This is a genomic window from Listeria aquatica FSL S10-1188 (assembly GCF_000525795.1).
In the GTDB taxonomy this organism is placed as follows: domain Bacteria; phylum Bacillota; class Bacilli; order Lactobacillales; family Listeriaceae; genus Listeria; species Listeria aquatica.
Genome location: NZ_AOCG01000009.1, coordinates 1 through 57,671, shown reverse-complemented (window position 1 = coordinate 57,671; position 57,671 = coordinate 1). Strand labels below are relative to the sequence as shown.

The window sequence follows — 57,671 nt, the reverse complement described above, 5'->3', positions numbered from 1 at the left end:
TTTTGTCATTTTTGTAACCTAAAAGAAATATATATTACATAAAAGTTTTGTTAGAATGAAATGGTTGCTAAGAAAGAACACATGTTTTTATATCTTTGAGGTATAAAAATTTATTCAAAAAAGGATGTGCAAACTCATTATGTTTTCAATTGCTAAGAAGCACTTGCTTAGAATAGGGCTCGTCAGCCTATCGTTTTCGATGATCGCTCTTCCTATGCAAGCAAAGGCGGATGACTCATCTGCTCGGATAACTTCCGCGCAACAAGCTTTCATTAATGAAATTGCGCCACATGCAAAAAGAGTTCAAAAAGAACATGGAATTTTAGCCAGCATTACAATTTCTCAAGCGATTTTAGAATCGAATTGGGGGAAAAGTCAGCTTGCCCAAAAAGGAAAAAACCTATTTGGCATTAAAGGAACCTTCCGCGGGAGATCCATTTATTTGCCAACTAAAGAGCATAATGGCGTGGTCTATGTTGGAACAAAAGCTGCTTTTAAATCGTATCCGTCTTGGTACGATTCACTGAATGATCATGCACTTTTATTTGCTGAGGGCCCAAGCTGGAATAAAAAATTATATGCGCGTTTGCTTGGGGAAACGAATTTCCGTTTAGCAGCGCAAGCTTTGGCTGAAACGGGTTATTCATCGGACCCAACATACGCAGCGAAGTTGATTGAAGTTATTGAAAAGTTTGGTTTAGCAACTTATGACCGTTCAGAACTGGCTCTCGATCAAATGTCTTCGGTTACTCAGACTTATGCAGTCGGTCAAATGAAAGAACACCGTGTATTAAATATTTGGAGTTCACCAAATATACGTGAAGCAAAACTTCTCGCTAGCTTCTCGAATGATTTCGATCCCAAAATTGAAATTTTACGTGAAGCCAAAATGGATAGTAATAAAATTTGGTACCAAATTGAACTTGGCTCTCAAGTGGGTTGGGTAAATAGTGATGTGGTTGAGTTGATTTATACGACATCAGGAAAAACGCCATTTAAAAATCAAAGCGTTGGACTCGCGGGTGCCGGAAGTACTTGGCATAAGCGATTAACGGGTCAAAATGGCTTTAATCAAGTTGCCTTAAATAGTGATGAATCAAGTGACAAACTTCCTTTTTTTAAGAAGTTTTCTGTAGTTAGTGCGGTCACTTTAATGACTAATACAAAATTGCATTTGAGTATGTAATTAATAATAAACCGAAAATTCTAGCGCTTATTTAAGCTTGAATTTTCGGTTTTAATGCGTCTAAGCAAGTTTTCTGTTTTTTTTCTGCTATAATAAGAAACATGAAGGAAAGGATGTGCTGAAATGGATCAGGAATTAGAAATGTTAAAAGCGTTGACGGATGCAAAAGGGATTGCTGGAAATGAACGTGAACCAAGACAAGTTTTTGAATCTTACATAAAAGACGCTGCCGATGAGCTTCACCATGATGGACTTGGGAGTAGCATTGCACTTAAAAAAGGTCAGGCAGATGGACCTAAAGTGATGATCGCAGGACACTTGGATGAAGTCGGTTTTATGGTTACACAAATTGACGCAGGCGGTTTTATTAAATTCCAAACGGTCGGTGGCTGGGTGCCTCATGTTATGTTGTCACAAAAAGTTACCGTTATTACTCGTGAAGGGGAAGAAATTCCTGGCTTGATTGGATCTAAACCCCCTCATCTAATGACGGCTGCTGAGCGGCAAAAATCTTTTGACATTAAATCGATGTTCATTGATGTGGGTTCGAATGACCGAGAAGAAACCGAAAGTTTTGGTATTCGGCCAGGAGACATGATTGTCCCTGCTTTTGAATTTACAACAATGAAAAACGAGAAGTTCTTACTTGCGAAAGCTTGGGATAATCGAATCGGTTTGGCTGTTGCTATTCAAGTGCTTAAAAATTTACAAAATGAAAAACATCCTAATAATGTTTACGGCGTTGGTGCTGTCCAAGAAGAAGTGGGATTACGTGGATCGAAAACGGCGACGCATTTTATTCAACCGGATATTGGTTTTGCAGTCGATGTCGGCATTGCTGGTGATACGCCGGGAATTAAACCAGAGGAAGCGCAAAGTAAAATGGGTAAAGGCCCGCAAATTATTTTATACGACGCTTCACTTGTCAGTCATCCTGGCTTGCGTAACTTTGTTACAGATGTAGCGGATGAACTCGGGATCCCGTATCAGTTTGATGCGATTCCTGGTGGTGGTACAGATGCTGGGTCGATTCACTTAACAGGTGACGGGGTTCCGTCACTGCCAGTTACGATTGCAGCACGTTATATCCATTCCAATGCATCAATCATCCATCGTGATGATTTTGAAGCAACGGTAAAACTTCTTACGGAAGTCATCAAACGTTTGGATGCTGAAACAGTCAAGAAAATTACATTTGGCTGAGGCTCAGAGAAAAGGCGCCCGATAAGTGGGCGCCTTTTTAGATTGCTTTTTTATGGATTCCTCTCTACAATAGAAACAGATTGCCGGATGAAGCTACTATGAAAATGTAATTAGGTCTTTATGACTATTTATGTAAAGAAGCAAAGCTGTTGTATAAAGGTAAAACTTCATTTTAGATTACAGAATTGTTACAAAGGAGAGGTTGGATGGAACTAATTCAGTCCACTAAAAATGAACGTGTCAAAAAATGGAAAAAATTGATGATGAAAAAAGGGCGAGCTGAACAAGGAACATACCTTGTTGAAGGCTTTCATTTAGTGGAAGAGGCGCTAAAGCAAGATGGACTTGTTGAAGAGCTGATCGTTGAAGAGGGTTTGTCATTTGACTTAGAGCGACCTAGTGAGATTCGAAAACACTTGGTGAGTCATGAGGTGAGCCACTATTTAAGTGAAACTAAAAGCGAGCAAGGGGTTTTTGCAGTCGTCAAAATGACGGAGCCAGAGCTTTTGTTTCTTGTTGATAAGAAGTTTTTACTTCTTGATGCGGTGCAGGATCCGGGGAATATGGGAACGCTGATTCGAACGGCAGACGCGGCTGGGTTTGATGCGGTCATTCTCGGTGCTGGGTCTGCGGATTTATATAATCCTAAGGTGATACGTAGTGCGCAGGGAAGTCACTTCCATATTCCTGTAATTAGTGGGAATCTTTTAGACTGGCTTTTTAGACTTGCAGATGAAGAAGTTCCAGTCTATGGCGCTTTCTTGGATGAAACGGCAATGCCTTACGATCAGGTTTCTAAAAAGGAATCGTTTGGGCTCGTTGTGGGGAATGAAGGAAATGGTATTTCGAAAACAATTGAAGAAAAAATCAGGCACAAAGTCTATATCCCTATTTATGGTGAAAGTGAATCCCTAAATGTTTCAGTCGCTGCGGGAATTTTGATGTATGCTTTGCGAAAATAAAAAACCTTGAAGGAGATTTGTCTCCTTCAAGGACTATTCCTTGGCGTTTTTTAATTTGATTTCGTGGATTAAAACAGGATGAAGCACTTTTTGAACGGAACGAATGTAGCTATTTGCGGCACCCCAATCAATATTGAAAATTAAATTATCGGAGCTTCCTGTTGAGATGGCTGTAACTTCTGATTCTCCGTGGAAGTTATTGATAGTAATGAAAAGAGCAGCTCGATTGGAAGCACGGAAGTAATATTTTTCGTAAGCGAGTGTTGCGAGTTTCCTTCCTTCGCCAAAGTCACGTATTTCTTCAAATACTGGTGTGCTGGTCGCTTGCGAAAGCTTAATCATATCCATCGTTTCTTCAACGGAACTTTTAACGATATAGCGACGACTCGGCATTTGTCTCACTCCTCTTCGTTTTCTTTCTTCTATTGTAAGCCCGTCTATTTAATTTCGCAATCCCACTTTTAAAAAATAAGCAACATGAATTTAATTAGTTACTTTCTGTTTGGTTTTGTGCTATAATACAAAAAGAGGTGAGAATTATGACGGAAGCACATAAAGTTTGTCCGAAGTTTGAATCCGCATTTCAGCTTCTTGGAAAACGTTGGACGGGTTTGATTATTAATGTTCTTCTCACAGGTCCAAAACGTTTTAAACAAGTGGCAGGAGAAATTCCGCAAATGAGTGATCGCGTATTAGCTGAACGTTTAAAAGAACTGGAAGAAATGGAAATTGTTGTAAGGCAAGTCTATCCAGAGACGCCTGTTCGCATTGAATATACATTAACGGAAAAAGGCAAAGATTTGAAAAAAGTCATGGAGCAGGTCCAGTGTTGGGCTGATAGGTGGATTCCACTTGAACAGACTGCAGAGTGATGAGATAATAAGAAACATGGCAATTATGGATATTGCTGTGTTTTTTTATTTTGGCTAAAAAGGGGAATGAACATGAAAAAGAAGGGGCTTTTTACGGCGCTCGTCATGATCGTTTTAATACTTTCAGCGTGTTCTTTTGCGGAGTCCACCAAGAAAACGCCGAGTATTGCGGTTACGATTCAAGTTACACAAAATGAAGGAAAAGAGAAACTGGAAACAAAAAAAAGTCCAAGCGAAAAAAGGAATGACGCTTTATCAAATGCTTCAAGACAACTTTAAAATTGCCGATGATAAAGGGATGATTACATCCATTAATGGCGTTTCTCAAGATGAAAAAGCTGGTCGTTACTGGTTTATTGAAATAAATGGTAAATTTGCAACAAAAGGCGCTAAAGAAACGAAGCCTAAAAATGGGGATAAAGTGAGTTTTGATCTTCATGAAGCCAACTAATGAAGTGATTCGATTTTCACTGAAAAATACTAAACTATTAGCGCTTTTGGCTGTACTTTCAGCGCTTGCGGCAGCGGGAAGAATTTTATTTGCTCCGCTGCCCAATATTCAACCGGTCACAGCCCTTGTTGTTATGTTGACGCTACTGTGCGGTGTTCGTTTTGGCGTTTTATTCGCGACACTTACGATGGTTGTTTCAAATATTGTGTTGGGGCTAGGGATTTGGACCTTTGGACAAGTTTTAGGATACGCATTTATTGCGCTTTTAACGGGCCTGTTCCTTCGACCTTACAGACAAAAAATACCGCTTTGGATGATGGCACTTTTTTGCGGACTGATGGGTTTTGTTTATGGGCTTATTCAAGCGCTTTTGATTGCTCCAATTTATGGGTTTGCTTATTTTTGGGTGTATTACCTAGCAGGGTTATCCTTTGATACGCTTCATGCTACCGGGAATATAGTCTTTTACTTCGTTTTGGCGCCGATTTTTTTACCTCTGTTAACGAGGCTTTTGCAGAAATATACTTGCTAATTTAAGTGAAACTGTTATAATGAGAAGTAATTAAATGATGCAAAAGACGATGACGGAGACAAGTAACAAAGAAATTCTTGTTTAGGGAGAAGCGGTCTATAGACTGGAAGCCGCTTTACTGGAAGCTTTGTGAAAATTTCAGCTCTAACAGTCGCTGCCGGGAACTAACTTATGGGGAAAGGCAGATCGGTGAAAAGCCGTTACCGGAATGAAGTGAAAGCAGTTTTTCTGTTTTTATTAGGGTGGTACCGCGAGCTAACCTCGTCCCTTTGTGGATGGAGGTTTTTTATTTTGTCTAAAAAAAGGAGTGTGGTTCTTTTGTTAAAGCAACTGGAAACGCTAGAAAAAGAAGCAATTCAGGAAATTGAACAGGCGGAAAGTTTAAAAGTGCTGAATGATTTACGTGTGAAATATCTCGGGAAAAAAGGCCCGATGACAGAAATCATGAAGCAGATGGGCAAACTTTCGAATGAAGAAAAACCACTTGTTGGAGCTAAAGCTAACGAAGTTCGAACGGAAATCAGTACAAAAATCAAATATAAGCAAGAAGGTCTGGAAGAGGCTGCGCTAATGAAACAGCTTGAAAGTGAATCAATTGATGTGACACTTCCGGGAACAAAAATTCCCACTGGAACGACTCACTTGCTTACACAAGTCATTGATGAGCTTACTGATATGTTTGTTGGAATGGGCTACCGAATTGCAGAAGGCCCAGAAGTTGAACTGGATTATTATAACTTCGAAGCATTAAATTTACCAAAAGGTCATCCAGCACGCGATATGCAAGATAGTTTCTACATTACAGAGAATACCTTGTTGCGCACGCAAACTTCACCGGTTCAAGCGCGGACAATGGAAAATCACGATTTTAAAAATGGCCCGATCAAGATTATTTGTCCAGGTAAGGTATACCGACGCGATAACGATGATGCGACACACTCTCATCAGTTCACGCAAATTGAGGGGCTAGTTGTTGGAGAGAATATCACATTTGCTGATTTGAAAGGAACGCTTACTGTTTTAGCGAAGCACATGTTTGGTGAAGATCGAGAAATTCGACTTCGTCCAAGTTTCTTCCCATTCACTGAGCCATCTGTTGAAATGGATATTTCTTGTTTTGCTTGTGGTGGTGAAGGCTGCCGAACTTGTAAAGGAACGGGATGGATCGAGATTCTTGGATCAGGACTTGTGCACCCTCGCGTGCTAGAGATGTCTGGCATTGATTCAAGTAAGTATAGTGGCTTTGCTTTTGGACTTGGCCCAGAACGCGTTGCCATGTTGAAGTATGGCGTGGATGATATTCGTCATCTTTATACGAATGATTTGCGCTTTTCGAAACAATTTATAGCAAAAGAAATGGGGGAGAGATAAATGTTAGTTTCTTATAATTGGGTCAAAAAATTCTTCCCGGATCTTAAATTGGGTGCAGATGAGCTTGCCGAAGCGATTACGCGTACGGGGATTGAAATTGAAGGCGTGGAGCGTTTAGATCAAGAATTAAAAAATTTAGTTGTCGGGGAAGTGTTGACTTGCGAACCCCATCCAAGTGCAGATAAATTGAAAAAAAACAACGGTTCGTGTAGATGAAGATGAAGTTGTACAAATCATCTGTGGTGCACCAAATGTAGATCAAGGTCAAAAAGTGATCGTCGCTCGTGTGGGGGCTCGTCTTCCAGGCGGAGTGAAAATCAAACGAGCAAAACTTCGCGGGGAAGTTTCTGAAGGGATGATTTGTTCGCTTCAAGAGCTTGGCTTTGATAGTAGCGTGGTTCCAAAAGCCTATCAAGAAGGAATTTATGTTCTACCGGATGATGTGACAGTCGGTGCAAGTGCAATCACACTTTTTGGCTTAGATGATTCCATACTCGATATGGCGATTACACCTAACCGAGCAGATGCACTTGGTATGACAGGTGTTGCACATGAAGTGGGGGCGATCGTTCACGAAAAACCGCTTTTACCTGAACAGCCAGATGTTTCGGAAGCTGGTTCCATTGAAGGAAAAGTGCAAGTTGCGATTAAAGATAAAGAAACGACTCCTTATTATGCGGTTCGTTTAGTTGAAGATGTGAAAGTGGCAGAATCGCCGCTTTGGTTGCAAACGACGCTGATGAAAGCGGGAATTAGACCACACAGTAATATCGTTGATGTAACAAACTATATCAATTTACTTTATGCCCAACCACTACATTCTTTTGATTACGAGAAGGTGGGAAGTAAAGAAATTGAGGTTCGTCTAGCACACGCAGGTGAGCAAATTGAGACACTTGACGGTAAAGAGCGTAATCTTTCAGAGAACCATATCGTCGTGACGAATGGAAAAGATCCGATTGCGATTGCTGGGATTATGGGCGGGGCAAGCTCGGAAGTTTCAGCGGATACGACACAAGTTTTGCTTGAAGGGGCTATTTTTGATAGTAAGTATATCGGAGAAGCGTCAAGAGAACTTGGGATTCGTACGGAAGCGAGCATTCGCTATGACAAAGGGAGCGATGCTTTTAAAGTAGAGCAAGCTCTAGCACATGGTGCGGCACTTATTGCTGAACTTGGTGGCGGACGTATGTTATCAGGTGTTTCTGAAGTGGATAACCGTGACGCGTATCAAAATGAAATTGTAACGAGTTTCTCGAGGGTGAATCGCTTACTTGGAACAGAGATTTCTAGTGAAGAAATGGCTGATGTGTTTGACCGTCTTCAATTCGAAGTACACTTTAACGGCGATGAGATTCGGATTGAGGTTCCTTCAAGACGCTGGGATATTTCCATTGAGGCTGATATTTTAGAAGAAGTGGCGCGGATTTACGGCTATGACCGAATTCCTGCAACGCTTCCAAAAGCGGAAACGGCTGGCGGGTTTACAACAGAACAATTACTTCGCAAAGAAACTCGGAATTACCTTGAAGCAACTGGTTTAAACCAAGCGCTTACGTACTCACTTGTTTCCGAAAAAGAAGCAGGACGATTGGCGCTTGCTGAAGAGAAGACAGTACGGCTCAAGATGCCGATGAGTGAAGAGCATAGCACGCTTCGCACGAGTCTCGTTCCGAGTTTGATTCAAGCGGCAAGTTATAATGTTGCACGAAAAAATACAGATGTCTTTTTCTTTGAACTTGGCAATGTTTATTATGGAACAGACGGAGATGCACTCCCTGTAGAAGAAGAGCATTTAGCCATTTTAATGACTGGAAATTATGCAGCGCCTAGTTGGAAAGATGAAGCACAATCGGTCGATTTCTTCTTGCTAAAAGGAATTTTAGAGGGCTTGGCTGAGCAGCTTGGACTTGTTTCCTCTTTCCAATTTGAAAAACGTGTGCTAAAAGAACGCCATCCAGGCCGGTCAGCAGCGATTCTTCTTGGAGAGGAAGAAGTGGGTTATCTTGCTGAGCTTCATCCACGGTTAGAAAAAGAATTTGATTTAGAAGCGACTTATGTTGCTGAATTAAATTTTGAAGCGCTTCTTAAAGCTCCGAAGAAACAAGTCGAATATGCTCCGATTGCACGCTTCCCGGAAATGACGCGTGATCTTGCTTTGCTTGTTGACCGCTCGGTGGAAAATGGAGTCATTGAAAGAGTGATTCATGAAAATGGAGGAACACTACTCTCAGATGTGAAATTGTTTGATATTTTTGAAGGAGAAAGTATCGGCGAAGATAAAAAATCTGTCGCTTACACGCTTACTTTCTTAGATCCAGAACGGACGCTCATCGAAGAAGAAGTGACGTCTGCGACTGAAAAAGTAATAAAGGCACTTGAAGCAAAACTCGGTGCTGTTATTCGTTAAAAGACCTAGAGGGAAATTGAGTTGTTTTGAAAAAATGACAGCTCAATTTCTTTTTAGTCTTTTTTTGTTCTTTTCTTCACAGATGAAGCGGGGTTCGATATAATAGAAGAAATAAATTTTATGAAAATGGGGCTTGAAAAATTGGCATATGTAGAGTTAAAAGATGTGTATAAACGCTATCAGATGGGCGAAAGTATTGTGACAGCAAACGATGGCATTGATTTTGAAATTAAGCAAGGTGAATTTGTGGTTATTGTCGGTCCTTCTGGCGCCGGTAAATCAACCGTTTTGAATATTTTGGGTGGGATGGATACGTGCGATGAAGGGCAAGTGCTTGTTGACGGAGTAGACATTGCGCAGATGAATGCCAAACAACTGACAAGCTATAGAAGGACTGATGTCGGCTTTGTGTTTCAGTTTTATAATCTCGTTCCAAACTTAACAGCGAAAGAAAATGTAGAGCTCGCAGCTCAAATTGTTCCAGAAGCGTTAGATGCAAAAGAAGTGCTTGAAAGAGTGGGATTATCGCATCGACTAGATAATTTTCCATCCCAGCTTTCAGGTGGAGAGCAACAGCGGGTTGCGATAGCTCGAGCTCTTGCTAAGGCGCCTAAATTGCTTCTTTGTGATGAGCCAACAGGCGCACTTGATTATGAGACTGGGAAATCCGTTTTGAAATTACTTCAAGAAACGTGTGAAAAAACAGGAACGACTGTGATTGTCATTACCCACAATACGGCGATTACACCCATTGCTGATCGGATCATTGAAATTAATGATGCTAAAGTTCGAGAAATTCGTCAAAATTCGCAACCTGTCTCGATTGACAGTATCGAGTGGTAGAAAGGAGGCAGAAGAATTTTGAAAAAACGAGCACTTTGGAAAGACATTTGGCGAGAAATTTGGCATTCGAAAAGTCGTTTCCTTTCGATTCTCGCTTTAATTATGCTTGGTGTTGCTTTTTTTGTAGGCATTAAAGCGACTGGTCCTGATATGATTGAAACAGCAGATCGTTATTATAAAGAGAATAAATTAGCCGATTTTTCGATTCAGTCTACATATGGTTTAGATGAATCAGATAAAGCATTACTTGAAAAAACAAGTGGTGTAAAACAAGTCGATATGGGTTATAGTGCTGATTTATTACTGAATCAAGATCGGCTTGCTATGCGTATTTATTCTTACGATGGTAAAAAAAGCTTAAATCAATATGAAGCACTTTCAGGTAGAGTGCCTAATAAATCGGGTGAAATTGCACTCGATGCAACTAAGAAAATGAATAAAAAATATCAAATTGGGGACACCGTTACTTTTGTTTCAGGTGACGGTAGTAAGCTCAAAGGCACGCTAAAAAAAGATAAATTTAAAGTGGTTGGTTTTGTAAGAAGTCCAATGTTTATCGAAAAGGATAGCCGAGGGACGAGCTCAGTTGGGAATGGTTCAACAGATGCTTTTGCGGTGATTCCAAAGCAAGACTTTGATAGCAACGTCTATACGGTAGCTAATTTGCAGTTTCGTGACATGGCGGATAAAAAAGCATTTTCAAATGGATATAAAGATGCAGAGGAGAGCAACAAAGCGAAGCTTGAGAAGCTTCTCAACAAACAAGCGGATAAGCGGCTTAGAAAAATGCAACAAGATGGTTATGCCAAGCTTGATCAAGCAGAAAAGAAACTAAAAGCACAAGAAGCAAAACTGGCGATGAGCGAAAGTACAGCAGCGCAAGCAGGAGTTGAAAAAAAGTCCAGAACTCACGGAGGCAAAGGCAAAACTAGAAATCAAGCAACAAAAGTTGCAACAAGAACGATCAAAAATAGAGGCGCTTGAAAAACCTGAGTATTTTGTGCTAGATCGTTCCAATAACCCGGGATATGCTGAATATAAGGAAAATGCGGATCGCTTAACTTCGTTATCTACCATTTTTCCAGTATTTTTCTTTTTAATTGCGGCACTTGTTTGTTTAACCACGATGACAAGGATGGTGGAAGAACAGCGAACTCAAATTGGGACATTTAAAGCACTGGGATATTCTAGTAGCGATATCATGAAGAAATTTCTTGTATATGGCTCGCTTGCGAGTTTGATCGGAACTGGTATCGGGCTTGTGGTTGGCTTTTTATTCTTCCCGACAATCATTTTCAATGCATATGGCATGATGTACGATATGCCGGCGGTGGCACTTATTTTTTATCCGAGCTATTCCGTCATGGCGCTTTTAGTAGCCTTACTTTGTACAACGGTGACGGCATTTGCGGCTTGTTTAGCGGAACTGCGCTCGAATGCAGCTACGTTAATGCGCCCAAAAGCTCCGAAACAAGGGAAACGCATTTTACTGGAACGTGTAGGCTTTATTTGGAAACACATGAATTTTTCAAGTAAAGTGACAGCGCGAAATATTTTTCGTTATAAACAGCGGATGTTGATGACTATTGTTGGAGTAGCAGGTTGTACGGCTCTTATTTTGACTGGCTTTGGCTTGCGCGATTCTATCAGTGATATTGCCACCTTGCAATATGGAAGTGTTTTAAAATATGATGCCATTGTTACTCGTGATAAAACAGCAACGGAAAAGAAGAAGGCGGCTTATAATCAGCTCCTTTCGGATGACGCTGTTACGGGTCGGATGCCAACTTCCATGAAAACGATGGATACAGTGAAGGCAGGAACGGGGAGTCAGGCTGTTCAACTCACGACGTTTGCGACAACAGAAAAATTGGATGACTTTATTCATTTAGAAAACCGTGAGTCGAAAGAAAACCTAAAACTGGATAATCGTGGTGCAGTTGTGACGGAAAAATTGGCGAAATTGCTCGATTTAAAGAAAGGGAGTACGCTTGTCTTAAAGGATACAGGTCATAAGGAATATCGCTTTAAGGTGACAGGGATTGCTGAAAATTATGCGGGGCATTATGTCTATTTGACAAAGAATAGCTATGAAAAAGCATTCCACGAGGCTCCAAGCTATGATACAGATCTCTTGAATTTGAAACACACTTCGAAGGCTTGGGAAAATCAATTTGCTGAAAAGTTGATGGATCAAGGTGGCGTTTTAGGAGTCACCTTCTCAAATACCATTAGCGATATGTTAACAGATATGCTTAAGAGCTTAAATATTGTGATGGTTGTCTTAATTGTTTCAGCGGCGATTCTTGCCTTCATCGTGTTGTATAATCTTACGAATATCAATGTTTCTGAACGGATTCGAGAACTTTCGACAATTAAAGTCCTCGGCTTTTATCCGAAAGAAGTGACGATGTATGTTTATCGGGAAAATATTATTTTAACGCTACTTGGAATTTTAGTCGGCTTTATCTTTGGATTCTTCTTGCACCGCTTTGTGATCCAAACGGCTGAGGTGGACAATATGATGTTTAGTCCAACGATCACATGGCCAAGTTATGTATATTCAGCAATTTTAACGCTACTATTTTCAACGATCGTGATGCTTGTTATGCACTATAAATTGAAAAAGATCGACATGATCGAAGCGCTCAAATCAGTTGAGTAACAAGGGACACTCCTCTTCTAGCCAAAGAGGGGTGTTTTTTGGTTTACTTTTTGTCTAAAAAGCGATAGAATGAAAAATAGTTCAGGGGGTGAATCAATATTGTGGAGCAAATGTTAGATCGCTTTATTGACGGTTATACACGGACGTATTTATTTGCATTAAAAGAAATTGATCAAGCGATTGAAGAAGTGGAGATTGACGGAAAGCGAATTTCAACGGAACAATTTTTTGTGTTACGAGAATTAAAGCGCGCCGGTGAGGGTGTGAGTGCAACGGAGCTTTCTAATCGGCTAAATGTGAATAAAAGTGCGATCACAGCGAAAATTAAAAATTTAACGGAGAAGGGCTTTTTACTTCGAACGCAGAATAAAGAAGATAAGCGCGCAGTTATTTTAAAGATGTCAGCGAGTGGGCTTGAAATCTTTCAGGAGTGCGAACAGCAAATGAAAAGGTTGATCAATCGGTGGCTTTCTTTATTTGGTAAGGAAAATAGTGAAAAATTGATGACACTTTATGATCAGCTCGTTGAAACAGTCATTGATGGAGAAATGCAAGGGGGACGTCACTGATGAAATGGGTATTAAAATTTCGCTGGCCGTTACTAGTGATTTGGCTAGTGCTACTTTTGGGGTTGATTTTTACAGCGCCAAGCATGAGTGACCTAGTCCGGGAAAAAGGCGAAATTAAATTGCCAGATGGGTATCCGTCGCAACTCGCAACAGAATTGCAGAAAAAGCATAATCCAGATAGCGATGGTGAAACATATCTTGCGGTTTATACATCGAAAGAAAAGCTTACAAAGACAGATAAAAAGAAAATCGAAAACTCACTGGATGCGATTAAAAAAGATCAAGAGGAGCTTCATGTAACAGATGTGCTTGATAGTTTTGATCAAAAAGAGTTAGCTGATAAATTTGTTTCTAAAGATGGAAAAACGATTGTTGCAAGCTTAACGGTAGATGCAAAAGAAACGCCTGTTAAAACGATTCGTGAAAAGCTCGACCAGAAAATGGAAATTCGTGGCCTCGACACTTATTTAACAGGAAATGCAGTTATTCAAGAAGACGTGGTACAAGGTTCACAAGATGGTTTACATAAAACAGAGGGGATCACGGTTGTTTTCATTCTTGTAGTGCTGCTACTTGTCTTCCGTTCGGCGGTGGCACCTTTTATTCCGCTTATCACGGTGGGGATTAGTTACCTGACAGCTCAAAGTGTTGTTTCTTTCCTCGTGAAGTATTTAGATTTTCCCGTTTCTACGTACACACAAATTTTCATGGTTTGTATTATGTTTGGGATCGGTACCGATTATTGTATTTTACTCCTTAGTCGGTTTAAAGAGGAACTTGGAGAGGGGCTCGCAAGTTGGGATGCTGCGATACAAACTTATAAAACGGCCGGTAAAACCGTGCTTTACAGCGCCATCGCCGTTTTAGTAGCTTTTATTTCCCTTTATTTCGTTCAATTTGATTTATATCGTTCTGCGGTAGCAGTTGGAGTCGGGATTGTTATATTGATGCTAGGCATCTACACGCTCGTCCCGTTTTTCATGGGGACGCTTGGGCGCGTGTTATTCTGGCCATTAAATAAAAATATTTCCCATAAAGAAAGTCGCTTTTGGGGAGCTGCCGGAAATCTTGCTTTCATGCGTCCGTTTATTGCCCTACTAATTGTTGCGATTATTGTAATTCCACCAATTGTCATGCATAAGGGGACGGAAAGTTTTGATTCTCTCGATGAAATTAGTAGTAGCTATCCATCTAAAAAAGGATTTGAAATTGTGTCGGATAGTTTCGGTGCAGGGCAAGTTTCGCCAACTCAGATTTATCTTGAAAATGATGACAACATGCGAACGGGTGAATATATTGCGTTACTTGAAAAAGTTTCCACTGATCTCGCTGATTTAAAAGACGTAGATATGGTGATGAGTGCTTCGCGACCTGCAGGAACGCGACTGGATGCGATCTATGTGAAAAATCAAGCTGGACAACTTGAAAATGGTCTTGGAGACGCGAAGGATGGCATTGGTGAAGTGAAGAAAGGCTTAAATGATGCAGGAAACGAACTCAATGCTTCCGCCCCTAGCATGAATCAAGCTATTTCTGGGATTGATTCGCTACAATCTGGCACGGCCGCAACGAAAGCAGGCATTACACAACTAGAAGCTGCACTTGTCCAAATTCGAGATGGAATCAAAAGTGGTCAAAGTGGGGCAGGCGAGTTAAAACGAGGTGTGCAAACAGCGCGTAGTGAATTAAAAAAACTCTCAGATGATGAGAGCAAGTTGCTTCAAGGTTATACGGAAGTTCAAGCGAATTTACAGAAACTAGCAGATTCGTTAGCTAGCCTTTCAAATAGCTCTGGAAGTAAACAGACAATTGATACGAGTGCGTTAACGAAGCAGATGCAGCAGGTAGGTGCTTCTTTAAAAGCTTTTGCAGCGGCTCACCCAGAAGCCACTCAAAACGCAGAGTTTCAAAAATTAATGAATGATGTAGCTGGGCTTGAAACGGCTGGTGAAGCTTTCAAAACACAATTACAATCAGAATTTGGCAAGCAAACAGCGGCACTTGAAACGAAGATTAAACAACTAAATGACGGACTAAAACAACTTTCCAGTGCAATGAAGACGTTAAATAGTCAGTCGAATCAAGTTTCAAGTGGTCTCATAGCATTCGATTCGGGTCTCGGTCAGCTTGAAAAGGGCTTGAGCGAACTCGAGACGGGTCTTGGCCAAGCAGCATCTGGACAAGATCAAGTCATTAGTCAGCTTCCACAAATCAAATCAGCCTTAACTCAACTTGAAAGCGGACAAGGGGAACTTAAAACTGGCTTTTCTAGTATGAGTGGTCAAATTGGTGATCTTTCAAACGGACTGTTGAGCGGGGCGTCGGGGTTATCCAAAATAGAAAGTGGGCTTGGAGAGGCGAGTGGCATGCTTGAAGGCTTGTCAGAAACGAGTTACGCGAATTCAGGGGTCTATGTTCCAGACGAACTCCTAGCTAATAAGGACTTCAAACAAGCGCTTGACCAGTACATTTCAAAAGACGGAAAACTGGCGACGATCAACGTTGTCCTCAAGAAAAATCCTTACTCAAATGAAGCGATGGACGCGATTGATGCGATTAATGATCAGTTAGATAGCAGCTTAAAGGGAACGAAACTTGAAAATGCTAAAATCGGGATTGGTGGCATGACGAGCATGAACTATGATACAAGAGATATGTCGCTTGCAGATTACCATCTTGTGATTATTCTTGTTCTCGTGAGTGTCTTTGTAACACTCGTCATTTTATTACGCTCTATGGTAATGCCACTTTATCTCGTGGGGTCGATTGTATTAACCTATTATGCTGCACTCGGGTTTACGGAGATCATTTTCACACGGATTATGGACTATGGTGGATTAACTTGGGCGACGCCGTTCTTTAGTTTTGTTGTTCTTGTAGCGCTTGGGATTGACTATTCCATCTTCCTTATGAGTCGATTTAATGAATATACTGGACTAGATGTTCGCGAACGAATGCTTTTAACCATGAAAAATATGGGAGGAGTCATATTCTCAGCTGTTATTATTCTTGGTGGAACATTCGCCGCGATGATGCCAGCAGGTGTTCTTTCATTGCTTGAAATTGCAACTGTGGTGTTGATTGGGTTAATCTTATACGCCGTTATCGTTTTACCACTTTTCATACCTGTCATGGTGAAACTATTTGGTCGTGGAAATTGGTGGCCATTTGTGTCGAACAAAGAAGAGCAAAACGACAAGAAATAATTGAACAAAGCACATTTCTTAAGGGAATGTGCTTTGTTTTTTACCACTAAACTTTCAAATAGTTTTTCTGGAGTGAAAAAGAAAGAAGTTGCGATGATTTTGGCAACCGCATGATAATTTAGTATAATAAACGAAAGACTAAAACTAGAGGTGGAGACAGACATGATTCAACTTGGTAACGATTGGGATGAACTTTTGAAAGAAGAATTTCAAAAATCTTATTATCTGGATTTACGTGAATTTTTTAAAAGTAGCTTATGGCTCCAAAACTGTTTTTCCCGATATGTACGACATTTTTTAATGCCTTAAAGTACACTTCCTATAAGAACACCAAAGTGGTGATTTTAGGACAAGATCCGTATCATGGCAGAGGCCAAGCACATGGCTTATCATTTTCCGTTCAAAAAGGTGTACGAACGCCACCATCACTTGAAAATATCTACCAAGAATTGCAAAATGACCTAGGCTGTTTTATTCCAAATAATGGCTATTTAAAACCTTGGACCGATCAGGGAGTCTTACTTTTAAACACAGTATTGACGGTTGAAGCTGGGAAAGCCAATTCGCACCAAAACAAGGGCTGGGAACACTTAACAGATGCCATTATCCGGCTGCTTAACCAAAAAGAAGGACCTGTTGTTTTTATTCTATGGGGGAAAAATGCTAAGCAAAAAATGGAACTGCTAAATAACCCTGATCACTTGATTTTAACTAGCTCCCATCCGAGCCCTTATTCGGCTAATTACGGTTTTTTTGGGTCTCGTCCATTTTCAAAAACGAATGATTATCTCGTGCAACAGGGTGAAAAGCCGATTGATTGGCAAATTCCGAATTTATAATGCGAGTAGGGAACTTTCAATGCTTGAATTAAGTTATGATTGCTTGAAGGATACTAAAAAAGATATTCATTGTACTAGTGGAGTTACAAAAAGAGTGGGATGTGATAAATAGTGAGTAAGTCTAAAAAAGAAGTGCTAAAACTTGCGGAAAAACACGGGCTTAGGCTCGATGAAAGCACTTTTGTATTTAATGAGTCAGGCGTTGACTTTCAGGTTGTGTTTGCGATGGATTATGAAAAAGAGGAGTGGGTGCTTCGTATTCCAAGACGAAAAGATGTATTTCCTAGAACAAAGATAGAAAAAATTGGGCTCGATCTTATAAATCGCTATGCGGATTTTGAAGCCCCTTACTGGGAAATTTATTCTGAAGAGTTGATCGCCTATAAGAAACTAATGGGATTCCCTGTAGGAACGATTGACCCAGAAGCCAAGAGATACATCTTTGAACTCGATGAAAACGATTTACCTGAGCAGTTTTATGAAACACTTGCAAAAACGCTAGTAACACTACATCATATACCAAAAAAGAGAGCTTTTGAAGCTGGAATTACTACTCAAACAGCGGTAGAAGTTAAGCAAGATATGAAAAAAAGGATGGATACAGTTAAGGAAAAATTTGGTGTTGGAGAAATGCTGTGGAACAGATGGCAAGCATGGTTAAATGATGAAGAAATGTGGCCGAAAGAAACAGGACTGATTCATGGTGATTTACATCCCGGTCATATCCTTATTGAGAAATCGGCCAATGTGACTGGCTTAATTGATTGGACGGAAATAAAAGTGGCAGATATTTCTAAAGATTTCATGGGTCATTACCGAGTTTTCGGAGAAGAAAGTCTTGATAAACTCATTAAAGCTTATGAAGAAGCAGGAGGGTACCACTGGCCTAAGATGAAAAAACATATTATTGAATTAACTGCTAGCTTTCCCATTGATTTAGCGGAATTTGCTTTACTATCTGGTCAAGATGAATACATCCAAATGACTAAAAAAGAATTAGGCTTAACCGAGTAGAGACTGATTCTATTTTTAAATAAAATGAAAATAGTCGAGGACAAAATGAACGTATAAGTTTATTAGTCCAAAATAAAAGAACAGGAACCGCCGAATGGAAGGGACCCCAAAAGTAGTTGTTTATCCAACTTTTGAGGTTCAGAGCATTCTTGACGATTCTGTTCTTTTTTCATTTTATGTGTTAACTATTTTTCTTATCTTTGAGCAATTCGAATAGCTTTATCTGTATTGGCGAAGTGTTCTTTTGTATATTGTTTTAACGTATCCAAGCCGTAAAGCTGAATAATTTGTGCCGCTTCCTGATCTACCTTTGCACCTGCACCTTTTGTTAAAGGCATTCCAAGTTCCTGCTCCATCTCCGCGAAAATTTGCACAAACTTATAGCGCGCGATGATTGAAGCAGCTGCAACGGCTAAATGAAGCCCTTCTGCTTTCGTTGCAAAATAAACATCCTGTTTCACAATCTCTCGTTCATTTGTTAAGTACCGGTAATAGGTGTTTTTTTTCGGCAAATTGGTCAATTAAAATCGCTTCTGGACGAGTAGGTGCAATTCGAGCTAGCACATTGGAGAGCGCGCGATTATGCAAGATGGCCTTCATTTTCCCTTGATTCATTCCAGCAGCAATAAGCTCGTTATACTTGGGGTTCGGACAAGCTAAAACACTGTGTGGCACAATAGGAATGATTTTTTCGGCGATTCGGCAGATTTCTGGATCTTTCATTGCTTTAGAGTCTCTCACACCAAGCGAAGCAAGAAGTGGCATGTGCTCACGATCCACATAGCACGCGCAAACCGTAATTGGCCCGAAAAAGTCTCCCGTTCCAACTTCATCAGAACCTAAAACATTTTTTGATGAAAACTGTGGGGGGAGTGGAGAAGCACTTGACTTTGGCTTTTCGCCTGCGGCAGATGCCACACCCCACTTGGCGGCTTCAATTGCCCCGGCTGCCCCTTGAAACATGACTTTTCCGGATTTATAAGCAGTTATCGTGAGCCCTTGCTTTTTAGCAGAAAAAACAGCTCCCGGTGGCGTTTTTCCCGTATCAAAGGGCTTATAGAAAGCCTTGATTTCTTCCATTTTACTTGTGGGCACTTGAATGACTGTATTTGCGATAAGTCTTCATCCTTTCTGACTAATTCCGTATCCGTATTGTATCATAAAAGCAATAAAAAATTTGAAGCTCCCTTCCGCCTTGAGGCTGATTATGTAGCTATCCGCTTTTCATCTCGCTTTTTTCGTGATAAGATGACCTTAGAGAGTTACCTGAAGATTTGAAGGAGGAGCTAGCGTGGCTAATAATGAAAAGAATCGAATCATCACAACAATATATGGACAAGAATATACGATCGTTGGCTCTGAACCGACGGATCATCTAAAAAAAAGTGGCTCAAATTGTGGATGGCAAAATGCATGAAATAGGTGCGCAAAATCGTGCACTAGACAGCGGGAGACTTGCCGTTCTTACAGCAGTGAATATGACACATGATTATTTATTACTGCTCGAAAAGTATCGTGAACTTGAATCGCGATTAGAAAATTCGTAAAAGGACGAGATTGATTTATGATTTTAACTATCATTTTAATTATTCTCCTGATTAGTGGTTTTTTTAATGGGTATCGTAATGGTGTGCTTCGCCAGCTTATAACGATGGTCGGCTACTTCCTATCGTTTTTTGTAGCGTATCATTATTACAGCTTGCTTGCGCCGCAAATCCATTTTATACCATATCCTAAACCTGATCGGGCAGAAGAGGGCGTTAATCAATTGTTAGCGCTGCTTCATACAGAAGATGCTTATTACAATGTGCTAGCTTTCTTAATTATTTTTATCGCTGCACTCATTGTCGTACACATGTTAACGAAATTAATTGGGTTCCGAGGTCGGATTCCTGTCATCAGTCAAATCAATGGCTTGATCGGTGGTGTCTTAGGAGTTGTAACAACTTATCTGCTTCTATTTGTTATCCTTTATCTTGGCGCTGCTTACCCATCTGAATGGCTAAATGGTGTCATAGAAAATTCAAGTGTAGCAGAGTGGATCTTGACCAACACACCGATTCTATCCGAGCGATTTTATGATTGGATGACACAAGTGATTTCAGAATAGAAAGATGAGACCAGTGGCATGAACTGGTCTTGTTTTTGTAAGAGGTGAAAAAATTGACAGCAAGTAAAAAAAGAAGTCATTCGCTTATTAGAAGAAATAGCTTTATATATGGAATTAAAAGGAGAAAATAGCTTTAAAACATCTGCCTTTAGAAAAGCGGCTCAAAGTTTAGAAACAGATAACCGTAGCTTAAGCGAGATAGAGGATATTCGTACGCTTCCGGGAATTGGAAAAGCAACAGGGGATATTATTGAGGAATATATCGAAACTGGAAAGTCTGCTGATCTAGAAGCTTTGAAAAAAGAAGTTCCAAGCGGGCTCGTTCCACTACTTGAAGTAGAGGGATTAGGCGGGAAAAAATTAGCCAGACTCTATCAAGAACTTGGCGTTATAGATCAGGCAAGTTTGCTTGAAGCAGCTAGAGATGGAAAAATAGAAGCTTTAAAAAGGATTCGGGAAAAAGTCAGTTGAAAAAATAGTCGAAGGAGTAAAAGCGCTAGGAACGCGTCCAGACCGGTATCCGTTTCCGAAAGTTTTTCCTGTTGCAGAAGAAATTGAAAGTTTTCTTAAAACCATTCGAGCTATTAAACGGTTTCACCGGGCAGGAAGTTTGCGTCGCATGCGAGAGACATTAAAAGACCTTGACTATGTGCTAGAAACAACAGAGCCGGATAAGGTCAAACAAGCTTTACTTCAGCATCCTAAAATGACGGAAACAATTGGTGCGGGTGACACGAAAGTCTCGGTTGAACTTGATATCGGGATTAAAATTTCAGTTGATTTTAGGCTTGTTGAACCCAAAAGCTATGCGACCACTTTGCATCATTTTACGGGTTCAAAAGAACACAATATCAAGATGCGACAATTGGCTAAAAAGCGAGATCAAAAAATCAGCGAATATGGTGTAGAAGAAGAAAATGGAACGATGCATCATTTTCAAACAGAAACAGAATTTTTCCGCTTCTTTGATCTTCCGTTTATTCCCCCTGAAGTGCGAGTTGACGGAACCGAAGTAGAACGAATTACAGAAGAAACACGTTTTCTTTCGTTAGATGATATTCGTGGCGACCTGCATATGCATACGACCTGGTCTGACGGGGCCTATTCAATTGAAGAAATGATCCAAGCGAATGTTCAAAAAGGTTATGATTATATGGTAATCACCGATCACGGTAAGTTTCTCCGTGTGGCAAATGGCTTGGATGAAGAACGACTTCAAAAGCAGCAAGCAGAAATCAGACGCATTGCAGAAAAATATCCAGAAATCGATGTTTATTCTGGCGTAGAAATGGATATTTTAACAGATGCAACGCTTGATTTTTCGGATGAAACTCTTCAAAATTTGGATTTTGTCATTGCCTCGATCCATTCAGGCTTTAGTCAAACCGAAGAAGAGATTATGGCACGATTAAAAATGGCAGCAGAAAATCCTTATGTCCGCTTGATTGCCCATCCAACAGGTCGCGTGATTGGTAGGAGAGAGCCTTATGCGGTAAATGTTCCTGAACTCATTCGATTAGCAAGTGAAACTGGGACAGCGCTTGAATTAAATGCCAATCCAGAGCGGCTCGATTTAAAAGCAGAGCATTTAGAAATGGCGACAAAAGCAGGCGTTAAAATTGCCATCAATACAGATGCACATGACACGAAGCATTTAGATTTTATGGAGCTTGGTGTCCGGGCAGGGATAAAAGGCTGGCTGACAAAAGCAGACGTCTTGAATGCCTTATCAAAAGAAGCATTTAGAGCGTTTATAGAAAAAAAGAAATAGAGGAATGAGCGATGGAAAAAAAAGCTTGAAAATATATTAGAATTCGATAAAATCAAACAACAACTGGGTGAATTTGCTGTTTCGACGCTTGGAGAAGAGGCAATTCGCGGCCTTAGTCCAGAAAGTTCATTTGCTAAGGTAAAAGAAGCGCAGCAAGAAACGGAAGAAGGAGCAAAAGTGCTGCGTCTTCGTGGCAGTGCGCCAATTACGGGCTTGACCGATGTTTTACCCCACTTGAAGCGACTTGAAATTGGCGGGGATTTAAATGGTCTTGAAATTTATCAAATTGGAAGTAACTTGCGTGTCAGTCGTCTGATGAAAAATTTCTTTAGCGATCTTGAAGAGCAGGGGGTAGAGCTACCTTTCTTATATACCCTTGCAGCAGAACTCCTCCAATTACGCGATTTGGAAGATGAAATTGCCATTTCGGTTGATGAATCTGGGTATGTGCTCGATACTGCAAGTGAAACCTTACGCAGTATCCGTCAAACGCTTAACCGGACAGAGGGCCGTGTGCGTGAAAAACTAGAAGCTTTATTGCGCGACCGAAATGCTGCTACGATGCTTAGCGATGCGATCATTACGATTCGAAATGATCGTTACGTTATTCCTGTTAAACAAGAATACCGGAGCCATTATGGCGGTGTCATCCACGATCAGTCAGCATCTGGACAAACTTTGTTTATTGAGCCTCAAAGTGTCGTTGATTTGAACAATGAAAGGCGAGCTCTCCAAGCTAAAGCTAATCAAGAAATTGAACGCATCCTTGCGGAACTATCGGCACATTTAGCGGAACACATCTCTGAAATTCACCATAATACGTATTTGCTTGGTCGGTTTGATTTCATTTTGGCTAAGGCACGGCTTGGGAAAGCTATGAAAGGAATTTCGCCAGGGCTAAACGATCAAGGAGTTGTCAAATTGTATGAAGCAAGACATCCACTGCTTGATCCGGCTAAAGTCGTTGCAAATGATATTTTGCTTGGAGAAGGCTACTCGGTTATCGTAATTACGGGTCCCAATACAGGCGGAAAAACCATTACGCTTAAAACGCTTGGATTGCTCACGATTATGGCGCAATCAGGCTTGCAAATTCCTGCACGTGAGGAATCAGAAATAGCGGTTTTTGAAGATGTTTTTGCGGATATTGGGGATGAACAATCCATTGAACAAAGCTTGAGTACTTTTTCTTCACATATGACGAATATTGTTTCGATTTTAGAAAAAATGAATGCAAAATCACTGATTTTATTCGATGAACTCGGTGCTGGGACGGACCCTCAAGAAGGAGCTGCACTTGCGATTTCTATTTTGGATGAAGTCGCAAGACGAGGTGCAAGTGTGGTCGCAACTACGCACTATCCTGAACTCAAAGCTTATGGTTATAACCGACCCTTTGCAACGAATGCTTCTGTTGAGTTTAATGTAGAGACCCTCAGCCCGACTTACCGGTTATTAATTGGTGTTCCCGGTCGCAGTAATGCTTTTGAAATTTCAAGACGACTCGGGCTTGATTCAGACGTAATTGAATCCGCAAAATCTTTGATTGATACAGAAAGTGCCAATTTAAATGAGATGATTACGGACCTTGAGGATAAACGAAATCTAGCAGAACAGGAATTTGAAGAAGCACAAGAAACGACAAGAGATGCGGAACGCCTTCTTCAAGATTTACAAAAAGAAGTCGCGGCTTATCATCAAAATAAAGAGCGTTTGCTTGAACAAGCCAAAACCAAAGCGGCTAAAGTGATTGAACATGCAGAAGAAGAAGCGGATGGCATCATTCGAGAAATTAGGGAGTTGCAGCTTCGCGGGGCGCAGGGGATTAAGGAACATGAATTGATCGACGCCAAAACCCGCCTTTCTGAGGCGAAGCCGAAGACCATCCAAAAACGTGTTGTTCATCAAACGAAGCCAGTCACGCATAAACTTGAACCGGGTGATGCAGTGCGTGTGCTTTCTTTAGGTCAAAAAGGAACGTTGATTGATAAAGCTAGCAATTCGGAATGGAATGTTCAAATCGGTATTATTAAGACGAAAATCAAAGAATCGGATTTGGAATACATTCAACCTGAGAAGCCTAAAAAAGAGCGCGTGATAACTAATGTTCGAAATACAGATCCGGTTCGCTCTGAGCTCGATTTGCGAGGGATGCGCTATGAAGATGCGCTTCAAGCGGTGGATAAGTATATTGACGAAGCACTTCTCGCGGGATATCCACGTGTTGCGATCATTCACGGAAAAGGAACGGGTGCTTTAAGAATGGGTGTCACGGAGTTCCTGAAAAATCACCGAATGGTCAAATCAACGAGGTTTGGAGATGCGGCAGAAGGCGGAAACGGCATTACGATCGTCGATTTAAAGTAAGTTCAATTGGCTTTGCCACCTTTTCTTTGAGCAAAAAGATGGAATAAAGAGCAAACTCCGTTGTATACTTGGGTTACATTAAGAGTTAGGAGTTGAGCTAACATGGCTGATATTAAAGCAATTACAGATGCAACCTTTGAATCAGAAACAAGTGAAGGTTTAGTTTTAACAGATTTCTGGGCAGCTTGGTGTGGTCCTTGCCGCATGGTAGCCCCAGTTTTAGAAGAAATTGCAAATGAACGTGGAGACGCGCTCAAAATTGTGAAAATGGATGTCGATGCGAACCAAGAAATTCCAAGCAAGTTCGGCATTATGAGTATTCCAACTTTACTCGTTAAAAAAGACGGCGAAGTTGTGGATACGGTAATTGGCTACCGTCCAAAAGAAGAATTGGATGAAGTGATTAACAAATATATGTAGTCGAACAAAAAGTATGGTAAAATAAGGACACTGCGAACTTTGCGGTGTCTTTTTTTGAGAGAAAATACGTATGCATGTTTAATGCTTGTATTGATTAGGGAGTTGATCTTATGGTGTCTACTCATTTACAAAATAAATTAGCGCTTTTACCAGACCAGCCAGGCTGTTATCTAATGAAAGATGATCAAGGAGTGATCATTTATGTGGGCAAAGCAAAAGTGCTTAAAAATCGGGTTCGTTCTTACTTTACAGGGGCACATGATGTAAAAACACAGCGCCTTGTTCAAGAAATTGCGGACTTCGAGTATATCGTGACAAGTTCAGATGTGGAAGCTTTACTGCTTGAAATCAATTTGATTAAAAAGCATGATCCACGTTTCAATATTCGGTTGAAGGATGATAAAACTTATCCTTTTATTAAAATTACAAGTGAACGCCATCCAAGACTCATCATCACACGACAAGTTAAGAAAGATAAGGGAAAGTATTTCGGTCCGTATCCAAATGTCTATGCGGCCAATGAAGTCAAAAAGATTTTAGACAAACTTTATCCACTAAGAAAGTGCCATGTGCTTCCAAATAAGGTTTGCTTATATTATCATCTCGGTCAGTGCCTTGCTCCTTGTGTATTTGATGTTTCAGAAGAGACCTATAAAAAGATGTCCGATGAAATCGTCAGCTTCTTAAATGGAGGCTATAAAGATGTGAAGCGAGAGCTGAATGAGAAAATGGAAGAGGCGGCTTCTGAAATGGAATTTGAAAAAGCCGCTGAATTTCGGGATCAAATCAATGCCATTGAAACCACGCTTGAAAAGCAAAAAATGACGATGAATGATTTTGTGGACCGAGATGTCTTTGGATATGCGATTGATAAAGGCTGGATGTGCGTGCAAGTCTTTTTCATCCGGCAAGGCAAGTTAATCGAACGCGATGTGTCTCAATTCCCATTCTATAATGATGCGGATGAAGATTTTCTTACTTTTATCGGTCAATTTTATCAGAAAGCGAACCACATTCCGCCTAAGGAAATTTTCTTGCCAAATGATGTCGATGATGAAGCTGTAGCCGCTCTTCTCCCAGATACCAAGATTTTGGTGCCTGCAAGAGGGAAGAAGAAAGACCTTGTCAAATTAGCTTATAAAAACGCGAAAATTGCCCTTAATGAAAAATTTATGTTGCTTGAGCGAAATGAAGAACGTACAGTTGGAGCGGTTGAAAAATTAGGCGAACAAATGGGGATTCCAACGCCAACTCGGATTGAGGCATTTGATAATTCAAACATCCACGGGACGGATCCTGTTTCGGCGATGGTCACGTTCTTGGATGGGAAGCCAAACAAAAACGATTATCGCAAATATAAGATTAAAACGGTGGACGGGCCAGATGATTACGCCACGATGCGCGAGGTTGTAAGAAGGCGTTACTGGCGCGTGTTAAAAGAAGGACTCCCGCTTCCTGATTTAATTTTAATTGATGGCGGAAAAGGGCAAATTGACAGTGCGAAAGATGTCTTAGAAAATGAGCTTGGGCTTGATTTGCCGGTTGCGGGGCTCGCGAAGGATGATAAGCATAAAACGAGTCAGCTTTTGTTCGGTGATCCACTTGAAATTGTGCCTCTTGAACGTAATAGCCAAGAATTTTATCTGCTTCAACGCATTCAAGATGAGGTGCATAGGTTTGCGATCACGTTCCACAGACAATTGCGGAGTAAATCGGGCTTTCAATCTATTTTGGATGGTATTCCTGGGGTTGGACCGGGTCGGAAAAAGAAAATTCTGAATCACTTCGGGTCCATGAAGAAAATTAAAGCGGCGTCAGTTGAGGAATTGCAAGAAAGTGGCATTCCAAAAGCGGTCGCGGAGGCAGTTTTTCAAAAGGTAAAAGAGGTCAATGATAAGCTTCAAAGTGATAAGGAAAACTAACGATTGAATAAAGGAGAGAACAAAATGGGCGTTGTGTTGCTGAAATTTGGAGGGACTTCCGTTGGGAATGTGGACAAGATTCAAAAAACAGCTGAGCAAGCAATTCGTGAGCAGGAGCTTGGTAATCAGGTAGTCATCGTGGTTTCGGCGATGGGAAAATCAACGGATAAGTTGCTTTCACTCGCAGGAGAAATTACAAAAGCGCCTGCTAAGCGTGAGCTTGATATGTTGCTTGCAACTGGGGAACAGGTAACCATCTCGCTTCTTGCTATGGCTCTCAATAAGAAAGGGAAGGAAGCTGTTTCTTTCACAGGCTTTCAAGCGGGGATTGAAACGGAAAGTGTGCACGGGAATGCTCGGATTTTAGATATTGATTCTGAACGGATTCGTGATGCTTTGTTCGCTGGAAAAATTGTGATCGTGGCTGGGTTTCAAGGAATTACACGTGATGGGGACATTACGACGCTTGGTCGAGGAGGCTCAGACACGACAGCTGTTGCACTCGCTGCAGAACTTGCAGCTTTAAAGTGTTCGATCTGCACGGATGTCGACGGAGTTTATACGAGTGACCCACGTTACATTAAAGGGGCAAGAAAGTTAGACGAGCTTACTTATGATGAAATGCTTGAGATGGCACATCTTGGTGCGGGCGTTTTACATCCGCGTTCGGTTGAATATGCGAAAAATTTTAAAACGCCGCTCGAAGTTAAACTTAGCCACGGCAGGGAAAAGGGAACGATGATTAAGGAGGAAATGAGTGTGGAAGATACGAAAGTAGTACGCGGTGTTGCATTTGAAGATGGGATTACTCGAATTACTGTTCATTGGAGCAGGAAAGAAGACATGCGCGTTTCGAAAGTTTTTACGGAACTTGCCAAAAACGCAGTAGATGTCGACATCATTATCCAAGGAATCACGGGTCTTGGTCATGGGAACCTTTCTTTCACGCTCAAAACATCGGCCTTGCTGGATGCGCTAGCTGTTTTAGAAGATAAAAAAGCAGAAATTGGCTATGAAAAGATTGAATCGGAACAAGAATTAGCGAAGGTGTCAATTGTAGGTTCTGGAATGGTCTCAAATCCTGGTGTCGCTGCAACGATGTTTGAAGCTCTTACGGACCAACAAATTCCGATTAAAATGATTAGTACGTCTGAAATTAAAGTGTCAACGGTTGTACCAGAGCGTGAAATGGTAAAAGCCGCTCAGGTCCTCCATGATACCTTTGAACTTGAAAAAGCGTGAAACATTGAGTTTCACGCTTTTTCAGCTAGCTTATTAGTAATCCTTGTAATCGGTGGATTCTTTTAAATCCCATTTAATGACGAGCAGAGCTTCTTTTTTACGCTTATTGATTTCATCATAAGCTTCGGCATAATAACCGTTTTGGGCTTGAATTTGTTCAGCGATAAATCCAGCTTCTAGTTTGAAGGAAGGCTCACCTTGCAAATCAAAGCGTGTTTCAACGGCTGGTCCGTAAAGCAGGATTTGCAGCTCTTCTTTTTTCTCCTTGACGACTTCGATTGTGCCAAACGAGGCTTCTTCGAAAAAGTCTTGGATTTCTTCAAAAGAAGTCAGTGGAAATTTGCGAGCTAAATCTTTTCCAGCCCAGTAAAAAATATGGGGCGATTCTTCGCCAAGTAAATCCGGCAGTAAATAATCACGGAAAAGCTCAACTCCAAAACTTGGTACCAGTTTTTTTTCTGGTTGAGTAGATGTTTCTTGATTTATTTCTTCTGTCATTAACGTACAACCCCGCTTTCTCTTTTCTCATTATAACGAAAAAGTGCGGTAAAATAAAATAGAATCTAAGAAAATAACGAAAATACTTGCGAAAAGTTAGAAAAAATAAGAAAATGGAAACGATAGATTTAAAAAGAAATAGAGGCGAGATCGTGAAACGAGCGATAGGATTTATAGATTCAGGCGTTGGGGGACTTACCGTTGTAAAGGAAGTCTTAAAACAATTGCCGCATGAAGAAATTTTTTATTTAGGAGATACTGCACGTTGTCCGTATGGTCCGCGTGATACAGAAGAGGTACTACGTTTTACTTGGGAAATGACACGGTTTTTAGTAGATCGCAATATAAAAATGCTTGTGATTGCTTGTAACACGGCAACAGCCGCTGCTTTAAAAGAAATTCGAGCAACTCTAGATATACCTGTGATTGGCGTCATTCAGCCTGGTTCACGTGCTGCGCTTAAAGCAACACGAAATAATGAAGTGGGTGTTCTTGGGACAATTGGAACGGTGCAAAGCATGGCTTATCCGAAAGCGCTTAAAGGGCTTAATCGACATGTTCGTGTGGATTCACTTGCTTGTCCAAAATTTGTTTCTATTGTTGAATCAGGTGAATATAAGAGTCCGATTGCGAAAAAAGTGGTTGCTGAATCTCTTTTACCCCTTAAAAGTACCAAAATCGATACACTGATTTTAGGATGTACCCATTATCCGCTTTTAAAACCGCTTATAGAAAATTTTATGGGAGAAGATGTGGCAGTGATAAACTCTGGTGAAGAAACGGCGAGTGAAGTGAGCGCTTTGCTTGATTATCATGATCTTCTCGAAAAAAGTGAAGAAGGAACGCATCATCAGTTTTTTACGACAGGTTCTGTACCGATCTTTGAAGGAATTGCAAAAGATTGGCTTGGGCTTGAGAAAATGGATGTCGAACATATTATACTCGGCGAGAAGGAAGGGCAGGTAGCAAAATGAAACGCTTCGATGAACGTGAAAAAAAATGAACTAAGGGTTGTTACAATAGAAAAGGATTATTTGATTCATCCGGAAGGCTCGGTTTTGATAACTGCAGGGTCGACGAAAGTTATCTGTAATGCGAGCGTAGAAGAAAAAGTACCTCCATTTATGAGAGGGGAAGGAAAGGGTTGGATCTCTGCTGAATATGCGATGCTTCCACGGGCAACGGGAACTCGTAATATTCGTGAATCTTCTAAGGGGAAGGTTAGTGGACGGACGATGGAAATTCAGCGCTTAATTGGGAGAGCGCTTCGAGCAGTCGTTGATTTGGATGCGCTTGGAGAGCGAACGATTTGGCTTGATTGTGATGTGATTCAGGCGGACGGAGGTACACGGACAGCTTCCATTACAGGAGCATTTGTCGCGATGTGCCTAGCAATTTATCGTCTGCATTTAGAAAAGCCTTTTGAGACATTTCCGATCAAAGATTACCTAGCCGCGATTAGTGTAGGAATACTGGAAGACGAGACAGCAGTACTTGATTTAAATTATGTGGAAGATAGTTCTGCTAATGTAGATATGAACTTAATCATGACAGGAGCAGGTCAATTTGTTGAGCTACAGGGAACAGGAGAAGAAGCTACTTTTTCTGAAGAAGAACTTGTGGAACTTCTTTCGCTTGGAAAAGCTGGCATTAAGCAGCTTGTGGAACTTCAAAAAACACAGCTTGGTGATGAAATTACGAGTTTAATTGAGGGGGAATAAAGATGCGTGAATTGGTGATTGCAACTGCAAATAAAGGGAAAGCAAAGGAATTTGAAGAAATTTTAGGGAGTCATGATATTAAGATTTTAACGTTACTAGATTTTCCTGAAATCGGAGAAATTGAAGAAACAGGCAAAACGTTCAAGGAAAACGCGGCGTTAAAAGCGACAACTGTGGCTAAAATTTTAAATAAAACCGTTCTTGCTGATGATTCAGGACTTGTTGTAGACGCACTTGACGGAGCACCCGGAGTTTACTCGGCGCGCTATGCAGGAGAGGCACATAATGACGCGAAAAATAATGAGAAATTACTTAAAGAGTTAAAAAATGTAAAAAAAGAGGATCGTACAGCAAAATTCCATTGTACACTTGCTATTTCGACTCCAGCAGGAGAAGTAGATTATTACGAGGGAGAGTGTGCAGGGGAAATTGCTTTTGAACCTTCTGGCGCAAATGGCTTTGGCTATGATCCGCTTTTCTATCTATCAGATTTTGGGGTGACGATGGCGAATCTTACACCTGAACAAAAAAAACAGTATCAGTCACCGGGGAAATGCGATTAAAGAACTCGGAAAAAATATTGAAAAGGTACTGGAAAAAATCAACTAAAAATGAGAGAATAGAGAAGCATGTTGGGGGGCAGAAAATTAATGAAACTAGTTGTTGTGAGCGACAGTCACTCGGAACGTGACTGTTTGATGCACTTAAAAGAAAAGTATGAGGGAAGCGTTGATGCACTCATTCATTGTGGAGATTCGGAGTTAACGAAAGACGATCCAGCGATTCAAGGTTTTGAAACGGTACGCGGGAATTGTGACTTTGGGCCAGATTTTCCAAATGAGCGGGTGCTTGATATTGATGGCTACCGAATTTTTGTAACGCATGGTCATTTATACAATATTAAAATGACATTGATGAATTTGCGTTACCGGGCACGTGAGTTAAAGGCAGATTTTGTCTTTTTTGGACATTCTCATGAACTAGGGGCAGAAATGATGGATAATGCACTTGTTTTAAATCCGGGCAGTATTTCACTTCCGCGCGGAGCGATTCGTGTGAAAACATATGCACTGATTGAAAGTGTTCCAGAAGGCGTGTTGGTGAAATTTATGGACGATCAAGATAAAGAGCTGACGGAGTTGACGCAGATTTTTCCACTTTTCAAGGCTTAACTTGTTTTTTTTGTAAAATTATGAGCTGGCTTGCATAAAAAGCATTGACAAAATGCGGAAATCACCATAAAATAGTATTTGGCTGTTCGAAAGTTCGCCATTTGTCCTGATAGCTCAGCTGGATAGAGCAACGGCCTTCTAAGCCGTCGGTCGGGGGTTCGAATCCCTCTCAGGACGTTAGAAATGAATTGGAAAACATCTTATAAATGGTCTTAGAGTCTGGAAATCTTGGGTTGTGACCGTTTATAAGATGTTTTTGTGTTTTTGGAATGTAAAAAGACCGTGAAATTCAGGTTGATTGATTTGGGGAATCTTAAGAGTTAAGGGCTAACACGCAAGTTGTTCAGTTACAGCATACTAATGAGTATATATAGAAACGCGTTTTGTTTCTGCTATTACATTTAGTAAAATAGAAAACAAATAAAAAAAGAGAAGGCAATAATGGTAAAGAAAATGGACAGCAACATATGAATGGTTTGCTCACATCTTTTACTGATGATTCATTAAAGAATAAACTTGTTTTTTGCACGGCTAGGAATTATGATAAAAGTAAGAGAAATTTGGACTTTAGTCAAAAATGAACCATCAAAATGGAAGTTCTGCTAGGGACGAGTACTGCGATTACGAAACAACGGAAAAACTTTCCGAGGTTTTAGAGGTATGTTATTTTGAATGGTTCCAAAAGTCGCGAAAAAATTAATTTTCGAACAGCACGTTTTAGAGGTATGTTATTTTGAATGGTTCCAAAAGTTTGCTCCTCATTTCCTCGGCTTCGCCGCGTTTTAGAGGTATGTTATTTTGAATGGTTCCAAAAGAGGAGGCAGATGGGTCTCACTTAACGAGTGAGGCCTTTTTGTATGGGCATCGCTAAAAAGTTCATTAAATCGACACAATTTCATTTCTAAAATATGGTATATTATACTTGCAAGAAAACAATACATAAAGAGGAGATGAATGTCATGTCAGGACAAATCAGAATGACCCCGGCAGAATTGCGAGACCGTGCGAAAACTTACGGAACGAGCGCACGGGATATTGAGCAAATGCTACAACGCTTATCCCAATTACAAGAACAACTTCGTAGTGAATGGGAAGGACAAGCTTTTGCGCGCTTTGACGATCAGTTCAATCAGTTGAAACCAAAAGTAACGGAATTTGCAAACTTGATGGATCAAATTGAGCAACAACTTCAAAAAACAGCCAGTGCTGTGGAAGAACAAGATCAACAACTTTCTCAAAACTTTGGATTTTAATTTCAAAAAAGTGCCTCTTATTGTATACTTTAAGAGGCATTTTTGTTAAAGAGAAAAACTAAATGGAGGGATGAGATGAAAAAGGGCTGGATTATTTTTATTTCGATTGTTGTCATCGTTATTGCAGTTGTAGCAATTGTTGGAGGGAAGATGTACATGGATAATAAAAAGTTGGATGAAGACATGAAAGAGGTTGTAAGAAGCAACGAGAGCTTAATAGAAAAAGAATTAGAAACGTATGACACTCATAATAAAATTAAAAATGTTTCTTTTGATTATGGTACCGTTGAAAAAAGCCCGTTAGGAGGTATTTTGTTTCAAGGGTATGTAAATAATGATAAGGAACTAACCTTCAATGCCGGATTACAAAAAAAATGGTTCTAAAGTTGAGGCGACAAATGTAGCTCCTAAAAAGAAACTAAGTATATTCTTGGAAGAAAAGGAGTAGAAATAAATGAATGATAAACAGCGTGTTGAATATGCTAATTGGGAGTATTCTAACTTAGAACAAGGAGACCCTATAACTATTAAAGGCAAGGGCGAGGTAGGCAAAGTTTCTCAAGTCATAAATAAAAAAGCCACTGGAGAGCAGTCTTACATTATCACAAATACAGAGAAATCTGTTTCATCTAATGCTTCGTTAGCCGAAAGAGAAAAGGTTACAGAAGTTACCATTTTATATAGAGGATCTACTGAATTAGGTCAATGGAAAAAAGAGCCTTTGGACGTTTGGAAAGACTGGTTAGAGAATGATATCCCTTCTGCTACACAAATTTTGACGCATACAGGCGGAAGAGTTGTGACACCGCAATTAAAATCTGCTGCCAATACACTGAAAAATTCACTAAATATGTATCCCAATGCGAAACATTATGTTTATGCCCATTCGTTAGGCTCAATGACGGCTCAATATGCGCTTTCTGATATTAATGAAAAAGATGCTTCGCGAATTGGTGGAGCTTATCTATATGAGGGTCCCAATGCCTATTCCCTTTTGACACCTGAACAAAAGAAAATGGCTGAAGCGTTACGGGGAAAGATCTATAATTATGTGGATTTTAAAGACCCAGTTACGATAGGGTATGGAGCTTATAAAGAAAATGTCGGGCAATTAATTGCCGTGGATTCTAAAGATATGAATGATATAGGCAAACAACACATGTGGGGCGGCTATCAATATGATAAAGAAGGCAATGTGTTAACCGATGCAAAAGGTTATGCGGCACTAGCCAAAAATAATACAAAAAGAAAAAACTCGATGGTCTTGAAGATTTGAAGAAAATATTTGCTAAAAGTGGTGGGAACTTATCTGGCTCGGAAAAAATCTTTTTAGATGCCGCCGAAGCTTTGGCTTTAACACAAGGCATGAAGATGACCATTCAATATGATATGAATGAACTTCAAAAGACGTATAAGAAAGCAATTGATAATGCCGATGATTTGTGGCGGGATACTTTAAAAGATGCTCGGACGATTGGAACCTCTCTTTCAGAATCCGAAAGATTGGATGCGCTGGCAAGTGGTGGAGCTACAGAAGCGAGTATTCGAACGAAACCCAAAGCGAAATACCAGAAAAAATTAACCAAGTTAACAGCCATTCAAAAAGAGTATGATGAATTAATTAACAATATTAAGCACGCTATCGCTGAACAGTTACAAAACGATCAAGAGCTCGCTCAGCAGATTGGAAGTGCATAAGATGAATTTTTCTTCTCAAAGACGTCTTGAAGAAATGGAACAAGAATATATAAGCACTCATAAAAAACAAGAAGAAATCCTCGAGGAAATTCATTTTCAAAACAGAGAATTTGAAAAGGGCTTAGATGATCTGGCAGACCGGTTTAGATATGTCGCGTCTCATTATGATTTCGAACAAATACCACCCATGAGGCAGGGCTACTCCATTCTTTCAAAAGCTCATGAAGAAGGCAGTTGTCTCGTAAGAAAACAAGCCCGTGAACTGGAAGAGGAAATCGAACAAACTACGCGAGAATACAATATGGAAAAAAATCGTTATGAGGAAGAATATTCCCGCGCTAAGAAGGAAGGAGAGCGTTCATGATTGACACTGTGACGAAAGGGTTAGAAGATGTAAAAAAGAAAGCTGAAAAATCATTGATCCACTTTTTTACAGCTTCCCACAGTAAAGCGACTTCTGAAACGCAGAAACAAGTAGTAAAAGAAATGGAGAAAGAAGCGGTTCAAAAAGTTCATTCATCGAGTGAAAAATATTTGGATTCTTTTTCAAGCTCCGTGCAGGGGAAATGGAGTAAAGCGGCTAATGGCACTTTTAAAAATACAAATAATGTTTTGCGAGATTTATAAATTTTGTTTGTAAAAACCCATTGTTCAGATGAATGATGGGTTTTTGTTGCATTTAAAAGTACCGATTTTTAGTAAGGAATTAACTTTTATACTTGCGCTTTTTACTCAGTCTGTTAAGCTAAATGCAAACAAAAGGATGATTTCGAGGTGATTGGGTGAATAAAGTACGAGCTACCGGAGCAGATTATCCCGTTTTGCTTTCTATTTGGGAGGAGTCTGTAAAGGCAACGCATGCCTTTTTGAAAAACGATGACTTTAACGCACTGCGAGAGGAGATACCTTCTTTTTTTTCCTAGCTTAGAAATTTACTTCTGGGAGGCAGAGGGAGAAATGATCGGATTTACAGGACATGCAGTGAAACGATTAGAAATGTTCTTCCTTTCTCCAAGGTTTAGAGGAAAAGGTTATGGCACGGCAATTTTACAGGAATTAATTGAAAAAGAAGGAATTTCTTTTGTTGATGTGAATCTGCAAAATGAAGCGGCACGGAAATTCTATGAGAAAAATGGGTTTAGAGTTCATGCTACAAGTGAAAAAGATGGACAAGGAAGACCTTATCCAATTCTTCATTTGAAATTAACGAAATAGAACTTTTTTGGCTTTTTCATAGAAAATACTTTTGTAATTGCTGGTTTTTTAGTAAAATGAATACTGGTGGATAAAAAACTCTTTTATCATGAACTAGAATAAAGGTGTGGAGGTCATTATGAATACCCCAAAATATAAACGTGTTGTTTTAAAATTGAGTGGTGAAGCGCTTGCGGGTTCGGATGGTTTTGGAATTAGTCCGAATATCGTCAATGCGATTTCTAAACAAGTAAAAGAAGTAGTTGAATTAGGTGTGGAAGTAGCTGTTGTTGTCGGTGGTGGGAACATCTGGCGCGGACGCCTTGGAAGTGAAATGGGCATGGACCGGGCAGCTGCGGATTACATGGGTATGCTTGCAACTGTAATGAACTCACTTTCACTTCAAGATTCATTAGAAAATATTGGGGTGGCAACGCGTGTGCAAACTTCGATCGATATGCGCCAAATTGCTGAACCGTATATTAGACGAAAAGCTATTCGTCATCTTGAAAAGGGGCGTGTAGTCATTTTTGCTGGTGGAACAGGGAACCCGTATTTCTCTACAGATACAACTGCGGCGCTTCGTGCAGCTGAAATTGAAGCAGATGTCATTTTAATGGCTAAAAACAATGTGGACGGGGTGTATAGTGCCGATCCTCGCATTGATAATACGGCGAAAAAATATGATGAGCTTTCTTATCTCGATGTTATTAAAGAAGGATTGCAGGTAATGGATTCAACAGCTTCGTCGCTTAGCATGGATAACGATATTCCGCTGATCGTATTTTCATTTGCTGAAACTGAAAACAATATTAAACGTGTCGTTCTTGGTGGAAAAAATCGGAACAACTGTAAGGGGGAAATAAATCAATGAGTAAAGAAGTTTTGCAAAATTCACAGGAAAAAATGGAAAAGTCTGAGCAGGCTTTATCTCGTGCGTTGGGTCAAATTCGTGCTGGACGTGCGAATGCATCGATTTTAGATCGTGTTCAAGTAGATTATTATGGTGCACCAACTCCGCTTAATCAAATTGCTGGGATCAGTGTTCCAGAAGCTAGGATGCTACTTATCACGCCTTTTGATAAAAATGCCCTTGAAGATATTGAAAAAGCGATTTTAAAATCAGATCTTGGTTTAACACCAAATAATGATGGTTCTGTGCTTCGACTTACTATCCCGCAACTAACGGAAGAACGTCGCCGCGAACTTGCAAAAGAAGTGAAAAAAGAAGCAGAAGAAGCAAAAGTTGCGGTGCGTAATGTGCGCCGCGATGCAAATGATGAACTTAAAAAAACTCGAAAAAGCTGGCGAAATCACAGAAGATGACTTGCGAACTTACGGAGATGATGTACAAAAGTTAACGGATGTAAGCATTCAAAAAAATCGATGAAATCGCTAAAGAAAAAGAAGCGGAAATCATGGAAGTTTAAATTAATGACAAAAAAGCATTCCTTTTCTTCTACTTTAGGAAGGGGAGGGGTGCTTTTCTTTTGTATCCTAACCAAACCGATTTTCTCATGGAAATCTCATGAATCACATGTAAATTTTAGTACATTAATCGGGCGTTTTTTGGTATTATAGGTATAGACATGCGCAGAGTAGTGGCATTTCTATTGGAGGATTTAAAATGTTTAAGAAGCTCTTTCGACAAAATGAAAATTTTATAGATGGTGAATTATCACCCGAACTTCCACTTCCAAAACATGTTGCGATTATCATGGATGGTAATGGGAGATGGGCCAAAAAGCGGTTTTTGCCGCGTATTGCGGGTCATAAGGAAGGCATGAATGTGGTTAAGAAAATCACGCGCTATGCAAATGAAATGGGCATTGAAGTTCTAACGCTTTATGCTTTTTCAACTGAGAACTGGAAGCGTCCGACAGATGAAGTAGACTTCTTGATGAAATTACCTGTTGAGTTTTTCGATACTTTTGTTCCAGAACTCATTCAGGAAAATGTCAAGGTCAATGTCATGGGATATCGAGATAATTTACCGCTACACACACTTCGTGCTGTAGAAAAGGCGATTGAAGATACCAAGCATTGTACGGGTCTTGTGCTTAATTTTGCCTTGAATTACGGGTCGCGAGCAGAAATTGTGACGGCGATGAAAGAAGCGATTTGTGAGCTTGAAAATGCTGGAAAAAAAGCGGATGAAATCACAGAAACGGATATCGAAAAGCATTTAATGACAAATGGTCTTGGAGATCCAGATTTGTTGATTCGAACGAGTGGTGAGCTTCGGCTTAGCAATTTTATGCTTTGGCAATTGGCTTACAGTGAGTTTTACTTTACAGATGTTCACTGGCCAGACTTTACAGAAGAAGACTTTTTAGAGGCGATGATTGACTATCAAAATCGGTCACGCAGATTTGGTGGGCTTTAGGGAGGAAAAAAGGTGAAAACAAGAATTATTACAGCCATTGTGGCGCTTATTATTTTTATCCCCTTCGTTGTTATTGGCGGGGTACCATTTGAACTGATTAGTATTTTACTCGCATCCATTGCCGTGTACGAAATTCTCGTAATGACGAAGCAATCGCTTTTTTCAGTGAATGGCATTGTCACCATGCTTTTAACTTGGCTCGTTGTTGTTCCTGAGAACTATTTAACTTGGCTTGATAAAATCGGGCTTTCTGTAATTGAACTAATCTTTATTGGGATTGCGATTTTGCTTTCTTATACCGTTTTTTTCAAAAAACAAGTTTCATTTTGACCAAGCGGGGATTGCCGTTCTTGCTTCTTTCTATGTAGGAATAGGTTTTCATTATTTGGCTTTAACCCGTGATGCGGGGCTGTACTACGTTTTATTTGCACTTCTCATCGTTTGGTCAACTGACACAGGTGCTTATTTTATCGGACGTCAGTTTGGGAAGCATAAACTTGCACCACACGTGAGTCCCAATAAGACGGTAGAAGGCTTTATAGGTGGAATCGTTTCGGCTATTATTATCGCTGGAGGCTTTTTCTACTTGATGAATTTGAGCGGGAACATCGGTTTAGTCATACTCGCTTTAATTGTGCTTTCTATCTTCGGGCAACTTGGCGATCTTGTTGAGTCTGCACTCAAGCGTTTTTATGGTGTGAAAGATTCTGGAAAGATTTTACCAGGACACGGTGGGATCTTAGACCGTTTTGACAGTTTATTATTTGTCTTACCGCTATTACATATACTGCAAATCATTTAATGGAGATGAAGCCATGAAGAAAATTAATTTATTAGGTGCAACCGGGTCGATCGGAACGCAGACACTGGAAATTGTAAGGGAACATCCAGAACTTTTTGAAATTACTGCGCTATCTTTTGGCCGGAATGTTACACTGGGACGTAAAATTATTCAAGAGTTCAAGCCAAAAGCTGTATCCGTTCAAAACAAACGAGATGTAGAGAAGCTAAAACCCGAGTTTCCTGACGTTCGTTTTTATTCAGGAATGGAAGGTCTCCGTGCCATTGCTGCTTTTCCGGAGGGCGATGTTTTGCTGAGTGCTGTGATTGGAAGTGTTGGACTTTTGCCGACGCTTGACGCGATTGAAGCCGGAAAACAAATCGCGATTGCAAATAAAGAAACACTTGTTACGGCCGGACACCTAGTCATGGCAGCCGCGCGAAAAAAAAGGGGTGGATATTCTCCCTGTTGACAGTGAACATTCTGCTGTTTTCCAAGCGTTAAACGGTGAAAAACGCGAAAATGTCTCCAAATTGATCATTACGGCTAGTGGCGGAAGTTTCCGGGACAAGACACGTCAAGAGCTTAAACACGTTACAGTGAAAGAAGCGTTAAACCACCCGAACTGGAACATGGGAAATAAGTTAACAATCGATTCGGCTACGATGTTCAATAAAGGCCTTGAAGTAATTGAGGCACACTGGCTTTATGATATGGATTATGAAGACATTGATGTTGTGATCCACCGGGAAAGCATTGTGCACTCGCTTGTTGAATATATTGACGGAAGTATGATCGCACAACTTGGAGCGCCAGATATGCGCATTCCGATCCAATATGCGCTCACTTATCCGGACCGGTCCAACATTACATTTAGTGAACCATTCAGTTTGGCTAAAATTGGCACACTTCATTTTGAAGAAGTGGACTACGATCGATTTAGGGCATTGAAATTAGCATACAACGCTGGTAAAATAGGTGGAACGATGCCGACCGTTTTTAAATGCGGCGAATGAAATTGCTGTTGCCGGTTTTTTAAATGGGCAGGTTGATTTTAACAATATTGAGGCAGTGGTAGAGAATGCCATGAATCATCATATGCAGAATGTGATTCAAGCGCCGTCACTGGATACGATTTTGCAGGTCGATCAAGAAACAAGGGCATACGTAAAAACACTTTTATAGAGGTGAAATTAATTTGACAACGATTATTGCATTTATTTTCGTCTTCGGACTCATCGTTTTCTTTCACGAATTAGGGCATTTTTTTGCTTGCAAAACGTTCTGGTATTTTGGTGCGTGATTTTTCGATCGGTTTTTGGACCGAAAATTTTTGCTTACAAAAAGAAAGAAACACAATATACAATTCGTTTGCTACCCATTGGTGGTTACGTACGAATGGCTGGCGAAGACGGTGAAGAATTAGAATTAAAACCAGGTTACCGTGTAGGTCTTGAATTATCAAAAGATGAAACGGTAACAAAAATTATTGTAAACGGTAAAGACCAATATGTGAATGCTCAACCATTTGAAGTTTCAAAAGCAGATCTTGAAAAAGAGTTGTTCATTGAAGGCTTTGAAGACTACGATGAATCGAAAAAGGTTCGCTATCAGGTTGCGCGTGATGCAGTTGTTGTGGACGGAAAAATCGAGACGCAAGTCGTTCCATATGATCGCACTTTTGGCGCTAAGTCGCTTGGAAAACGAGCGGCAACTATTTTTGCTGGACCGCTTTTTAATTTTATTTTAGCGATTTTGATTTTCACAGCACTTGCTTTTATCCAAGGAGGTGTAGCTTCAACAGAAAACACACTTGGAAATGTTGTGAAAGACAGTCCGGCTGCTGAGGCGGGACTTAAAGAAGGGGACAAAGTTCTCTCCATTTCTGGAACCAAAACGGATTCTTGGGCAGAAATTGTTGGTAAAGTCTCGGAAAATCCAGATAAAAACTTAACGTTTAAAATTGAACGGGATGGAAAAAAACAAGATGTTAAAGTGACGCCTGAAAAACAAAAAAGTTCAGGGAGAAGCCGTTGGGAAAATTGGTGTAGAAAACCCAATCAAAGATTCATTTGGTGCCAAAATTAGCTACGGCTTTACAAACACTTGGAACTGGATTCATCAAATTTTTGATGTTCTTGGAAAAATGATTACAGGTGGCTTTTCGCTCGATATGCTTAACGGTCCTGTTGGCATTTACACGAGTACAGAACAAGTTGTTAGTTATGGATTCTTAACGTTATTAAACTGGACGGCTGTTTTAAGTATCAATCTTGGGATTGTAAACTTGCTACCACTTCCTGCACTAGACGGGGGACGTTTACTGTTCTTCCTATATGAATTAATTCGCAGGAAGCCAGTAGATCCGAAAAAAGAAGGGATTATTCATTTTGTTGGCTTTGCTTTGTTAATGATACTAATGATTCTTGTAACATGGAACGATATTCAGCGGGCATTTTTCTAAACCTGACCTGCTAGGACCGATTTAAAAAGGGGAGTGTGTTTTATGCGTCAGACAATGAGCTTTATTCCAACATTAAAAGAAACGCCTGCTGATGCCGAAGTAAGAAGTCATCAATTGCTTCTTCGAGCAGGATTTATCCGACAAACTGCAAGCGGAATTTATAGTTACTTGCCACTTGCAAGCCTTACTTTACAAAAAATTGAACAAATCATTCGCGAGGAACTTAACCGTGCGGGGGCTTCTGAACTACTTCTCCCAGCTCTTCAACCTGCTGAACTGTGGCAAGAATCGGGGAGATGGAATGATTACGGGCCAGAACTTATGCGCCTCAAAGATCGCAATAGCCGTGATTTCGTACTTGGGCCAACACATGAAGAAGTGATTACAGATCTTGTTCGGGACGAATTAAAATCATATAAACGTCTTCCCATCACACTTTATCAAATCCAAACTAAGTTCCGGGATGAAAAACGCCCACGCTTTGGCCTTCTAAGAGGCCGGGAGTTTATCATGAATGATGCCTATTCTTTTCACGCGAGCGAAGAAAGTTTGGATGAAACATATCAAAAAATGTATCAAGCATACTGCAATATTTTTACGCGCTGTGGATTAAATTATCGCGCAGTGATTGCTGATTCGGGTGCTATTGGCGGGAAAGAATCTCGTGAGTTTATGGTACTGTCTAAAATCGGAGAGGATACGATTGCTTATAGTGATTCATCTGATTATGCAGCAAATACGGAAATGGCGCCTGTTCTTTATAATGGTAAAAAATCGCTGGAACAAGAAGCAGAGCTAGAAAAAATTGCCACACCTGGACTCCGGACAATTGAAGACCTTGTCACAAATTTAGACATTCCAGTTGAAAAAACTGTCAAGTCAATGTTGTTCGATGTGGATGGCGATATTATTATGGTACTCGTTCGAGGAGACCATGAAGTCAATGACATTAAAATTAAAAATGCTTTAGAAGCGAAATCGGTTGAATTGGCTGATCCAGAAGTGGCCGTTAAGTTACTCGGAGCTAGTTTTGGGTCGCTCGGTCCAATCCATGCTCCTGAAGATATTCGCATTTACGCGGATCATGCGGTTCAAGATGTCGTGAATGCAGCGGTCGGCGCTAATGAAGATGGGTATCACTTTATCAATGTAAATCCTGAGCGTGATTTTACTGTTCAAAGTTATTTTGACTTGCGGATGATTCAAGAAGGAGACTTATCTCCTGATGGTCAAGGGGTCATCAAATTTGCGGAAGGTATTGAAGTAGGGCATATCTTTAAACTTGGAACAAAATATTCAGATGCGATGAACGCAACTTTTCTAGATGAGAATGGGCGCGCAAATCCACTCATCATGGGTTGCTACGGGATTGGAGTTTCGCGCTTATTTACGGCGATTGCAGAACAGTGCAACGATGAAGCGGGACTTGTGTTTGAAAAAGGAATTGCGCCATTCGATATTCACCTAATTCCTGTTAATATGAAAGATGACGCGCAACGTGCTTTCGGAGATTCGCTTTATGCATCGCTTCAAGAAGCGGGATATAGCGTGTTACTAGATGACCGGTCGGAACGTGCGGGTGTGAAATTTGCGGATGCAGATTTAATTGGCCTTCCAATCCGAGTGACGGTTGGGAAAAAAGCCGCTGAAGGAATTGTGGAAGTGAAAATCCGCAAAACGGGCGAAATGATCGAAGTTCGCGAAGAGGAATTGCTAAATACTTTGCCAATTCTTTTTGGCGAAAAATGATTTTTCATGTACAATAGAGATAGATTAAAAAGTACCTTTGCATTTTGTGGAAGGTACTTTTTACAGCTTTTTAGCTGAAAGGAGTGACACCCCATTGAGTGCTTCAGAAGAAGAAAAAAAGGAGCGATTCCAACTTCTTTTAGAACAAATCGGATTAAAAGAAGACAAGACGTTTGAGGATTTTACGAAGGATACCAAAATTGAAAAGTTGATTGCGGATAAAAGAAATAAAACGTGGCAGTTTCATTTGGAAGCGCCGCAGATTTTCCCCGCAGATTTTTATACATTACTCGATACAGGTATGAAACGCGCATTTAGCGAGATTGCTAATACAGAGCTTGTGATTCATGCCAAAGAAACAAGGCTCGATGAAGGGCTTATCCAAGATTATTGGAATTTGATTGTTTCGCCTATTTTGGCAACTTCTCCGCTGATCGGACAAGTTTTAATGGAACAAAAGCCCACGTTTAAAGAACCTCATTTTTTAGAGCTCAATTTGCATAACGAAATGGAAAAGACCAAATTTGAGCAAAGTTTTGCTGCAGAAATTCTTGAGAACTATGCTAACTGCGGGTTCCCGCGCCTAGCTTTTCGAACAACTGTCTTAACGCAAGAAAACTCGGAAACTTATGAGGCTTTTAAGAAGGCGAAGGAAGAGGAAGATGCCGAGAAGGCGAAAGCAGCGGTTGAAGTCATGCAAAAACGTCAACGAGAAGCGGAGAGTGGTGCTCAGCAAGCGCCAGCTGAACTTACAGGACCGTTCCAGCTTGGCTATAAAATCAAAGAGGGCGATGAAGTAAAACGTCTTGGCGATATTTATGATGAGGAACGCCGGATTACTGTCCAAGGATACGTGTTTGCGACTGAAATTCGTGAGCTTAGAAGTGGGCGGAGTTTACTGCAATTTAAAATCACTGATTATACGAGCTCTATGATCATTAAGATGTTTTCTCGCGATAAAGAGGATGCAGCTATGTTCCAGAACCTGAAAAAAGGCATGTGGGTGAAAGTACGTGGAAGCGTTCAAAATGATACCTTTGTCCGTGACTTAATCATGATGGCACAAGATGTCAATGAGATTGCGCCGAGAAAACGAGTTGACGGAGCGGAAGAAAAACGTGTTGAACTTCACCTTCATTCGAATATGAGTCAGATGGATGCGACAAACTCGATTACGGATCTTGCTAAGCAAGCAGCGGACTGGGGACACAAAGCGATTGCACTTACGGATCATTCGGTGGTTCAGTCGTTCCCTGAAGCGTATGCAGCGGGGCAAAAATTTGGACTTAAGATTCTTTACGGGGTAGAAGCAAACTTGATTGATGATGGGGTTCCGATTGCTTATAATGACAAGCACATTGAATTGAAAGATGCGACTTATGTTGTTTTTGACGTAGAAACAACAGGACTTTCTGCGGTTTATGACACGATTATTGAACTTGCAGGGATTAAAATGAAAGATGGCGAGATTGTCGATAAATTTGAAGCTTTTATTGATCCTGGACATCCACTTTCAGCTACGACCATCAACTTGACAGGAATCACGGATGACATGGTGAAAGGTTCTGACCCCATTGATGTCGTCTTGAAGAATTTCCGTGAGTGGTGCGGGGACGCGATCCTTGTTGCCCATAACGCTTCTTTTGATATGGGCTTTATCAACACAGCTTATCGTAAAATCGGGTTACAAGATGCGCCGAATGCGGTTATTGATACGTTAGAATTAGCACGTTTTCTCTATCCGCATTTTAAAAACCATCGTTTGAATACATTGACGAAGAAATTCAATATCATCTTAGAACAGCATCACCGGGCGATTTTTGATGCAGAAGCAACCGCTTATTTAGCGTGGAAATTGATTAAAGATGCGAAGGAAATGCACGAAATCACTAATCACGATGAGTTTAATCAGTTTATGGGAGAAGGGGATGCTTATAAACGAGCACGCCCTTTCCATGCCACGATTTATGCGCAAACGGCAGAAGGCCTGAAAAACTTGTTTAAACTGGTTTCAATGTCAAATATTGATTATTTCTATCGTGTGCCAAGAATTCCACGCTCGAAGCTCAAGAAACTGCGTGAGGGACTTATTGTTGGAACGGCTTGTAGTCAAGGCGAACTTTTTGAAGCGATGATGCAAAAAGGAATGGCTGAAGCGGAAAAAGTAGCGGGTTTTTATGATTTTATTGAAATACAACCTAAACCGGTGTATGCTCCGCTGATTGAACGCGAAATGATCCGCGATGAAAAAGCTTTGGAAGAAATTTTGAAAAACATTGTAAAAGTGGGAGAAAAAACTGGAAAACCAGTTGTGGCAACAGGAAATGTTCATTATAAGGATCCCCAAGATAAAATCTATCGAAAGATCTTGATTCATTCCATGGGAGGCGCGAATCCGCTAAATCGTCAAGAACTTCCGGATGTCCATTTCCGTTCTACAGAAGAAATGCTTAAGGAATTTAGTTTTCTTGGCGCGGAAAAAGCACACGAAATTGTAGTGACAAATTCCAATTTAGTAGCTGATTGGATGGATGAACTGAAACCTATCAAAGATGAACTTTATACACCGAAAATTGAAGGGGCCGAAGATGAGATTCGCAATATGAGTTATAAGATGGCACACGATTTATATGGTGAAACGCTTCCGGAAATCGTTGAGGCACGGCTTGAAAAAGAACTTAAAAGTATTATCGGTCATGGATTTGCCGTTATTTACTTGATTTCGCATAAACTGGTTAAAAAATCGCTAAACGATGGTTATTTAGTTGGTTCTAGGGGGTCAGTTGGTTCGTCATTTGTAGCAACGATGACGGAAATTACTGAGGTAAATCCACTTCCACCGCACTATTTGTGCCCTAATTGTAAACACTCAGAGTTCTTTCATGATGGTTCAGTTGGTTCTGGGTTCGACCTTCCAGATAAAACATGTCCTGAATGCGGGACAGCTTATCGTAAAGAAGGACAAGATATTCCGTTTGAAACTTTCCTAGGTTTCAAAGGGGATAAAGTTCCCGATATCGATTTAAACTTCTCGGGAGACTATCAACCGTTGCCCATGCCTATACGAAAGAAATTTTCGGGGAAGACTATGTATATCGTGCGGGAACTATCGGTACGGTTGCCGAAAAAACGGCTTTCGGATTTGTACGAGGCTATGAACGGGATATGAATATGAATATTCGCGGCGCTGAAGTAGACCGGCTTGTTGCTGGTTGTACGGGTGTGAAACGAACAACAGGACAACATCCAGGTGGGATTATCGTTATTCCTGATTATATGGATGTGTATGATTTTACGCCTGTGCAATATCCGGCCGATGCGACAGACTCGGAATGGAAAACCACGCACTTTGATTTCCACTCAATTCATGATAATGTTTTGAAACTGGATATTCTCGGACACGATGATCCGACTGCGATCCGGATGCTGCAAGATTTAAGTGGAATCGACCCGAAAACGATCCCAACAGATGATCCAGAAGTGATGAAACTATTTGGTTCAACGGAATCTTTAGGTGTTACGCCAGAGGACATTGATTCGAAGACGGGGACACTTGGGATTCCAGAGTTTGGGACTCGTTTTGTTCGTCAGATGCTTGAGCAAACGAAACCAACTACGTTTTCTGAACTCGTTCAGATTTCTGGACTTTCCCACGGGACGGATGTTTGGCTTGGGAATGCGGAGGAACTGATTAAAAATAAAATTTGTGAGCTTCCTGATGTGATCGGTTGTCGGGATGATATCATGGTTTTCTTGATTTACCAAGGACTTGAAAGTTCTCTTGCTTTCCGAATTATGGAATCAGTGCGGAAAGGGAAAGGCTTGACGGAGGAAATGGAAGAAGCGATGATCGAAAACAATGTACCTAGCTGGTATATTGATTCTTGTAAAAAAATTAAGTATATGTTCCCGAAAGCCCATGCAGCGGCCTATGTGCTCATGGCTGTCCGAATTGCTTATTTTAAAGTCCATCATCCTCTTTATTTCTATGCGACTTATTTCTCCGTTCGTGCGGATGACTTTGATTTGACGGCAATGGTAAATGGTCGTGAAGCGGTTAAAGCGGTTATGAAGGAAATCAATGATAAAGGGCTTGAAGCTTCGACGAAAGAAAAAAAACTTATTAACGGTGCTTGAAATTGCCAATGAAATGCTTGCAAGAGGCTATAAGTTCCAAAAAGTGGATCTATATAAATCTAAAGCCGATGAATTTGTTATTGAAGGTGACACACTTATTCCACCGTTCAATGCGATTCCAAGTCTTGGGACGAACGTCGCCAAACAGATTGTAGCTGCTCGTGAAGATGGTGAGTTTTTGTCGAAAGAAGATCTCCAACAACGCGGGAAGGTTTCAAAGACGATTATTCAGTATATGGATGAACAAGGTTGTTTAGAAGGTCTTCCTGATCAAAATCAATTGTCGCTTTTTTAAAAGAAACTACTTATCATGCGAGCTTGTTTGCGAAATCACGCAGGCTATGGTATACTATGTAATGAAATACAACGATAACTCAGCTAAGAGTGGGCATTTGCCCACTCTTTCGTTTTGCGATTGTTTTGAGAAAGCATTCGCACCGGTAGCAGAGCATATCTCTAAGGAGGCTGAAATGAGTAAGGTTTTGGACCAAGTAGAGGAGCTTGTCAAGCCGATTACTGATGAGTTAGGCTTTGAACTTGTCGATTTAGCGTTTGAAAAAGAAGGGAAAAATTGGTTTTTACGTATTTTTATTGATAAAGATGGCGGAATTGATATTGATGAATGCGCAATTGTCAGTGAAAAAGTAAGTGAAAAATTAGATGAGTCTGATCCAATCAGTCAAAACTATTTTCTAGAAGTTTCTTCTCCCGGCGCTGAACGTCCTCTAAAAAAAGAAGCAGATTTCGAAAACGCGGTGGGAAGTTATGTGCATATTACGTCTTATGAACCGATTGAGGATCGTAAAGTGTGGGAAGGCACGCTCTTGTTTTATGATGGAAATGAACTAACCATTGAAATCAAAGATAAAACGCGTAAAATCACTTGTGTGATTCCAAAAGACAAGGTTGCGAAAGCGCGCCTTGCCATCGAATTTTAAAAAATTAAATAAGGAGTGAATGAGTAATGAGCACAGAATTACTAGATGCTCTTCATGTTTTAGAACATGATAAAGGAATTTCTCGAGATGTAATCGTTGAAGCAATCGAAGCAGCCCTTGTTTCTGCTTATAAACGGAATTTTAACCAAGCGCAAAATGTACGTGTGGAATTGAATCTTGAAAATGGATCGATTCGCGTATTTGCAAGAAAAGATGTTGTGGATCAGGTTTTTGATTCACGACTTGAAATTTCACTTGAAGAAGCGCATGAATTAAACCCTGTTTATAAAGTAGGGGATGTCGTAGAGCTTGAAGTTACGCCGAAAGATTTTGGACGTATTGCTGCCCAAACGGCTAAACAAGTCGTAACACAGCGTGTACGTGAAGCAGAACGCGGCATTATTTACGATGAATTTATTGATCGTGAAGATGATATCATGACAGGGATTGTAGAAAGACAAGATTCACGTTTTATCTATGTGAACCTTGGTAAAATTGAAGCGATTCTTTCGCAAAATGAACAAATGCCAAATGAAACTTATCGACCACACGACCGGATCAAAGTGTATTTGACCAAAGTGGAAAAAACGACTAAGGGCCCGCAAATTTTTGTTTCAAGAACGCACCCTGGTTTGTTAAAGCGCCTTTTTGAAATGGAAGTTCCTGAAATTTATGAAGGAATTGTAGAAATTAAATCTGTGGCACGTGAAGCAGGGGATCGTTCTAAAATTTCGGTTTATACAGCTGATCCAGAAGTGGATGCTGTGGGGGCTTGTGTTGGACCTAAAGGTGCACGTGTTCAGGCGATCGTGAATGAGTTGAAAGGTGAAAAAATCGACATCGTAGAATGGTCAGAGGATCCATTTACGTTTGTTGCGAATGCGCTTAGTCCTTCAAAAGTACTTGATGTTATTGTTAATGAAGAAGAGCAAGCAACAACAGTTGTAGTTCCTGATTATCAACTTTCTCTTGCAATCGGAAAACGCGGTCAAAATGCTCGTCTTGCTGCGAAGTTAACGGGCTGGAAAATTGATATTAAGAGCGAAAGCGTTGCTCGTGAAATGGGCATCTATCCGCGCGAAGAAACACCTGTTCAAGAAACAGAAGAAACGGTCGTTGAAGAAAATAACGTTTCGGAAGATGAAGAATAAAGGAGAAAAGCGGACATGCGGAGCAAAAAAAATCCCACTTAGAAAGTGTATTGTAACTGGTGAAAGACTCCCTAAGCAAGACCTTTTACGGATTGCGTATTCGAAAGAAGGGGAGCTTACCATTGATCCAACTGGAAAAGCACCAGGACGTGGTTTTTATATAAAAAAAGATGTCGATGTGGCAAAGCGTACGAAAGAAAAAAATACGTTATTCCACCAATTAAAAATGAAAGAGCAAGAAGGATTTTATGACGAATTAATTGCGTATGTAGAATCCCTTGAGGACGAAAATCATGGATGAAAAATTTCTCCAACTCCTCGGTCTTGCAAATCGTGCAAAGAAAATAACAACCGGAGAGGAATTAGTTTTAAAAGCAGTTCGTAGCGGAAAGACATCGCTTGTTGTACTAGCAGATGATGTTTCAAGCGGAACGGAAAAAAAAGGTCCGAAATAAATGTGAATACTACGGTGTCCCCTTGCAAAAAAGATTTACAAGAGAGGAATTGGGAGGGGCGATTGGCAAAGAAACGCGTGCTGTTATTGGTATTCTTGATAAAGGATTTGCTAAGAAACTAATGGAACTACTCGGTTGATTACCTAGTGGAGGTGTACGGCATGAGTAAAATTCGTGTATATGAGTATGCAAAAAAACAACAAGTTTCGAGTAAAGATGTTATTGAAAAATTACACGGTTTAGGTGTAGAAGTTTCCAACCATATGTCGACGATTAATGATAATGCCTTAAGACAACTCGATCAAGCTTTTTCAAACAAACCAGAGAAACCAGCTGTTCAAAAAAGTGAAAAAGTCCAAAATAAACCGAATAGCAAGGAGCCTAATAAACTGAATTCAAATAATAACCAAAAACCAAAAGAAAATAAACCGCAACGACCAGCTACGCAAAACAATGCAAAACCGCGCCAAAACGCACAAAAAGCTGGACAAAAGTGGGCAAACAAAACGAACTGATAAGCCAGAAAACACAGGCGGAAATAAAAGCCAGTCTGGAACAAGTTCAAATAACCGAAACACAAATGCTACTCCTGGACGAAATCAAAATCAGGGGAATCGCTTCGGTGGGAACAATAATCAAAATCGTGGCGGTAGAGGTGGAACTCACGGCGGTGGATTCAATCAAAATCGCGGTGGTAAAGGAAAGAAAAAAGGCAAACAAAATCACCAAACACAACCAGTAACTCCGCCAAAACCAAAACCACTTCCAGAGAAAATCACGTTTACAGAATCGCTTACTGTTGCAGAACTAGCAAAAAAAACTGTACCGCGAACCTTCGGAAATCATCAAAAAACTGTTCTTGTTAGGGGTTGTTGCAACCATTAACCAAGAGCTAGATAAAGATGCAATCGAATTGATTTGTGCAGAATACGGTGTTGAAGTAGAAGAAGAAATTAAAATTGACGTGACTGATTTAGACGTTTACTTTGAAAATGCAGCGGAAGAAGATGCTAGTCATCTTGAAGAACGTCCACCAGTTGTAACGATTATGGGTCACGTTGACCACGGGAAAACAACTCTTCTTGATTCACTAAGAAATACGAAAGTAACACTTGGTGAAGCAGGCGGAATTACTCAGCACATCGGGGCTTATCAATTAGATGTTCGTGGTAAGAAAATCACCTTCCTGGATACACCAGGTCACGCGGCCTTTACAGCAATGCGTGCTCGTGGTGCGCAAATCACAGATATTACGATTCTAGTGGTTGCTGCTGATGATGGAGTTATGCCACAAACGATTGAAGCGATTAACCATGCGAAAGCAGCAAAGATGCCGATTATTGTAGCTGTGAATAAGATTGATAAACCACAAGCCAATCCAGAACGAGTTATGCAAGAGCTGACGGAATATGAACTCATTCCAGAAGACTGGGGCGGGGATACTATTTTTGTACCGATTTCTGCTAAGTTTGGCGAAGGCTTAGATAATTTACTGGATATGATTCTACTTGTTTCAGAAGTAGAAGAATTGAAAGCTAATCCTGATCGCCGTGCTCTTGGTACGGTAGTAGAAGCTGAGCTTGATAAAGGTCGTGGTTCTGTTGCGACACTTCTCGTTCAGGATGGGACTTTGCATGTTGGAGATCCGATTGTTGTCGGAAACACATATGGCCGCGTTCGGGCAATGGTGAATGATCTTGGTCGTCGAGTGAAACAAGTTGGTCCAAGCACACCAGTTGAAATTACGGGGCTAAATGACGTCCCTCAAGCGGGAGACCGTTTTGTTGTCTTTGAAGATGAAAAAACGGCTCGTTCAGTTGGGGAATCACGTGCGACAAAAGCCGTGCAAGAACAACGAACAGCAACGAATCGTGTTAGCCTCGATAATTTGTTTGAACATATGAAAGCTGGCGAAATGAAGGCTGTTAATGTCATTATCAAAGCTGACGTACAAGGTTCTGTTGAAGCCCTTGCTGCCTCGCTTCGTAAAATTGAAGTGGAAGGTGTAAATGTCAATATCATTCATACAGCAGTTGGTGCTATTAATGAATCAGATATTACACTTGCCGCTGCGTCAAATGCAATTATCATTGGCTTTAATGTCCGGCCAACTACGCAAGCTCGTGAAGCTGCTGAAAATGAAGGCGTTGATATTCGTTTGCACCGGGTTATTTATAAAGCTATTGAGGAAATCGAAGCAGCGATGAAAGGAATGCTTGATCCAGAATATGAAGAAAAAATTATCGGACAGGCACAAGTTCGTCAAACCTTTAATGTATCTAAAATCGGAACCATCGCTGGTTGTTATGTCACAGATGGGAAAATCACACGTGATAGCGGCATTCGTTTGATTCGTGATGGTATCGTTGTGTTTGAAGGAAAACTTTCTTCGCTAAAACGTTTCAAAGATGATGCGAAAGAAGTAGCTAAAGGTTATGAATGTGGAATCACAATTGAAAACTTTAATGATATTAAAGAAGACGATGTGATTGAAGCCTTTGTCATGGAGGAAATCGAACGCAAATGATCATTCAGGCAGTCGTAGTTGAATGTATCATTCATGATGCGATGAACTTGAAAGAAAAACGCAGTGTGTTAAAGCGTATTTTAACGCGTGCACGTCAAAAATTTAATGTTTCCATTGCAGAAACTGCTTTTAAGGAAAAGTGGCAGCGAACAGAAATTAGTTTTGCTGTGGTTTCAGATACACGTGTTAGATGTGAAAAAGAAACAGATCAAGTCCTTTCGTTTCTTGATTCTTTCCCAGAATGGGAGAGAATCAAGACGGAAAAAGACTGGGTATAGAGGTGAACAAAATGAGTGTAAGAGCAAATCGGGTTGCTGAGCAAATGAAAAAAGAACTTGGCGATATTTTAAACCGAAAAATCAAAGATCCTCGTCTAGGCTTTATTACTGTGACAGATGTTGATGTTACAGGTGATTTGCAACAAGCAACCATTTTTATTTCAATTCTCGGAAATGAAAAAGAGCGGGAAGATTCTATGTTGGCATTAGAAAAAGCACATGGTTTTATCCGTTCTGAAATTGGCAATCGCATGAGTTTGCGTAAAGTTCCTGAACTTTTGTTTGAAATGGACAGCTCGCTTGAATATGGCAATAAGATTGACGAGTTGCTTCGGAACTTGAATAAAGACAGCTAAAACTGAAAAGCCGAGACAAAACGATTATTCCGTTTTCGTTTCGGCTTTTTTTAAGTGAAAAGGAGTGGAGCAGGATACATGGACGGCATCATTGCACTATATAAAGAGCGCGGTTTAACGAGCCATGATTGTGTTTTTAAGCTTCGGAAGATTTTAAAAACCAAAAAAGTCGGACATACAGGGACACTCGATCCAGAAGTTGCTGGCGTTTTACCGATTTGTGTGGGGCGAGCAACAAAACTTGCGGAATATTTGACAGATGAAGGTAAAGAATACCACGCAGAAATCACACTTGGGAGGAGCACAACAACGGAGGATCAGACAGGAGAAACCGTTTCTGAAAAAGTGATTTATAACCCAATCTCTGTGCAAGAAATTGAGAAGGTTCTTCATGAATTAACGGGCGAAATCACTCAAATTCCTCCGATGTATTCAGCAGTTAAAGTGGCTGGGAAAAAACTTTATGAGTATGCTCGTTCTGGCGAAAGTGTTGAGCGACCGAAGCGCCAAGTTCAAATTGATGAGCTGAAGCGCCTAGATGCGCATGAAATTACGCAAGCTCATCCAAGTTTCCAGCTAAGAATCCGTTGCGGCAAGGGTACCTATATCCGAACGCTTGCTGTCATGATTGGGGAAAAATTAGGATATCCGGCTCACATGTCTGCCTTGCGGCGTTCTAAAAGCGGCTTTTTTAAGGAAGAGGACTGCCTCACTCTTTTAGAAATCGAAGAAAAAATGCTTGCGCGAGATACGAGTTTTTTAAAACCGCTTGAACTTGGAATCCAAAGTTTTCCGAAGATAGAACTCACAGAAGATCTACATAATCGTGTTTTAAACGGTGCTTTGATAAAGGAAGATGAACTTTTTTCTGGAGAAGTAGTGAGCGCTTCGCCTGTTGCTTTGCTATTTAATGGGAAACTCGTCGCGCTTTATCAAAAGCATGCAACGAAACCAGGCATTTGGAAACCAGAAAAAGTAATTGAGCTTGCGTAAGTCTCTTTTTAGAATAGAATTTTAAAGCAGAGGAGAATTTGTCATGGAAACTTGTTTTTTGCATCATCCAGAGTTCACTATAGAAAACCAAGATCCGAAAACGATTGCGCTTGGTTTTTTTGATGGTGTTCATTTAGGACATCAAGCCGTTATAAAAATGGCCAAGCAAATTGCGGATGAAAATGGGGAAAAGAGCGCTGTGCTTACCTTTGATCCGCACCCGTCTGTCGTACTCAGCAAGGCGAGGAAAGCCGTACATTACTTAACACCACTGGATGAAAAATTGGAAAAAATTGAACAGCTTGGGATTGATATTGTGTACGTTGTCCGTTTTACGGCGGCTTTTGCTGAACTGTCTCCAGAGCGTTTCGTTGAAGACTATTTAATTCAACTTAATGCACATCATATAGTCGCTGGCTTTGATTACTCATACGGGAAAAAAGGCGCGGGCAAAATGGAAGAGATGGTTTCTTATGCGAAGGGACGATTTGATGTCACAATAGTGAATAAGCAGGAAGCTTTTGATGAGAAGATTAGCTCGACGAAAATTCGCGGTGCTATTGAAGAGGGAGATCTTGATACGGCGAATGAACTTTTAGGGTACCCTTATAAAGTGAAAGGAACTGTTATTCATGGGGATAAACGGGGACGGACGCTTGGTTTTCCAACTGCTAATATGCAAATTGATGAGGACTACTTGATCCCAAAACTTGGAATTTATGCCGTTCGCTTTATTATTGGTGGGAAAAGCTATGCTGGGATGGCAAGCATCGGTTACAATGTGACATTCAAAACGGATCAGGAGCGGTCGATTGAAGTGTTCATTTTAGATTTTGATCGTGAAATTTACGGGGAACAAGCTGAAATTGAATGGTATCATTTCTTCCGATCAGAAATGAAATTTAACGGCGTAGAGGGTCTTGTGGAACAACTCAAGCAAGACGAAGCTGATACGCGCGCTTATTTTGCGCAATAAATTTAGCCTGCAGAAACGGCCGCGAGAAGCAAATTTTTACTTGCTTTTCTTGGTAGAATAGTGTATCTTTAACTCTGTACGACAAGAACCTTTACTTGGCAGTGACGAGTCACCAACGTTTTGCTCAGTAATAGGGGATTTAGAATTAAAGGAGGTGGAGTTAATGGCATTAACTCAAGAAGCAAAAAACAAGATTATTGCTGAATATCGTGTCCATGACACAGATACAGGTTCTCCAGAGGTGCAAATTGCTGTACTTACTGCAGAAATCAATAATTTGAATGATCACGTTCGTGTACACAAGAAAGACCACCATTCTTATAGAGGTTTGATGAAAATGGTTGGTCACCGTCGTAACCTGCTTACTTATCTTCGTAAAAAAGATGTGCAACGTTACCGCGAACTTATCAAACGTTTAGGTTTACGTCGTTAAAAACGAGACCGAAAAAGCGGGATTCTTCTGGGTTCCCGCTTTTTTTAAAGATTAAAGGAGAGCGCTTGAATCTTTATCGCATGAATCCAAAAACGTGCTAAAAGGTTTTTTAGCAGGTTTTTTGGATTCATGCGTGCCTTTTAAAACAAGGTGTGCATGAAAGAATTGATGCATGGTAAAGTTCTGCGCTCCGAAGAAAAGGAGAAGTGAAAATATGTCTGAAAAACAAGTCTTTACAACAGAACTTGCTGGTAAGACGCTTGCCGTTGAGGTTGGACAACTTGCCAAACAAGCGAGTGGAGCCGCGCTAGTTCGCTTTGGTGATACCGCGGTTTTAACAGCTAGTGTAGGATCGAAAAAGCCGCGCCCAGGTGACTTTTTTCCGTTAACAGTTAACTATGAAGAAAAAATGTATTCCGTTGGGAAAGTTCCAGGGGGATTTTTAAAGCGTGAAGGACGTCCAAGCGACCGGGCTACCCTAACCGCTCGCTTAATTGACCGCCCAATTCGTCCGCTTTTTGCTGAAGGATTCCGAAACGAAGTACAAATTACATCAACTGTTTTTAGTGTTGAACAAGATTGCTCACCTGAAATGGCTGCAATGCTAGGTTCTTCGATTTCTCTTTGTATCTCGGACATTCCGTTTGATGGCCCGATTGCAGGGGTTGAAGTAGGACGCATAAATGGTGAATATATCATCAATCCAACTATCGAACAGGCGGAACAAAGTGACATTTCACTAACTGTCGCTGGAACTTATGACGCAATTAACATGGTGGAAGCTGGCGCAAAGGAAGTTTCTGAGGAAGCGATGCTTGAAGCGATTATGTTTGGTCACGAAGAAATTAAACGTCTTTGCAAGTTCCAAGAAGAAATTATCCAAGCAGTAGGAAAAGAAAAACGCGAAATTGAACTTTTTGTGACTGATCCTGAACTTGAAAGCGAAGTGAAAGCGGTCAGCGAAGCAAAAATGAAACAAGCGATTCAAACTGAAGAGAAAAAAAGCGCGTGAAGCAGCAATTGAAGCTGTAAAAGAAGAAATTCTTGAAAGCTATAAAGAAAAAGAACTCGAAGACGAAGAAGATGTTCTTGCTGAAGTTGCGCATATTCTTGAAATGATTGAAAAAGATGAAATGCGTCGTTTAATCTCACAAGAAAAAATCCGCCCAGATGGACGTAAAGTAGACGAAATTCGTCCATTGTCATCTGAAGTGGGCTTGCTATCACGTGTTCATGGGTCGGGTCTATTCACTCGTGGACAAACTCAGGCGTTAAGTATTTGTACGCTTGCACCGCTACGTGAACATCAAATTATTGATGGGCTCGGCGCAGAAGAGTATAAACGCTTTATGCACCACTACAATTTCCCACAATTTAGTGTTGGAGAAACTGGACCTCGCCGTGGACCTGGACGCCGTGAAATCGGACACGGGGCACTTGGTGAGCGTGCTTTACAATATATCATTCCAAGCGAAGAAGAATTCCCTTATACGATTCGCCTTGTTTCTGAGGTATTAGAATCCAATGGTTCTAGTTCACAAGCAAGTATCTGCGGATCAACACTTGCTTTAATGGATGCAGGTGTTCCAATTAAAGCTCCAGTAGCTGGTATTGCGATGGGACTTGTCAAATTGGGCGATGATTACACGATTTTGTCTGACATCCAAGGGATGGAAGATCACTTTGGAGATATGGACTTTAAAGTGGCTGGAACAAGCGAAGGTATTACGGCTCTCCAAATGGATATCAAAATTGACGGACTGAGCCGTCAAATTCTTGAAGAAGCTCTTACACAAGCAAAAGCAGGTCGTTTGCACATTCTAGATCATTTACTATCCACAATTAGTGCACCACGTGATCATTTATCGAAGTATGCACCTAAGATCGTTTCAATGACGATCAAAGAAGATAAAATTAAAGACGTCATTGGACCTGGTGGAAAACAAATTAATCAAATCATTGATGAAACAGGTGTGAAGATCGACATCGAACAAGATGGAACAGTTTATGTAGCTTCACAAGACGAAGAAATGAACAAAAAAAGCGATGGCAATTATTGAAGATATCGTTCGCGAAGCAAAAGTGGGCGAAATCTACACAGGGAAAGTTCGTCGAATCGAAAAATTTGGGGCTTTCGTTGAATTGTTTAAAGGAACAGATGGTTTAGTTCATATCTCTGAACTAGCACATGAACGTGTTGGAAAAGTAGAAGATGTGCTTAAGCTTGGCGATGAAGTAACGGTTAAAGTGATCGAGATCGATAACCAAGGTCGGATCAATTTATCTCGTAAAGCTTTGCTTGAGAAACCTGCAGGGTTAGACGAAAAAAAATCACAAGATAAAGAACACAAGAAACACTTTGGTGGCGGTGACCGCAATCGCAAACCACGTACGCACCACAAAGAAGAACACAAAAAATTAAAAAAAGATTGTCCCTAACATAAGAGGGACAATCTTTTTTTTATTGATGAGCTAATTTTTTAGCAATTTCCTCGTAACTCATCTTACTATTTAGATCATAAGAGCCATCACGAATATATTTTTCATAATCATTTT

At 40.6% G+C, this 57,671-nt stretch carries 38 protein-coding genes, 1 tRNA gene, 18 pseudogenes and 1 other annotated feature; of the genes and pseudogenes, 53 read left to right on the top strand and 4 right to left on the bottom strand.

What is annotated here, in order from left to right; all coding sequences use genetic code 11:
- The first annotated feature begins 139 nt into the window (after positions 1–139).
- From MAQA_RS07320 to MAQA_RS07310, 3 genes are all read left to right on the top strand, one after another.
- Positions 140–1,186, top strand: coding sequence for a glycoside hydrolase family 73 protein (locus MAQA_RS07320; RefSeq protein WP_052008528.1), 1,047 nt, complete (start codon positions 140–142; stop codon positions 1,184–1,186).
- Between the two features lie 123 nt (positions 1,187–1,309).
- Positions 1,310–2,389, top strand: a complete 1,080-nt coding sequence (locus MAQA_RS07315; RefSeq protein WP_036072668.1) for a M42 family metallopeptidase — start codon at positions 1,310–1,312, stop codon at positions 2,387–2,389.
- 206 nt (positions 2,390–2,595) lie between these two features.
- On the top strand, positions 2,596–3,351 hold the full coding sequence (locus MAQA_RS07310; protein WP_036072667.1) for a TrmH family RNA methyltransferase: 756 nt from the start codon (positions 2,596–2,598) through the stop codon (positions 3,349–3,351).
- A 33-nt stretch (positions 3,352–3,384) separates the two neighbouring features.
- On the opposite strand, the gene MAQA_RS07305 is transcribed toward MAQA_RS07310, so the two are convergent.
- Positions 3,385–3,744 (bottom strand): DUF6054 family protein, encoded by a 360-nt coding sequence (locus MAQA_RS07305; RefSeq protein WP_036072665.1) that lies wholly within the window; start codon positions 3,742–3,744, stop codon positions 3,385–3,387.
- A gap of 146 nt (positions 3,745–3,890) precedes the next feature.
- On the opposite strand from MAQA_RS07305, the gene MAQA_RS07300 reads away from it, so the two are divergent.
- The 13 genes and pseudogenes from MAQA_RS07300 (at position 3,891) to MAQA_RS07250 (ending at position 18,123) form a co-directional block, all read left to right on the top strand.
- Complete coding sequence (locus MAQA_RS07300) at positions 3,891–4,223, top strand: winged helix-turn-helix transcriptional regulator (RefSeq protein ID WP_036072656.1); 333 nt, start codon at positions 3,891–3,893, stop codon at positions 4,221–4,223.
- Between the two features lie 72 nt (positions 4,224–4,295).
- Positions 4,296–4,502, top strand: a complete 207-nt coding sequence (locus MAQA_RS15555; protein WP_241463152.1) for a hypothetical protein — start codon at positions 4,296–4,298, stop codon at positions 4,500–4,502.
- Positions 4,483–4,674 (top strand): DUF4430 domain-containing protein, encoded by a 192-nt coding sequence (locus tag MAQA_RS15550; RefSeq protein ID WP_241463151.1) that lies wholly within the window; start codon positions 4,483–4,485, stop codon positions 4,672–4,674. The genes MAQA_RS15555 and MAQA_RS15550 overlap by 20 nt, the downstream gene beginning before the upstream one ends.
- A complete protein-coding gene (locus MAQA_RS07290) occupies positions 4,661–5,206 on the top strand; it encodes an ECF transporter S component (RefSeq protein ID WP_036072748.1) in 546 nt (181 codons plus the stop codon). The genes MAQA_RS15550 and MAQA_RS07290 overlap by 14 nt, the downstream gene beginning before the upstream one ends.
- Before the next feature lie 40 nt (positions 5,207–5,246).
- Positions 5,247–5,478: a binding site (T-box leader), on the top strand.
- A gap of 46 nt (positions 5,479–5,524) precedes the next feature.
- Complete coding sequence (pheS, locus tag MAQA_RS07285) at positions 5,525–6,577, top strand: phenylalanine--tRNA ligase subunit alpha (RefSeq protein WP_036072747.1); 1,053 nt, start codon at positions 5,525–5,527, stop codon at positions 6,575–6,577.
- Positions 6,578–8,987 (top strand): annotated as a pseudogene (pheT, locus tag MAQA_RS07280) (phenylalanine--tRNA ligase subunit beta).
- Between the two features lie 141 nt (positions 8,988–9,128).
- Positions 9,129–9,830, top strand: a complete 702-nt coding sequence (locus tag MAQA_RS07275; protein WP_036072746.1) for an ABC transporter ATP-binding protein — start codon at positions 9,129–9,131, stop codon at positions 9,828–9,830.
- 18 nt (positions 9,831–9,848) lie between these two features.
- Positions 9,849–10,814, top strand: a complete 966-nt coding sequence (locus MAQA_RS15545; protein WP_052008527.1) for a hypothetical protein — start codon at positions 9,849–9,851, stop codon at positions 10,812–10,814.
- Entirely contained in the window at positions 10,720–12,495 is a 1,776-nt protein-coding gene (locus tag MAQA_RS14160; RefSeq protein WP_241463150.1) for an ABC transporter permease, read from the top strand. The genes MAQA_RS15545 and MAQA_RS14160 overlap by 95 nt, the downstream gene beginning before the upstream one ends.
- A gap of 110 nt (positions 12,496–12,605) precedes the next feature.
- Positions 12,606–13,064 (top strand): MarR family winged helix-turn-helix transcriptional regulator, encoded by a 459-nt coding sequence (locus tag MAQA_RS07265; protein WP_036072745.1) that lies wholly within the window; start codon positions 12,606–12,608, stop codon positions 13,062–13,064.
- Positions 13,064–16,270, top strand: coding sequence for an MMPL family transporter (locus MAQA_RS07260; protein ID WP_036072644.1), 3,207 nt, complete (start codon positions 13,064–13,066; stop codon positions 16,268–16,270). Before MAQA_RS07265 ends, MAQA_RS07260 begins: the two co-directional genes overlap by 1 nt.
- A 162-nt stretch (positions 16,271–16,432) precedes the next feature.
- Positions 16,433–17,109: pseudogene (locus tag MAQA_RS07255) on the top strand (uracil-DNA glycosylase).
- A gap of 111 nt (positions 17,110–17,220) precedes the next feature.
- Positions 17,221–18,123 carry a macrolide 2'-phosphotransferase gene (locus MAQA_RS07250; RefSeq protein ID WP_036072642.1) on the top strand — a complete coding sequence of 301 codons (903 nt, stop codon included), beginning with the start codon at positions 17,221–17,223 and terminating at the stop codon, positions 18,121–18,123.
- Positions 18,124–18,317: 194 nt separating this feature from the next.
- Here the strand turns inward: MAQA_RS07250 and rnhC are convergent.
- Positions 18,318–19,239: pseudogene (gene rnhC / locus MAQA_RS07245) on the bottom strand (ribonuclease HIII).
- A 175-nt stretch (positions 19,240–19,414) separates the two neighbouring features.
- On the opposite strand from rnhC, the pseudogene zapA reads away from it, so the two are divergent.
- The 7 genes and pseudogenes from zapA to MAQA_RS07210 all read left to right on the top strand — a co-directional run bounded on the left by zapA (position 19,415) and on the right by MAQA_RS07210 (position 27,955).
- Positions 19,415–19,684 (top strand): annotated as a pseudogene (zapA, locus tag MAQA_RS07240) (cell division protein ZapA).
- A 3-nt stretch (positions 19,685–19,687) separates the two neighbouring features.
- Complete coding sequence (locus MAQA_RS07235; RefSeq protein WP_036072639.1) at positions 19,688–20,233, top strand: CvpA family protein; 546 nt, start codon at positions 19,688–19,690, stop codon at positions 20,231–20,233.
- A gap of 108 nt (positions 20,234–20,341) precedes the next feature.
- Positions 20,342–22,004, top strand: a pseudogene (gene polX, locus MAQA_RS07230) (DNA polymerase/3'-5' exonuclease PolX).
- Between the two features lie 15 nt (positions 22,005–22,019).
- Positions 22,020–24,371, top strand: a pseudogene (locus MAQA_RS07225) (endonuclease MutS2); the annotation flags it as partial.
- A 102-nt stretch (positions 24,372–24,473) separates the two neighbouring features.
- A complete protein-coding gene (gene trxA, locus MAQA_RS07220) occupies positions 24,474–24,791 on the top strand; it encodes a thioredoxin (RefSeq protein WP_036072635.1) in 318 nt (105 codons plus the stop codon).
- 110 nt (positions 24,792–24,901) lie between these two features.
- Positions 24,902–26,713 (top strand): excinuclease ABC subunit UvrC, encoded by a 1,812-nt coding sequence (uvrC, locus tag MAQA_RS07215; protein ID WP_036072632.1) that lies wholly within the window; start codon positions 24,902–24,904, stop codon positions 26,711–26,713.
- Between the two features lie 24 nt (positions 26,714–26,737).
- A complete protein-coding gene (locus tag MAQA_RS07210; RefSeq protein ID WP_036072630.1) occupies positions 26,738–27,955 on the top strand; it encodes an aspartate kinase in 1,218 nt (405 codons plus the stop codon).
- A 33-nt stretch (positions 27,956–27,988) separates the two neighbouring features.
- On the opposite strand, the gene MAQA_RS07205 is transcribed toward MAQA_RS07210, so the two are convergent.
- Complete coding sequence (locus MAQA_RS07205) at positions 27,989–28,453, bottom strand: YslB family protein (RefSeq protein ID WP_036072628.1); 465 nt, start codon at positions 28,451–28,453, stop codon at positions 27,989–27,991.
- Between the two features lie 152 nt (positions 28,454–28,605).
- On the opposite strand from MAQA_RS07205, the gene racE reads away from it, so the two are divergent.
- From racE to pnp, 30 genes and pseudogenes are all read left to right on the top strand, one after another.
- Complete coding sequence (gene racE, locus MAQA_RS07200) at positions 28,606–29,427, top strand: glutamate racemase (protein WP_036072744.1); 822 nt, start codon at positions 28,606–28,608, stop codon at positions 29,425–29,427.
- Positions 29,428–29,436: 9 nt separating this feature from the next.
- Positions 29,437–30,174 carry a ribonuclease PH gene (gene rph, locus MAQA_RS07195; RefSeq protein WP_036072626.1) on the top strand — a complete coding sequence of 246 codons (738 nt, stop codon included), beginning with the start codon at positions 29,437–29,439 and terminating at the stop codon, positions 30,172–30,174.
- Positions 30,175–30,176: 2 nt separating this feature from the next.
- Positions 30,177–30,783: pseudogene (locus MAQA_RS07190) on the top strand (XTP/dITP diphosphatase).
- A gap of 41 nt (positions 30,784–30,824) precedes the next feature.
- A complete protein-coding gene (locus MAQA_RS07185; protein WP_036072624.1) occupies positions 30,825–31,346 on the top strand; it encodes a metallophosphoesterase in 522 nt (173 codons plus the stop codon).
- A 103-nt stretch (positions 31,347–31,449) separates the two neighbouring features.
- A tRNA-Arg gene (locus MAQA_RS07180) sits at positions 31,450–31,523 on the top strand.
- A gap of 782 nt (positions 31,524–32,305) precedes the next feature.
- The gene (locus MAQA_RS07175; RefSeq protein WP_036070427.1) at positions 32,306–32,599 is read left to right on the top strand and encodes a WXG100 family type VII secretion target; all 294 of its coding nucleotides are present in this window, start codon (positions 32,306–32,308) and stop codon (positions 32,597–32,599) included.
- 75 nt (positions 32,600–32,674) lie between these two features.
- Positions 32,675–32,983 carry a DUF1310 family protein gene (locus tag MAQA_RS07170; protein ID WP_052008523.1) on the top strand — a complete coding sequence of 103 codons (309 nt, stop codon included), beginning with the start codon at positions 32,675–32,677 and terminating at the stop codon, positions 32,981–32,983.
- Between the two features lie 70 nt (positions 32,984–33,053).
- Positions 33,054–34,297, top strand: a pseudogene (locus MAQA_RS07165) (hypothetical protein).
- Between the two features lies 1 nt (position 34,298).
- Positions 34,299–34,661, top strand: a complete 363-nt coding sequence (locus MAQA_RS07160; protein WP_036072622.1) for a hypothetical protein — start codon at positions 34,299–34,301, stop codon at positions 34,659–34,661.
- Positions 34,658–34,924 carry a hypothetical protein gene (locus MAQA_RS07155; protein ID WP_036072620.1) on the top strand — a complete coding sequence of 89 codons (267 nt, stop codon included), beginning with the start codon at positions 34,658–34,660 and terminating at the stop codon, positions 34,922–34,924. The genes MAQA_RS07160 and MAQA_RS07155 overlap by 4 nt, the downstream gene beginning before the upstream one ends.
- Before the next feature lie 249 nt (positions 34,925–35,173).
- Complete coding sequence (locus MAQA_RS14155) at positions 35,174–35,512, top strand: GNAT family N-acetyltransferase (RefSeq protein ID WP_338151619.1); 339 nt, start codon at positions 35,174–35,176, stop codon at positions 35,510–35,512.
- A gap of 118 nt (positions 35,513–35,630) precedes the next feature.
- Positions 35,631–36,357: pseudogene (pyrH, locus tag MAQA_RS07145) on the top strand (UMP kinase).
- Positions 36,358–36,361: 4 nt separating this feature from the next.
- Positions 36,362–36,921, top strand: a pseudogene (frr, locus tag MAQA_RS07140) (ribosome recycling factor).
- Positions 36,922–37,118: 197 nt separating this feature from the next.
- Positions 37,119–37,877, top strand: coding sequence for an isoprenyl transferase (locus tag MAQA_RS07135; protein ID WP_036072618.1), 759 nt, complete (start codon positions 37,119–37,121; stop codon positions 37,875–37,877).
- 12 nt (positions 37,878–37,889) lie between these two features.
- A pseudogene (locus MAQA_RS07130) lies at positions 37,890–38,679 on the top strand (phosphatidate cytidylyltransferase).
- 13 nt (positions 38,680–38,692) lie between these two features.
- Positions 38,693–39,843: pseudogene (gene dxr, locus MAQA_RS07125) on the top strand (1-deoxy-D-xylulose-5-phosphate reductoisomerase).
- Between the two features lie 13 nt (positions 39,844–39,856).
- Positions 39,857–41,122: pseudogene (rseP, locus tag MAQA_RS07120) on the top strand (RIP metalloprotease RseP).
- Between the two features lie 42 nt (positions 41,123–41,164).
- Positions 41,165–42,871, top strand: a complete 1,707-nt coding sequence (locus tag MAQA_RS07115; RefSeq protein WP_036072616.1) for a proline--tRNA ligase — start codon at positions 41,165–41,167, stop codon at positions 42,869–42,871.
- 94 nt (positions 42,872–42,965) lie between these two features.
- Positions 42,966–47,303, top strand: a pseudogene (locus MAQA_RS07110) (PolC-type DNA polymerase III).
- Positions 47,304–47,478: 175 nt separating this feature from the next.
- Positions 47,479–47,946 carry a ribosome maturation factor RimP gene (rimP, locus tag MAQA_RS07105; protein WP_036072614.1) on the top strand — a complete coding sequence of 156 codons (468 nt, stop codon included), beginning with the start codon at positions 47,479–47,481 and terminating at the stop codon, positions 47,944–47,946.
- A gap of 26 nt (positions 47,947–47,972) precedes the next feature.
- Positions 47,973–49,097, top strand: a complete 1,125-nt coding sequence (gene nusA, locus MAQA_RS07100) for a transcription termination factor NusA (protein WP_036072612.1) — start codon at positions 47,973–47,975, stop codon at positions 49,095–49,097.
- Positions 49,087–49,398 (top strand): RNase P modulator RnpM, encoded by a 312-nt coding sequence (gene rnpM / locus MAQA_RS07095; RefSeq protein ID WP_052008521.1) that lies wholly within the window; start codon positions 49,087–49,089, stop codon positions 49,396–49,398. Before nusA ends, rnpM begins: the two co-directional genes overlap by 11 nt.
- Positions 49,391–49,691: pseudogene (locus tag MAQA_RS07090) on the top strand (YlxQ family RNA-binding protein). Before rnpM ends, MAQA_RS07090 begins: the two are co-directional and overlap by 8 nt.
- 22 nt (positions 49,692–49,713) lie before the next feature.
- Positions 49,714–52,079 (top strand): annotated as a pseudogene (gene infB, locus MAQA_RS07085) (translation initiation factor IF-2).
- On the top strand, positions 52,076–52,357 hold the full coding sequence (locus MAQA_RS07080) for a DUF503 domain-containing protein (RefSeq protein WP_036072610.1): 282 nt from the start codon (positions 52,076–52,078) through the stop codon (positions 52,355–52,357). Before infB ends, MAQA_RS07080 begins: the two are co-directional and overlap by 4 nt.
- 11 nt (positions 52,358–52,368) lie before the next feature.
- Positions 52,369–52,713, top strand: coding sequence for a 30S ribosome-binding factor RbfA (rbfA, locus tag MAQA_RS07075; protein ID WP_036072608.1), 345 nt, complete (start codon positions 52,369–52,371; stop codon positions 52,711–52,713).
- Between the two features lie 78 nt (positions 52,714–52,791).
- Entirely contained in the window at positions 52,792–53,706 is a 915-nt protein-coding gene (truB, locus tag MAQA_RS07070; RefSeq protein ID WP_036072606.1) for a tRNA pseudouridine(55) synthase TruB, read from the top strand.
- A 43-nt stretch (positions 53,707–53,749) separates the two neighbouring features.
- Positions 53,750–54,682: a bifunctional riboflavin kinase/FAD synthetase gene (locus MAQA_RS07065; protein ID WP_036072604.1), complete on the top strand. Its 933-nt coding sequence runs from the start codon at positions 53,750–53,752 to the stop codon at positions 54,680–54,682.
- A gap of 163 nt (positions 54,683–54,845) precedes the next feature.
- On the top strand, positions 54,846–55,115 hold the full coding sequence (rpsO, locus tag MAQA_RS07060; RefSeq protein WP_036072602.1) for a 30S ribosomal protein S15: 270 nt from the start codon (positions 54,846–54,848) through the stop codon (positions 55,113–55,115).
- 214 nt (positions 55,116–55,329) lie between these two features.
- A pseudogene (pnp, locus tag MAQA_RS07055) lies at positions 55,330–57,554 on the top strand (polyribonucleotide nucleotidyltransferase).
- A 22-nt stretch (positions 57,555–57,576) separates the two neighbouring features.
- On the opposite strand, the pseudogene MAQA_RS15530 reads toward pnp, so the two are convergent.
- Positions 57,577–57,671: pseudogene (locus MAQA_RS15530) on the bottom strand (endolytic transglycosylase MltG); the annotation flags it as partial.

Excerpts from the sequence above, each read along its gene's own strand:
- MAQA_RS07320 (WP_052008528.1), top strand. The coding sequence starts at position 140 with ATGTTTTCAATTGCTAAGAAGCACTTGCTTAGAATAGGGCTCGTCAGC.
- MAQA_RS07315 (WP_036072668.1), top strand. The coding sequence starts at position 1,310 with ATGGATCAGGAATTAGAAATGTTAAAAGCGTTGACGGATGCAAAAGGG.
- MAQA_RS07310 (WP_036072667.1), top strand. The coding sequence starts at position 2,596 with ATGGAACTAATTCAGTCCACTAAAAATGAACGTGTCAAAAAATGGAAA.
- MAQA_RS07305 (WP_036072665.1), bottom strand. The coding sequence starts at position 3,744 with ATGCCGAGTCGTCGCTATATCGTTAAAAGTTCCGTTGAAGAAACGATG.
- MAQA_RS07300 (WP_036072656.1), top strand. The coding sequence starts at position 3,891 with ATGACGGAAGCACATAAAGTTTGTCCGAAGTTTGAATCCGCATTTCAG.
- MAQA_RS15555 (WP_241463152.1), top strand. The coding sequence starts at position 4,296 with ATGAAAAAGAAGGGGCTTTTTACGGCGCTCGTCATGATCGTTTTAATA.
- MAQA_RS15550 (WP_241463151.1), top strand. The coding sequence starts at position 4,483 with ATGCTTCAAGACAACTTTAAAATTGCCGATGATAAAGGGATGATTACA.
- MAQA_RS07290 (WP_036072748.1), top strand. The coding sequence starts at position 4,661 with ATGAAGCCAACTAATGAAGTGATTCGATTTTCACTGAAAAATACTAAA.
- MAQA_RS07265 (WP_036072745.1), top strand. The coding sequence starts at position 12,606 with ATGTTAGATCGCTTTATTGACGGTTATACACGGACGTATTTATTTGCA.
- MAQA_RS07260 (WP_036072644.1), top strand. The coding sequence starts at position 13,064 with ATGAAATGGGTATTAAAATTTCGCTGGCCGTTACTAGTGATTTGGCTA.
- MAQA_RS07235 (WP_036072639.1), top strand. The coding sequence starts at position 19,688 with ATGATTTTAACTATCATTTTAATTATTCTCCTGATTAGTGGTTTTTTT.
- trxA (WP_036072635.1), top strand. The coding sequence starts at position 24,474 with ATGGCTGATATTAAAGCAATTACAGATGCAACCTTTGAATCAGAAACA.
- uvrC (WP_036072632.1), top strand. The coding sequence starts at position 24,902 with ATGGTGTCTACTCATTTACAAAATAAATTAGCGCTTTTACCAGACCAG.
- MAQA_RS07210 (WP_036072630.1), top strand. The coding sequence starts at position 26,738 with ATGGGCGTTGTGTTGCTGAAATTTGGAGGGACTTCCGTTGGGAATGTG.
- MAQA_RS07205 (WP_036072628.1), bottom strand. The coding sequence starts at position 28,453 with ATGACAGAAGAAATAAATCAAGAAACATCTACTCAACCAGAAAAAAAA.
- rph (WP_036072626.1), top strand. The coding sequence starts at position 29,437 with ATGAACGTGAAAAAAAATGAACTAAGGGTTGTTACAATAGAAAAGGAT.
- MAQA_RS07185 (WP_036072624.1), top strand. The coding sequence starts at position 30,825 with ATGAAACTAGTTGTTGTGAGCGACAGTCACTCGGAACGTGACTGTTTG.
- MAQA_RS07175 (WP_036070427.1), top strand. The coding sequence starts at position 32,306 with ATGTCAGGACAAATCAGAATGACCCCGGCAGAATTGCGAGACCGTGCG.
- MAQA_RS07170 (WP_052008523.1), top strand. The coding sequence starts at position 32,675 with ATGAAAAAGGGCTGGATTATTTTTATTTCGATTGTTGTCATCGTTATT.
- MAQA_RS07160 (WP_036072622.1), top strand. The coding sequence starts at position 34,299 with ATGAATTTTTCTTCTCAAAGACGTCTTGAAGAAATGGAACAAGAATAT.
- MAQA_RS07155 (WP_036072620.1), top strand. The coding sequence starts at position 34,658 with ATGATTGACACTGTGACGAAAGGGTTAGAAGATGTAAAAAAGAAAGCT.
- MAQA_RS14155 (WP_338151619.1), top strand. The coding sequence starts at position 35,174 with ATGACTTTAACGCACTGCGAGAGGAGATACCTTCTTTTTTTTCCTAGC.
- MAQA_RS07135 (WP_036072618.1), top strand. The coding sequence starts at position 37,119 with ATGTTTAAGAAGCTCTTTCGACAAAATGAAAATTTTATAGATGGTGAA.
- MAQA_RS07115 (WP_036072616.1), top strand. The coding sequence starts at position 41,165 with ATGCGTCAGACAATGAGCTTTATTCCAACATTAAAAGAAACGCCTGCT.
- rimP (WP_036072614.1), top strand. The coding sequence starts at position 47,479 with ATGAGTAAGGTTTTGGACCAAGTAGAGGAGCTTGTCAAGCCGATTACT.
- nusA (WP_036072612.1), top strand. The coding sequence starts at position 47,973 with ATGAGCACAGAATTACTAGATGCTCTTCATGTTTTAGAACATGATAAA.
- rnpM (WP_052008521.1), top strand. The coding sequence starts at position 49,087 with ATGAAGAATAAAGGAGAAAAGCGGACATGCGGAGCAAAAAAAATCCCA.
- MAQA_RS07080 (WP_036072610.1), top strand. The coding sequence starts at position 52,076 with ATGATCATTCAGGCAGTCGTAGTTGAATGTATCATTCATGATGCGATG.
- rbfA (WP_036072608.1), top strand. The coding sequence starts at position 52,369 with ATGAGTGTAAGAGCAAATCGGGTTGCTGAGCAAATGAAAAAAGAACTT.
- truB (WP_036072606.1), top strand. The coding sequence starts at position 52,792 with ATGGACGGCATCATTGCACTATATAAAGAGCGCGGTTTAACGAGCCAT.
- MAQA_RS07065 (WP_036072604.1), top strand. The coding sequence starts at position 53,750 with ATGGAAACTTGTTTTTTGCATCATCCAGAGTTCACTATAGAAAACCAA.
- rpsO (WP_036072602.1), top strand. The coding sequence starts at position 54,846 with ATGGCATTAACTCAAGAAGCAAAAAACAAGATTATTGCTGAATATCGT.